This window comes from Candidatus Thorarchaeota archaeon (assembly GCA_013388835.1).
In the GTDB taxonomy this organism is placed as follows: Archaea; Asgardarchaeota; Thorarchaeia; order Thorarchaeales; family Thorarchaeaceae; genus JACAEL01.
On record JACAEL010000014.1, the window covers coordinates 173,015 to 230,685 of the forward strand.

Consider the following 57,671-nt stretch of genomic DNA (forward strand, 5'->3'; position numbering starts at 1 on the left):
TCCGCTTCAGTCTGCGCCCGTGCTAAACTTTGATAAGTCTCTCGGCTTGGGGTAATCTTATCGCCGGTGAATGCTGTGCCTGTTCTTCACTGTATAAAGTGTGGCTCTCGACTGGACATTCACAAGGGCGGCCACATCTGGACGGTACGATGCACTGGTTGTGGCTCTCAGCTCCTTGTGGATGGCCGGTCGAAGGACCTGTTTGACGCATATGAGGAGTACAGTCTGAGTGTAAAGACACAGCTCTCTACGGCTCCTGCAAAGGCGCCCTCTGGACGGTCTAAGAAGACGGCAGTGTCCGCACCGCGTGCAAAGACCAGAAAGAAGCAGGCAACCGGATTGGATATGCGTGTGCAGTCCGAAGAGGAGGTCCGGAGGATTGTGGAGCGGGGTGGCGCCAAGCTCGAAACAATGCCCCGTGAAATAGCCACACTTCTGATGAGCGGAAGAGACTACCTTGTCAGTTATCGTTACATGACCTCGACTGAGGCCGAGTATGGTTGTCGGCTCGAACAGATAAAGATCCCAGCCCGACTGAGGGACAAGCTCATTGCGAAAGGCATCGAGTCGCTCTACAGGCATCAGGAAGAGGCTTACAATGCCATTCTCGCTGGGCGAAATGTAGTGATAGCTGCCCCCACTGCACAGGGAAAGACAGAGGCCTTTGTCCTTCCCATCATAAGGCAGCTGGTGGTGTCGGTTGGCGACGTCTTCGCTAACCCTGGCATCAGAGCGCTGCTCATCTATCCAACAAAGGCTCTGGCAAGAGACCAGTATGAGAAGATTGCGGAGATGTGTGAAGCCTCGGACCTCTCAGTCAAGGTGTTTGACGGGGACACACCCGAGAGAGAGCGTAATCAGATCTACGCGAAGCCCCCTGACATACTTCTCACAAACCCCGACGTGCTCCACTACCACCTGGGTTGGGACCAGTCGCGGCTTGTTCCGCTCCTCCAGTCGGTCAAGTATGTCGTGCTGGATGAGATTCACCTGTACACAGGGTCTATGGGCACCAATGTATACTACATTCTCAAGAGACTTGAGCTTGAATCGGGTTCGTTCCAGAAGATTGGTGCTTCTGCAACGATTGCCAACCCGAAGGAGTTCGCGGAGCAGCTCTTCGACACGGAGGTTGAACTGATAGAGTCAAAGACTGCCAGACGCGGTCCTGTTCACTTCATGATGTACTACCCGGGCGGCCGAAGTAAGTATAGCATGATTGTTGACCTAGTGGGCATGCTTCAGCGAGGGAAGTTCAAGACACTGGTTTTTGGCAATACGCATTCAGAGGCCGAGGTCCTGAATATGCTCATCAAGGAACAGGGCTTCGCCTCAATGGTGCACCGTGCCGGACTCCCCAAGAGCTATCGAAACGAGGTCGAAGAGAAGTTCAAGACCGGTGAGCTACCTGTAATCGTTTCCACTCCGACCCTCGAGCTAGGAATCGACATTGGCGATCTTGACAGCGTGGTCAGCATGATTGTTTCAATCACTCGACTTACCCAACGGATTGGTCGTGCGGGTCGGAAGGGTCAGGAGAGCGTTGCGGTCCTTGCTCTGCGGGAGAACGACCCAATCTCATCATTCTACCGCCACCGCCCGGACAAGTACTTCACGGATGTTGATGCGGCCTACATGGAGCCGGACAATGAGGTGGTAGGCTACTACCAGTTGATTGCTGCAGCCATGAGTGGTCGACTGAAGGCATCGGACTTCAAACGACAGAAGAGGATTCTGGACAAGTTGTGCTCTGACGGTCTGCTGACGGTGCAGGAGAATGGGCTTGTGCGTGTGGTAGACGCTGACAGGGCTCGAAAGGAGTGGCGCGGATACAACATCCGGGGCATCGGTGACACGGTGGAGATCCGGAGCGGAAAGAAGGTCTTGGGTGAGCGTACGATGCCGATGGCTGCACAGGAGCTTCATCCGGGGGCAGTATACCTTCATGGGGGACAGAACTACATCTCAATTGACTTCCAGTATGCTCCGGGTCTTGGCCGTGCAACCGTAGTCCAGAGTCCGGACCGCAGCATCCACACACGACCGCTCTACTCCACAATGCCCCGGATAATAGAGGTCCATGAGACCGCCCGCACTCTTGGGGTTGATGTCATCTACTGCACGTTGGAGATGACTCAGACCGTATACGGATATGTCAAGAAGGAGACTCGCAGTGGTCGGGTTGTGGGAAAGGCAGACTTGCAGACTCCCCTTGATTATCGCTACTTGACAAGAGGCTTCGCCTTCAGAGTACCGGAACCGACCAAGGCGGTCAGTGACTACACGGGGGGTGTGCTCAAGGACGCAGGGGGCCCACATCTTGGTCCTCTCGAGCTCTTTGGAGGCGCATTTCATGCATTTGAGCATGTGTTGATCGAGTCGAGTGACATGCTAACTGGCGGCAGCACACGGGAGATAGGCGGTGTCTCAATGGGCGACTCGGGCATCATCTTCGTATATGACGGCAGTCCGGGAGGTAACGGCGCCTCCAAGCTGCTCTTCTCAAAGTTGGATGAGGCATTCACAAGAATGGAGACAATACTGGCGACCTGTGACTGCAAGACTGTTGATGGCTGCCCGCTGTGCACGTACTCCTATCAGTGTGGCAATAACAACAGACCCCTCTTCAAACTTGGTGCACTCGACAGTGTAAGACAGATTCTGGCAAGTACAGAGACTGTCATTGATACCAAGGAGTATCTGGGCTACCAGCCCCTTGTCTAGGGGGTCCTTCATAGATGACTCAGTTTCTGATTGGAAGAGGTCATGATGGTCCTGCACGGCAGGGCACCCTCCGTAGTGGGTCGGGAAACTTCACAACTCCGCTGCTCATGGGGTCTTCCAATGCCCACATTCTGCCAGTTCGTTACTTCGCACTGGGTCGCGAGGAGCCGCCAGAGGGCTGCATGACCGTGGGAGCATTGCCCTCCGTCCTCTTTGAGGGTCTTCCAGACCTCTCCTCTCTTCCGGACCTTGTCCTTCTTCCCTCGATAACCGCATCCTCAATGCTGGGACCTGAAGCAGCAGCGGACCTGCTACGGAGTCAGATAAGACTGGTCAGAAGCTTCTCAGTCCCGACTCTCTCCAGGCGAGCGGTCCTGCGAGTCCCGCCGGAGATTAGGGCTGCGGATGCACGAGAGCTCTTCTCTGACGCCTCCAGCGCCGGGTTGAGCGCTGCTGCTATCGCATTCGATGGTCGTCTTGGACCCGCTGACCTTCGGTCACTGCGACTCAGAACACTCCTTCCGCGGAACTGGCTGGCCTTGGCGATTGGTTACATCGAGCCTGCTATGATTCCACTTCTCTACTACTTTGGGTTCGACATATTCGACGCCGGAATGGGAGAGTACTCTGCTGCGGCCTCTGTGCGACTCTGGGAGTCTTCAGCCGAGCACATCTGTGGCTGTAAAGATGTGCCATCGAGATACTGCGTGTGTCCTGCCTGCAGCGACATCGACCTAACCCAAGTGGCCTATGACCAACTGAGTGTTCTCCTTGCCAAGCACAATCAGCACGTCTACATTGGCGTTCTCTCCCGGTCCATACATGCCATGGGCCTTGGCCAGCTGCGGCCGCTTGTGGAGTCGATGACTCATCATTCTCCAGGAATGGCTGCGCTTCTGAGACATGTCGACCATAATGCGTATCCGTTTCTGGAGGAGTTCACACCCACCATCGGTTCCGGAGTGGTTCCTCTGATTGGCCCCGAGTCCTACAATTCGCCTGCCGTGAGGCGCTTCCGTGAACGAGTCGCTGATGTCTACATTCCCCCGCATGGAAAACGAGTTGTACTGCTGCTGCCGTGTTCCGCAAAGAAGCCCTACTCCGACTCCAAGTCTCACCGCCTGTTTCGTGCTGTCATCGAGTCCGCTCTCGTTGACAGTCGTCAGAGTCTAGCAGAGGCTATCCTGACATCCCCGCTAGGTCTTGTCCCAAGAGAGCTTGAACGCGTCTTTCCAGCGGCCAACTACGACATACCCGTGACTGGTGACTGGGATGCGGAAGAGACCCGTCTCGCCACTGAGGCTCTGGTTTCTTACCTCGCGAAGTTCGATGAGGAAGCAGTCGTTGTGGCTCATGTGCGCGAAGGCTATGCCTCGATTGTGAGAGATGCGGAGTCCCGAGTCAGACAGAGCATTGTCTACACTACAGAGGGCCATCCACCAGCGAGTCCTGACTCGTTGAGGCATCTGCGAGAGACCCTTGAGGACTTGAAGAGTGTGCTGTCTCTGAAAGGAGGCAGACCCGCAGACCTTGAGCAGACTCTTCGCGCAACAGCGGACTTCCAGTTTGGTCAGGGCGCCGGACTTGCTGTGATTCCTCCGGGGTCGCAGCTGAACGGCAAGCTCTACCGGACTGTGGTGTGCAGATACAACAAGGAGCAGACGTGTTCGTTCATTAGTGAGACCGGGACACTCTCTCTGACAATTGTTGGTGGTGCCATGCTTGCTCCACTTGGTCGCAGGACGGTCCAGTTTGACGGGGAGTCTCTGTCGGGTGGCTCTCTGTTTGCTGTGGGTGTGAAGGACGCGGACCCAGAGATACGGCCCGGTGATGAGGTGATTGTAGTCAACCGTGACGGAGAGGTAGTCGGAGTGGGCAAGAGTGAGATGTCCGGTCGTGAGATGTGCGAGTTTGACAATGGACGAGCGGTCTCACTCAGGCATAAGAAGGTGTGATGGAGATGAGCTTCCTAGTTAACTCAGTAGTCAATGCCACACTGAGAGCCCGGGGACAGTCCATTCAGAGAAGGAAGAAGCGCAATCCGACGCATCCTGCTGCCAAGTGGAAGTCCCCAATACAACTGGCTGGTGACAAGGGTACGGCACTCGCTGTGGTCCTCTCGACAGTGGGCTGCTCTCATGCCCGAGGGCCAGCCGGCGGATGTACGATGTGCAGCTATCTCCTTGATGGGAACAGCGTACCACCAAGCAGCGAGGACATTGTCACGCAGTTCAGGACTGCACTTCAAGACCTGCAGGGAGAACAACCACCTTTTGTGGTGAAGATCTACACCAGTGGGAGTTTCCTTGACCCCTCAGAGGTCCCCGCTGATGCCCGTCGGCGAATACTTGAGATGATATCTGCTGAGCAAGACGTGCGACAGGTGGTGCTCGAGTCGCGCCCGGAGTATGTCACAGAGGCGTCACTTGTGGAGGTTCGCCATCTTCTCGGAGACCGTCTGGTCGAACTCGGAATGGGTCTTGAGACAATCAACGACTCGATACGGTCGATGTGCATCAACAAGGGCTTCACGTATGCGCAGTTCGCGGATGCAGTACGGCTTGCACTTGACCATGGTGTGGGAACAAGGGCCTATGTGTTATTGAAGCCTCCATTTCTGACCGAACGAGATGCGCTACTCGATTCGACAGCGACCATTGAGGAGGCGATACGGTTAGGGGTGTCTTCAGTGTCAGTCAACCCCGTGGACATACAGAGGGACACTCTTGTGGAACGCCTCTGGTCCTCCGGGGAGTACAGACCTCCTTGGCTGTGGACCGTGGTGGAAGTGCTCAGGTTGAGTAGGTCCCGCCCGAGCAAGAGCACTCCTATCCTGTGTGAGCCGGCAGCGTCTGGAAAGATGAGAGGCCCACACAATTGTGGGGCGTGCGATACACAGTTCACCAGTGCTGTCCGGGCATTCTCTCTTGATCAGGACACGCGACACTTCGATGCCCTCGAGTGCTGGTGCAGAGAACTGTGGCGCAATGCGCTACGCCACGAGGATGTCTCGTTAATCACGCAGCTGGACTTGCTCGGTACTAAATCGTTTCATAAACGCAAGGGTCCATAGATTGACTATCTGAAGTGCAATCGGAGGTAAACATCAACATGCCCGGATACGTGACACGAGTCAGTGTGTGGTTCTATAGCGAGGGAGCATCTCCAGCAACCGTCATCAAGAAACTGATGACCCTGGGTTTCACCCCTGTGCGTGGTGCCTACGACTTCATCTACAGGCACGGTGCAGCAGTCACAGATACAGACATTGGGAGCGCCATCCTTGAGATATCCAGTGCACTGCACAAGACTCTGTCTGGTTTCAAGGTACTATACACTCTTGAGACATCCCTCGCTGATGCAGAGGACGATTACGTTCCGCTTGATGACATCGACAGGGAACTAGCGCGTACAAGGCTCGAGATTCAGGAGGTGGAGCGGGAGCAGCACGAGCTGGAACGAGAACAACATACTGAGAATTAGCATTGGTGGCGAGGGGGCTGAGCCACCCCACTCGCCTACGGGAGGTCTGTACAGAGCCTAGTCAGAGACAACCTCTGGTTCCCGGCGTTCGTATTCGCCACTGCCACGGACCGTGACGGTCAGCCTCTTCGCTTCACCGGGATTCATCCTTGCCCAAGTCCATTCCATTATGGTGCCATCTGTCGCAGGTTTGCTCACAGGCTCTTCACCGACTGGTTCAGTAGACACGTAGCTGAAGGCAGCCGGCACCCAGTCAGTGACTCTGACGTTCTCAACAGTCACCTGTCCCTTGTTCTCAACAGCCAGCACTACATTGTACTCGCCTGCATTCGCGCCCTTGTTGATTCCTTTCTTGACCGAGATGGCACGCTTCTTGTACACAATCCCGAGTTTGTGGCCATCCTGTGCGCTTGCAGCCTCGGCATAAAGCCCTGCGGGGAACGTGTTGGCCTTGCAGTGTATCGGACTGGGATACTCCTTCTCAGGTCGGTTCCTCCACGCCATTATCGCATAGTTGACCTTGACACTCTGTCCCGGTCGTAGTTCGCCGACAGAGTCCTTCAGGTCGGTCAGCCGGAACGTGAGCTTGTGAGGCTTTGTTGGGTCCTGGTCCTCCGGTTCTATCGTGATACCCACTGGACTCTTGTATTCCGTGCCAGCAACCCAGAATCTTATGTGCTCTCTCTTTGGAGGCATCACATCGTCAGGGAGATGGTCTTCGATTACGACCTCGTTCAACCGCGCGGACCCTGTGTTCTTCACCTCAATGGTCACTTCCACAGGCGTCTTGTCGAAGCTGTTGACTTCCGGTGGGTCAAAGGCCTTCACGTACTCTATACATGCGACCGGGATTGTCTGTGCGGTCTTCTTCACAACACCAAGCACTCTCTTGGTCACAGTCCGCATTGGTGTGTAGACGACTTCATGTGTGCACTTTGGAGGCGTCTTGCTCGCAACTTGGAACTTCTCGCTCCATGTCGCTCCCGGTGCAAGCTCTGCGTGCGGAGCCGCGTCAATCATCTTCCTTCTTTCACCGCCGTCCTCGGGAGTCAGGAAGACCTCCGCTTTGTCCAGACGGACCATCAGCGAGCTGTCATTGTGACACTCGAGTGTTGATTCCCACTGGTTTGGCTGTGTCTCTGCGTTCTAGATACCTGTCATGAAGTCAGTGAGGGCAGTCAGGTCCGGGTCAAGCGAGGATCTCTGAAGCGACTCTCCGCGATAGGTCACGGAGACCTCTCCTGCATTCTTTGGGTCCGTAGTGTCTACGGTGCCCGTGGCTGTCACTGTCAAGACAGAGTCCTCATGAGGATAGATTATGAAGTCCTTCCACACAATTACTCGAAGGCTCTCGTCAAACGAGGCGTTACCAGACTGGACGTTCTCAATGCGTATGTTCGACAGTTCAGGGGGCACTGTCTTGTTGATGACCAGTGCATCGAGTTGCCCATCGCTCTCGTTCTTCACCCTGAGTGTAATCCGTACAGGATTCTCCTTTCCGTGTACGTACGCCCAGTGTGCCTCTGGCGTGGAGACGCTACAGCATGTGTCGAAGGTCTCGGTCAATGTGAGTATGGGCCGGTCTATCTGTATCTGGTACTGGGTCTGCCATGTCCCGCCAGCATCGACCTCACCAACGCCTATGACATCCTCTGATATGCTCGTCTTGTCACGAGAACCCGCGACATGGACTCTCACATTCCATATCCTGTTCTTGTCGGACACGTTCTTCACGCTCAGGACACCAGACGCTTCGACTGAAACTATCTCACTCAGTTCACCGGTCTGAGTCCTCTCCGACTCCTCTAGGTCTATTATGACTGTATTCTTGTCCGTCAACTAGGCTCACCCTTTTTTCTGTCACCCTCCCGGGTGACTCTGCTGCGTTCGACCGAGTGTAGACTTAGGACATCTGGTACTTGAACTCATGTCCTGCGGCCCACTGTGCCTCGACGTACTGGCCCGCCTCCATCCTCAGAGGCGTGCAGCCCTCAACGAACTGCTCCACGTAGCGTACGAACTTAGTGGGCTGATCTTCCGCACTCCACCTCATCGGTATTGCGAGCTTCGGCTTGGAGTCGGTACAGAGTGCGACAGCGTCCTTGACCTGAAACACCTCACCGCCACCGATAGGCGTGATGAGGATGTCCAGTTCAAGCTGTCCAAACGGTCCACGAATCAACGTGTCTCCGAGGTATCCGACCCTCATGTGTCCCATCTCAATGTAGAAACCAAGGTTCTCGACCGTCTGTCCCGTTCCGGAGCCGCCCCTCTGGAGCGGATACGGTGTGAGTCTGAGTCCCGGTATCTCATAGGGCGTTTCTGGTTTTAGCTCGTGCAAAAGCCATGCCTTTCCGCCTTGCTCCTTTGCCCTCTCGATGGTCTTGGTATTGCCGAGAATCCACGACTTCGAGTTGGCCGCTATCGCTACGGCATTTCCCAGCGCATCATCCAAGTGGCTAGTCGCCATTATCAGCCTTACATCTAGGTTGTCAGGAACCGTCTTCGTTCCATCCCATATTCCCGGGTTGAGTAGCACTGAGGTCTCCTTCGACTCTAGGACGAAGGAGGTGTGACCGTAGTGAGTGATTTTGAGCAATGTACCACTTCCCGCGTCCGGCTTGGTCCTCGCAGCCAGAGTTATCTGACTTGAGAGTATGCTGCCGACTTTTAAGTAATGTGCGCATAGGCACTCTTCTCACCTTGGGGAGCGCACTGCCCGTTACTCCGTGACCGACCAGATTGAGGATGTGGCGGTCTGCGGCATATCGATGTGCATCTTGTACGAGTCGATTCCAGTGACTCGAACTGGGGTGGTACGTTTTTATGAGCCTGTAATGACAAGTGCATAGAACACTCCTGTTCCGTTCCGGGGCCTCACAATGCTTGACAAGATACTGACCGACAGCTTCAGGACATGTCTGAAGAAGACCTTCGCAGACATCGAAGCACAACAGGACCGCAGGGACCTTCAGGAGTTCAAAGAGGACGAGCCAAGAATCAGGGACAAGCTTCTCGCTGAAGTTCAACCATATCCACAGGACGTTGTACTAGATGAGGACTTTCTCGTAGCCGCAGTTGATGGTTCTGGCTCAGACAGCCTCTCAGTCCTCGACGATGTCCGTGTGCACTTGGTGAGTTCTGCGACAGTCATCCTCGACTCCAACACTCATGGCGAGTCACTCTTCAGGCCGCTCGATGCCAATCACATTGAGTCGCTTGTCGGTCATAGTCAGCCCTTTCTGGACACCCACTGGCATTCCGGAGTAAGAAATGACGCACGAAAGAAGCTGGCTGAGACCCTCATGGAGATCTATCCTCTAAAGGAGCTCAACCGGCTAGTATTGCCCTTCTTCACCGACTTCACGAGGGGCAAGATAACGTCGATGGCCGACCTCGAGGGTTCTGAATACGCTGGTTCAATCTCTGCCCTACTATCCATGGAGTCCCTCATCTCCAGGGCTCAGATTCTGACCGAGTCTGTGGTACATGAGCAGTTTCGAACAGTCGCCGAGTACGCCGCTGCACGAGCGGTCCTGACGAGCAGTGTCCATCCAAAGTATCTGCTTCTGGACGGTGCTCTCTCAATCTTCATGCATCCCACACGCCAGTACCCCTCTATGCCAAGTGGGTTCATGCTTCGTGAGCTGTGTGCACTTGCCAGAAAGGAGGGCGTCATACTCTGTGCTGTGAGCAAGAATCACACAATCCCCTTTGCTCACCGTATCGGGCGCCTTGCCCAGCAGAAGTATGGAAACGGAGCCAAGTGGTTCTGCCATCTCCCTGGTAGAGAAGACCCCGGAGGCGAACTCCGAATCTATTCCAATCGGCCGTACATCCCTCCGACACTGGCCGTGCCTTACCTGTATAGCTTCTCAAGGGACAACCGCCCCTCCAGAATCGACTTTGACAGGATCTGGTGGCTTCAGAACATCTATGTGAAAGACGACCCAGTTGCGACCAGAGAGAATGAGCAGGCGCTCTTTCGCGACATCGAGTTCATGTCAAGGGATGCAAGATGGTACGGGTATCCTGTAGCGTTGGCTCTTGCTCACGAACAATGCAAGCTGTCGTACGAGGACTTGCGCATAGCAAGAGAAGTGTGTCGGGATGTTCGCATGGAGATGGGCATAGACGAGCAGAGAGGAGACCCTCTCCGAGAGGACTTCAATTTGTGAGGTGAACGAATGCCACTCGACAGAGACAGACTAGGCGAACCATATGGAAAGGTCGGAATTGGAAACCAGTCCATGCTGGGTATAATGGGCAACAACAGGGACGTGAGCGTCGGAGAGATCTTCATGATCTACTCGAAGAGGGACGGGAGCGAGCGGGTCTTCTTCTTCAGAGTGCTTGACCTTGAGAACTACCTCCGGCATGTGGATGACATGTCAAGGGTAGCTGGCACCCTGATGGTCGAAGGTGACGCGTATCTGTCTGGTATCGAGAGGAACATGCTCCTCGCTGTAGGTGGGAAGATGCTGGGCTATGCCGAGCTGAAGAAGGACCCCAAGTCAGGGGATGACCAGTGGGAGTTCAGGTCTCCGCGTCGTCTGCCGGACCATCTGGCCGATGTGTACAGACCATTACGTGGGACCTCTGATGCAGTTGTGAGAGAGATGCTCGACACCCAGACGGGTGGCGAGATATACGTCGGGGACCTTCAGATAGGCGAGTCGACTCTGGATGTTCCAATCAGCATTCCTGCCAAGTATCTCCCAATGCATGTGGGAATCTTTGGTTCTACTGGAGCAGGCAAGAGCAACCTGATGATGGTCTTGGTCAAAGCAATGATTGACAACAACCTCCAAGCAGCCAGGAACAAAGATGCAAGTCTGAGGAGGGTCTCAGCGTTCTGCATTGACCCGCATGACGAGTTCGCTCAAGGCGTAGACCAGTACGGCATTCAGGACATCGTCGAGGCGATGGACCCACAGACTAGGTCTGATGTGCTAGGTGACTTCTACTACCTGACTTCACATCTGGCTGCCACATCACGAGAAATCAGCAGGTATGGACGCGACATTCGCATATTGTGGGAAGAGATTCAGCCAAGAGACCTGTACTCCATCATGGACTTCACACCTCAGATGTCCTTCTTCATAGACTCGATCTATGCACAAGAACGAGAGAACTGGGTCGCCGCGATACTCGATATGAGCGAGGACCCGAGTGGGACCCCAAGTGGGACTGTACATGCAGTACAGAGGCGTCTGGGCGTCTTAGAGCGCTCGTCAATCTTCGCCCGCAGTGGCAACTCCATTCTCAGTGATATCTATACAGCAATGGAGTCCGGGCGGGTACTGGTAGTCAACACAACGTTGTTGAGCGACATGGAGCAGTTCCTCCTCACCACGGTCGTGACGAGGACTGTTTCTGACCTGAGGCGGGCTGCAAAGAGCAGTGGCACTCTAGGTGACTTCGAGGCTCAGGGTCAGGTGCGACTTCCGAGGCCTTTCTTCGAAAGAGTGAAGGCCCAGGCCAAGAAGTTCTATAGTGCAGGCGGCGCCGACGATGCCGCTCCGATGAGAGACCTTAGGACACTGCCGGTGATCATGATTACAGTTGAAGAGGCGCCGTCAATACTCAACCCCCAGCTCATGCAGGGTCAGTCCGTGTTCAAAGACATCTCTAGGCAGGGACGGAAATTCAACATTGGTCTCCTGGTAGTGAGTCAACAGGTAAGTGTACTTGATAATGTCATCCTGAGCCAGATGAATACCGAGATCAACTTGCGACTTGGCAATGAGCGGGAGATAAAGGCCTGCATAGAGAATGCGAGCGTGAACATCTCTGGCTTTGAGGACGAGTTCAGAGTGATGGCCAGAGGTGAGGCCATTCTGACTGCATCCTACCGCGAACTGCCTCTACCGCTAAAGATTCCCCTCTTCGATGACCTCTTCAAGCGCGACCGGAGCAAGTACAAGTCGCCCAAGGCAAGACCGGACGAGAAACACATGTTGTGAGGTCTCACGTATGAAGAAGCGCATTGCCCACATTTCCGACACACACCTTGGCGCTCGACCTCGTGAGGGGGTCCGACCGGGCGTATGGGGCGTAGAGATGCGAGCGAGGCTACTTGAGAACGACTTCTATGAACGCTTCGCGGAGATATTCGACAGAATCGCCGCTCTTGACCCACCAGTGGACCTTGTGATACACTCAGGAGACCTCTACGACTCCCCGTGGGACAAGAACCCTCAGAGTCCACCTCCTGTCGCCCTTGAGACTGCTCTGTTGGTGCTCAAGCAGTTCATCCAGAAGACCGGGATTCCCGTGCTTCTTATCGAAGGCAATCATGGTCTATATCGTAATATGGAGGTGTCGCTGCTCGACTATCTGCGAATCTCTCTTGACGGAGTGAGTGTCGCCACTTATGTCGACTTCAAGCGAGCCCTCAGCGAGGGTCGTCCTCTCTTCTTCAGGTATGATGAACTTGATGTCTATTGCTTTCCTTACATCGAACCCGGGCTCTTGGAGTCCGCGGGTCTGGTTTCAGACTTCAATGACTGGGTCACGATTCACCAGAAACCATCGAGGAGAGATGCGGTTTCTGTGGCGGTCGCACACGGCATGGATATTGACAAGACCTTGCATCACTCTATCTTCAGCAACAAGTATGACTATGTAGCTCTTGGACATGACCACCATCAGCACCAATACCGGGAGGATGCGTGGTATGCGGGCTCTCCGGAGCGCTGGAGGTTCGACGAGTCACGTCACGAGAAGGGATTCCTCTTGGTCGAGATTGAGAAGGGGCAGCCACCCGTTGTCACCCCACAGAAGATTGAGTTGGAGCGGCCCGTCCTCACCGACCAGATTGTGCTGAGACCTGATATGACCGTAGAGACCGCCATCGAAGTTATCGATGAGTGGTTTGAGTCAAAGGGACTGAAGACGGCGTGGAACCCCCGGACTGCTGCACGTGTCAGTCTGGCTCTGACTGATGACTCTCCCCAAGTGCGAGGCAATGAGTTGAACATAGCTCTTGAAGGGCTCAGGTCAAGAGTGTTCACTGAGGGTTCGGGCTACAACATCTCTCAGTTTGTGTGGTCGCTTAAGAGGTCTGATACCGAACACTATGCATCTGCGTTCCCAGAGATTGAATCTGAGTACCTCATTGCAGACCCCGAGGCTGACTTCAAGGAGTTCTTGTCCTCGAAACAGCTGGACTCCGGTTATGATCCTGAAGTACTGACTCGTATTGCTGTGGGTGCTCTCAAGTTCGCTGTGACCCGACCCGACGAGAAACTGACCCTTGAAGGACTTGAGGAGGAGAGAGAGTGAAGATACTCACGCTTGATGTCAAGGACTTCAAACCCTACCGAAGGTTGACGCTTCCCGAAGAGGGCGAGTTGCCAGAGGGACTCATCCTTGTACGCGGTTCGAATTCCACTGGCAAGTCTTCCCTGTTCGAGGCCATTCTGTGGGCGCTCTGGGGGCCGAGGGCTGTTGGATCCGGAGTTGAGAATGACGACCTGGTCAGCTTCTCAGGAGTTCAGTGCCGTGTTCAGATGACCTTCGATGTTGATGGCAAGGTCTACAAGATAGAGCGTTCCTATGACTCGGCGGACGGAATGAAGGTAGTTCTCTATGAGAAGAAGAACAACGCATGGAAGAGTGTCGGGGACAAATCTGGTACAGTCGAGAGGAACCTCCAGGAGATCTTGAATCTGGAATGGCAGCAAGCGACTAACACACTGCTAGTACGCCAGGGTGAGGTTGCACTGATTGCCAACTCGACACCATCAGCTCTTCGAGAGCTCCTGCTGAAGGTCTACAACATAGAACTCATCGAACAGATGGAAGGGCAGCTTAACCACTTGGAGAAGGACATCGAGGGCAAGCTGAAGGACAAACGCACAAGTTATGAGCGTCCTGAGACCGCCGAGGCCTATGCCTCGCAGATTCGCGAGAGTGTGAAGCAGCTTCAGCGTGCACATGACGGCAAGAATGAGGAGCTGAAGACAGTCCAATCGCAGCTTGCGAGTCTCCCGGCTCGAGCGGCGATTCGAGCTCTTCACGACCTGTCTGCTGCCATCGACCGGAAGTCCGCGGAGTTGGCCGAGCGCCAAGAGGTCCTCCAGAACGCGCTTGATGAGGCTGGTCTAATGGACACCGACCCTAGTCTCATAGAGGCTAGACAGCGCCAGCTGGAGCGGGAGATGGAACGTCTTAATTCATTACAGACAACGATAGACTCGCGGATATCGGAGATAGATCAGCAGACCGGGCACATCAACGGGGTCGCTCGTGACTTCGGTGCGAAGATTGCCGTCTTGGAATCAGCTGTCCGCGTGTCTGCCCGCGCCGACATGCTATGTCCAACATGCCAGAAACCTCTGACGTCTGACGAGTGCAATCACATTCTCAGTGAGTACAGGCAGTCAATCTCTCAGGGTGAGCTCACGCTCAAAGAGCTGAAGGCAGAGAGGTCACGTCTTGCAGGTGAATCTCGTGAGACCCGGGCCAGCATGGTTGTGGTGGAGGGAGCTCTGAAGGGACTGTCACGACTTAGGAGTCGCCAGTCCGAAGTAGAGGCCTCGAAGAAACAACTTGAGGAAAAGGAAGCGGAACTCCAAGCAGTCTTGAGGACGCTTGGGGTGAAAAGCATTGAGAGCCTTCTCAAGAAGCACGGAGTCGATGCCGTCGTTGACCTCCATACTCTCATAGAGCAGACATCAACTCGCTATGAGAGCTTGAAGGGGGAATTGGAGTCCTTCGAACAGCGACTCCAAGACGAACAGCGCGCGCTCGCTGAGCAGGAGGCCAAGGTGATTCTGATGCGTCAACTGCAAGCTGAGATTGAGTCACTGGAGAAGATCCTTGAGCATACAAGGTACGTGCGAAGGAAGCTGGTCAAGAGTTTTGTTGCAGATTATGTCTTCCAGAAGCGACTCATTGGAATTGTCCGCGGTGCAACGAATCGTTACGTGCGCGAGTTCACGTCAGGGCAGTATACTAGCATCGACCTCGTACCTACTTCTGCCTCAGGAATCGGGGGTCAAGGAGTGGCTCTGAAAGTACAGGATGCGCGCGACAATGCGCTCAAGAAGACCTCTCAGCTGAGCTACGGAGACAAGACTGCAGTGAGCATCGGTCTCAGACTGGGGATCAGTCGGACCATGAGCAGCGTTCGTCCTCTCAGGGGTAGTCCTGCGGTCTCTCCGAGGGTGCGATGCGTGCTGCTCGATGAGCCTCTTGGGGGACTTGACAAGACACGACGTGCAGCAGTCATCGATGGCCTGACCCGGGACCATAGCTTCAAGCAGATATTCCTCATCACGCATACGGACGTGCAGGGTCACGAGGATGTCCCGACAATTGATGTGACACGCACTGGTGCATCAAGCGAAGCCCGGCTCCACATCCCGTCTGATGAGTAGCGAAGCCACAGGGAGAGAACGGCAGAGATATCAACTGGAGTCTGTTCCTGACGGACATGGCACCCCGATGGGACGTGACCAAGGCTGCAAGGTTCCTGTACGAGTACAAGTTCCTGATACTCGTTCTCTATGTTGGTGTCTTGGTGTGGAGTGCGGTCTTCAGTGCGGCAGTGGCCGACTACCTTGACACTTCATACTGGAACTCCCGTGGCGTGTGGCTTGGCAACGGAGACATCCAGGTGTTCGGCTTCACAGTGGAGTATATGTTCGAGGGGTATGGTGACTACTCCTTCTACTACGTCCACTGGGGACACAATATGCTCAGAGGTGTCATGCCATACAACAGTGACTTCGGATATCTTCGAATGAATGGCATTACCAATGAGAACGGTCTATTCGTCTTTCCCCCACTGACCGCCGTCCTCTATGCGATTGGAGTCCTGATCGCTCCAGACAACACAGGTATCGGGCTTCTCCTCGTCATCATGGGCTTCATCACAGTGTTTCCCGTGTATGGCATTGCCAAGAATCTGTCGAACAACCGCCATGTGGGCGAAGCGGCAGCTCTGACCTATCTTCTCAATCCCGCAGTGCTCTATCACACCGTGTTTGCTTGGCTGAATCCCGCTCCGTTCATACTCTTCTTCTTCCTCGGCTTCTATGCTCTCACAGTAGGTAGACGACACACGGGCACACTGCTCATCGTGACTGCTGCACTGTTCAAGCAGACCGCATGGCTTCTCGGTATTCCATTGATTGTCTTCCTTCTGGTCAAGGAACGGGTCCCAGGCCACTCAACTGGCCATCAGGCCCAGGGTGACAGCGACAAAGCGCCACTATCCGTTGAGCCCGACAATGTCAAGCGGCCTCAGCGTGGGATTGACCTTGTCAAGGCGGGTTTCCTCAGGCCCTCCAAATACTTGGATATCAGAGGTTTCGTCACCAGCTGTGCTGTGGTCCTGGGTTTTGTGGGCGCCATAGTGTTCCCTTTCTACATCGCACAGCCTCAGATGCTGTACCACTTGAGCCTCGCCAGCGGTGGCTTCTGGATCGAGTCGCTCACAGAGCTTCCGGACTATTCTTCGCCGATACGTCTGCAGCACCTTCCCGTTCTAGTAGGGTTGCCAGACCTTGCTGCAGGGTTGAACTACATCGTGTACTATGGCTTTCTTCTGACCTTCACATTGGCTGTCTCATTCGGCCTGATGATGTTCATTGACAAGGACATGACTCGGAGACGTTACTACTTCCGCCATCTGCTATTCTTCACTATGATGATGATACTCCTCGTCAACATCACAGGACCCAGAGGGATTTACAAGTACTACCTCACCCTCCTTGCTCCCTTCTTCTCTATATTCTCATCCGTGAAGATGGTCACAAGTCAGGAAGAGCACATCCCGTTCTCGTTCTCAATGCTTTGGATGCCCATCGCCTTGACACTCCTCTACCTTGTACCCAATCGCAACGTGTACTTCGTTTCTCTCATACTGATTGCAGCCGCCTATGCTCTCGCACGTCAGATTGGTGTTCTCTGGGCTGCTATCACAACACCGGCGAGGCGCTTGTCTGCGCAGACTCGGAAGCTTCTGAGACCGATGCTCTCACACTATCTGATTGTCAGAGCGAACATCCACAGGGCTCTCTATGGTTCGTTCCAAGAGGCGACAGACAACAATGACGTATGCGCATAGTGTGCCTTCCCGTCTGGATAGGTCTCTCAGTAGTTTGGCGACGAGTCTTAGGACTTGGGTTGTCATGCATCCCGTCGAGTTAGTGGTCTTTGTGGGGAGTCTGCTTGTGTGGCTGATGGTACTTGGAAAAGCCATGGCATTGTTTAACGGCGATGCGCCATACCGTGGCGCTTGGAATGGTATGCTCTACTTGGCTCTTCCGGGTTTCACAGTTGCGTTCAACCTTGAGGGATGGGCCGACTATGATTACTATTACAATACGTGGGGTCACCAACTGCTGTCTGGCTACCTACCTTATACTGCTGAATTTGAGCATCCCACGACGCACGGCACGGAGTATTATGCTCCATACTACTTTCCTCCACTCTTCGTCTATTTGTGTGGTCTTGGTCAGCTGCTGCCATTTGGCCCGTTCGGAATCGCCATACTACTAACAGCGTTTGGTTACATGACTGCTCTGCCGCTCTATGGTATTGCGCGCGAGCTCTCAGGGAGTGAAATGGTTGGGTTGTGTGTGGCGGCCACTTACCTGTTCAATCCATTGGTCCTGTTCTACACCGCATTCCAGTGGTTGAATCCCGCACCGTTCGTCTTCTTCTCTACGCTGTCGTTTTACCTAGTTGTGAAGGGGCGGACTGCTTCGGCAGTAGTGAGCATGGTATTTGGAGTGTTCTTCAAGCAGATCTGTCTCTTTCTCTCCTTACCATTGATTGCCTATGTCCTGAAGAAAAGCTATCTATCCTCCAAGAGGACTCCCGACAGGCATGGTACCATCGTCATCAGTACGTTGAAGGGCCTTGTCAGACATGCCATGGTGGCAGTGCTGACCGCTATTGCTCTCTCTCTGCCATATGTGTACGACCTGCCGCACTACTTCTACTCCCTGTTTCAGCGTCTGAGTCCCTTGCATCTGAACAGCCTATCAAGTCCGCCACCATATGACCACCCGCTCACAGTGGTTGTGCCGTTCATCACTGTTGGGGCTCCGCTCTGGTTGAACCAGCTGCTCAACGCCCTCAGTGAGACCTCAGCTGGACTTGTCGGTGGGAGTGTCCTGTTCTTCACATTGATGCTTAGTGAGACCCCGGACCAGAACGCAGACCACGGATACTGGCGAACGGTGCTTTACCTGACCTTACTTCTGTTTCTGTGGGTCCACTTGTTCGCGCCAAGGGGCGTCTACAAGTACTACTTCGTAGGAATCATGCCTCTCGTCTCTCTACTTTCAGCACCGAGTATGTGCAAACGTGGTTCCATCTCCATTAGACCATCGCCAGCTATGGTCCTCGGGCCTGTCACACTGAGTCTGCTTATTCTACTGCCCGACCGGAACATCTACCTCGCATTCGTCGTCGTCATATTACTGCTATTCGCTGCAGGTCCGAGAGTGGAACACCTCTTCGACTTTGGCCCAGCGTCATCACAGAGCAACCTGCTGTCATCGCGTGGGACCGGCATTAGGCCAAAGTCTGACTCTTCGCCCTCTCCGCCTTCTTCTTCTCAATGGTCTTTGTCAGGCTGGCCATCTTCTCATCGAGCTTCTTGATCTGCTCCTCGTAGGTCTCCTGTGACATGGTCCCTGACGCGCGTTTCTTTTCAACATGGTCCCTCAGTTGCTGAACTGAAGAGATCTCCTTTTCGAGACCCTGTATCTCAGCACTTAATGCGGCGACTCTGTCCTCTTCTTCCGTCCGGAACTGCTTCGCTGGGACCATCAGTCCCAGCTGCTGTTGTGTCTTCTCTGCAAACTCTTGGAACTGGCTCCTCAATGCTTCAATCCGTTCACCGGATGACTCGATCTTCTTGGTGAGCTTTTCTATGTCCTTCTGCAGGTCAAAGACCGCATTGACGAGCCTCTTCAGAGTAAAGTCGATGTCGGCTGGAACCGTCGTCCGTTGCTCTACAGCCGCGACGGTTCCCGGAGTGGTCTTCCCCTCTTGTGCTGCTGCAACCTCACTGGGCTTCACAGAACGCGTTATTGCCGCCAGCCAGCGGAATGCATTGACCGCAAAGACTCTGTTGTCGTCTTTCTTCAGTCCTCCTCCCCTTCGAAAAACCTCGTAGCTGCCAATGCACATGACTCTCCCCTTGCCATGTTCTGCTATAGCTATTATTGGTGCGGCTGGTGGCTCGGCCTGAGATGAGGTTGATGCAATAGTCATTGCTCCCCCGCTGACTCTGAGCGTGCATGCGGCCGGTACTAGCAGTTCGCTGATGTTCTCGGTCACCACATGACCAACTATGTTCGTGATGATGGGCATCGTAGGCATTCCATCATTATTCCTCTCGTCCTTGACTGCCGTGTTTTCGAACTCTATTCCGAATGTCTTCGAGAGCTGACTCATGTTGTTCATGAGCCCTCTATCGCCTCCGGAGAGTGACAGCAGCATCAGTCCTCCACCATCAAGGACATACTTCCTGAGCGCGTCCATCTCTGCTGGTCTCAGTTTTGAGCTGTTAGGACAGGCTAGCACGAACACGTCTGAACCCGCAAGTGTCTTGGGCAGAATCATAAAGTCCGTGTATGGCTCCACATCGAAGTCATTGTCACGAAGGACCTGTGCAAGCTGCGAGTATGTGGAGTCAATCCTCCCACGGTCGTTCTGCGTCTGATCGAACAGGACTTTCTTTCTGCCAGCGCTCAACTATACCACCTGTTTCAACTCATGTGAAGGTCTCTGAAGGCCCACTAATGAGACTTCCGTACTCGTCTGACCAAGCTTTTATCATTCGGAACGATATAAGGTGTCATATGACACACACTGATGACTGCATATTCTGCAAGATTGTGAAACGACAGATTCCTGCATCAGTAGTCTTTGAAGACGAGCACTGCATGGCGTTCATGGATATCTATCCGGTCAGCAGAGGCCACTGTCTGCTGATACCGAAGAAGCACTTTGTGAACCTGCTGGATGTAGACCTCGATGTTGTTGCGCACATGGCAAGGAGGCTCTGCGAACTGACTCGGAGAGTGAAAGCCGTTCTGTCCCCCGATGGTGTGCTCAGTGCAGTGGCAAATGGAGAAGGGGCTGGTCAGGAGGTCCCCCATCTTCACTTCCACGTGATACCCCGAAGTAAGGGTGACCCATTTGGGTTCCGTTTTCCTCCCAACTACCGTGAGAAGATGGCTGACAGGAGCGAGCTTGACAAGCTGGCCAAGGCTATCCGCGGCGTGTGACTCTTCCTAGCGCCGCTTCAGGTCAAGGAGATTCAGTCCCGTGACTTCATCTCTGGTGCGTACCAGCGGGTCCTGAAGTTCTGTCATGAAGAGCTCGGCAGTGACTGACACCTCGCAGCCTTGTAGTACATGTCCGCCCGTGCATGACCCCAGCCCATCTGCCACCACTGCGTGAGCATGGACTATGACCTCCCCGTCTTCAAGCCGCGCTATGTTGCCAGTACATGAGGCCACCTCCAAGTCGCGTTCAATGTGAATCTCCGTGTACTGCTTGCCGTGCACATCGAAGTAGCCCAGTCTGGCCTTTCGAATCGCTCCTATGAGCATGAAGTACGCGGCCTTGACATCGTGTCTGCGTGCCACTTCCGCAATCGAGTTGAGAATGTCCTCCCCCGCCGAGAGCCTGCATACAAGTACTCTTGCGGGCTTGGATGCGGTTGCTTCTACCATATGCCACCTTGACGCGAGTCTTCTAATGAATCTCACGCTCACCACTCGCTTTGGAAGGGCTTATCAGCCAGCCTTTGCCCACGATAGCTCGAGTGCAACTCGTGTACGAAGAGAGAGACGCCTCGGAAGAGAAACAGGGTTGTCTGGATGACTTCATTGACTGTGAGAGCACAGACGAAGGGAGAGAGATGACATCCTCGGGGCACCGGAGTACCCCTGCTAGCAAGGCTACTCGGTCGACGACTGATACGAACACTGACTATGTTCCCGATGATACTGGAGATGCAACTGATGTCGAGGAAGAAGAGGTCAGCACTGCTGAGCCTGAGGAAGTTGCAGCCGAGTTCATCATTGGTCCTCGGGACACTCCCGACAATCTGCCCGCTTCGTTCCTGCTCTCAGTTGACTACGACGGCCCGCGGAACAAGGCCATTGCCCGCCTCTACAGACCTGACACGAAGGAGGTGTTCTTCTGGTTCGACAATACCGGTCATCAACCATACTGCTACACGGACCTCTCAATCCAACAGGTCGAGGCCAAGATCAAGCGCAATCCGGGTTTTGTGAAGGCTGAGTCAGTACAGCTTAAGGACTTGCTTCGCGACAGAGTCATCACAATGACCAAGGTCGTTGGTAACAACCCGCTAGCTATAGGAGGCGGGACCGGTGCCATCAGGGACCTGCTTACCGACCCTGTCAGTGGGGCCAACAAGGCATGGGAAGCGAACATCCGCTATCGGAACTGCTACACCTACGACAGGGGTATCGTCGCAGGGATGATGTACAGCATCAAGGATGGTGTCCTGACCCCAGCACCCCCGGTCATCGACCAGAAAACAATGGATGCACTCATGGAGACCGTCAAGGCTGAGAAGGGACTTGAGAGGATAGTCCAGACATACGCTCCCTTGTTCTTTGCAGAGGTTCCACACATCAAGAGGCTCGCAGTGGACATCGAGGTCTACTCTCCCCAGGTGAATCGTATTCCTGACCCGAACGTCGCTCAGAACGAGGTCACTGCCATCGGGCTCAGCGACAACGAAGGGCTCAACAAATGCCTAGTATTGAAGCGCAAGGGGGTCCCATGGGGCGAGAAGTCTGCAGGATTTCCCGCCGAGCTTGAAGTGGTGGCCTTCGATAGCGAGCGCGAGATGATTCTTGAGGCCTTCAGCATAATTGACAAGTACCCAGTAGTAATCACGTTCGTTGGCGACTCGTTCGACTTCAACTACCTGTATAATCGTGCCAAACGACTGAAGATTGACATAAAGACCCAGTGTCCCATATACCTAGGTAAGGATGTCGCTCTGCTGCGAAGGGGCGTCCACGTCGACCTCTACCGCTTCCTGAAGAACCCATCAATACGCCTCTATGCGCTGTCCGGAGCATATGAACAGACCAACTTGGACTCTATAGCGAAGGGTCTCCTGAAGGTCGGGAAACTGAAGATCAGCTCTGAGATATCACTGATACATCTCTATGAGCTCGCGCACTATTGTTGGCAGGACGCGAGCATCACCCTTCAGATAACGACGTACAAGAATGAACTGCTCTTCAGACTCATTGTTCTTCTGATGCGTATCTCAAGGCTCTCGATGGAAGATGTCACGAGGCAGGGTATCTCCTCTTGGATTCAGTCGCTTTTCAGACAGGAGCACCGTTCGCGTGGCTGTCTGATCCCACGACAGGTCGACATCGAGACCTTCAAGGCGTCTGAGGCCCAGACCGAGGCTACAATCAAGGACAAGCGGTTCAAGGGGGCAATCGTCATCGACCCCATCGCTGGTGTGCACTTCAATGCGACCGTGCTCGACTTTGCGAGTCTGTATCCGACCATAATGAAGCGTCACAACATCAGTTATGAGACCGTTGACTGTCCTCATGAAGAGTGTAAGGCCGCCACTGACAACCGTGTTCCTGAGACCGACCACTGGACCTGCAAGAAGAACAGAGGCATGATCAGCCAGACGATTGGCTTCTTCCGTGACATCCGAGTGGACTGGTTCAAGGCCAAGAGCAAGGACAAGTCACTCGATACCAAGACCCGTGACTGGTATTCCGTGGTGGAGAGGGCTCTGAAGGTGTTTGTCAACGCCTCATATGGCGTCACAGGCGCACAGCACTTTGAGCTCTTCTGTATGCCTGCGGCCGAGAGTGTCACTGCATTTGGTCGCGACGCCATAATGAAGGCGAAGCGAAAGGCAGAGTCAATGGGCATCCGCGTGCTGTATGGGGACACCGACTCTGTGTTCTTGGACAGTCCTACTCCTGAGCAGCAGAGCGAGTTGGTCCGCTGGTCTGCAGAGGAGCTCGGAATTGACTTGGAGGTAGACAAGACCTACAAGTATGTGGCTCTCTCAGAGCGAAAGAAGAACTACATCGGTGTATATGGTTCGGGGCAGGTGGAGGTCAAGGGTCTTAGCGGCAAGAAACGCAACACTCCTGACTTTGTCCAGGCCGCGTTCAAGGAGATGCTTCAGGTCCTCAGCCGAGTGGACAGCATTGAAGGCTTCGAAACGGCCAAAGGCCAGATTCGAGGGATAGTGAATACAGTCCTCGACCGTCTTGAGGGAAAGAGAGAGCCCTACTCGCCAGAGGAGCTTGCCTATCGGGTGCAGATGACAAAAGACCTCAGGTCGTACGGCCAGAGCAAACCACAGCATGTACGTGCCGCGGAGATGCTTGAAGCCAAGGGCTTCGACATTCAGGCAGGCACGCTTATCGAGTACATCAAGACGAAGGGTGATGGTGTGTTACCCGTCCAGCTAGCGCGGGACACGACCTACTGGATTGACAAGGACAAGTATCTCGACACGCTAAGGTCCGTGTTCGAGCAGGTCTTGGACTCGGTAGGTATCGACTTCGATGAGCTGCTTGGTTTTACAACACTGGACCAGTTCTTCTGAGTGTGTCTGCAGAGTCCGGTCAAGAAACTCTTTTATCGGACGTGATAGAGAATCCCCAATACAGCTCTAGTCTGCACGTTCTGCTCCGATGGGGACAAAGACATGAAAGTCAATCTCAGAGAAATCTTCATGAAGAAGGTACTCGTTCTACTCCAGCCTGAGGACGTGGGGATGTCTGCCAAGGACTTCCTCTCCCAGTATGGATCGTACCTCACCGATGTTGGTATGGTGGCCAAGAGAACTAGTGGTCAGACGGTCTATCAGAGCAAGACTGCTCCAGTCGACCCTAAACACACCCAGTTCTTTGAGGACTGGGTCAAGTTGGCGAATGCACTAAGCATCAACTCTGTGGCTGGAATGGACTTCTACACAGATGGTTGGTTTGCTCGTGACCCGAAGTATCAGACGATGACATCGAAGGGGAAGGCCATGACCCACCAGATATGCCCGAACCGAGAGGAGTTCTGGCAGTATGGTGCAGAGATAGTACGAGAGCTGGGCTGCTACCCGATCAATGAGATATTCCTCTTTGGCATTGGCTTCATTGGCGACCACTTCTGTTTCTGTGAGCGGTGCAAGAAGGAGTTTGCCCCGAAGGTGAACCAAGAGCCCAAGAGGCTCACGTATGAGTACGTCTCCGAGAACCCCGAGTACCACACCATGTGGCACAGATGGCGTGCAGAAAAAGTGGCCCAAGGCCTTGCGTATCTGCGAGACGCCGCTCGGGACGCAGATGCAAAGGTTGGAAGAGCTGATCCGCTACGGCTCAGTGTGGAGGTTCTGATTGACCCCATAACAGGTCTCTCTGAGGGCGCGAAGGACCAGTACGGATATGACTATACCAAGTTCGGAGAAGTCACAGGCAACATTCTAATCAACCTGTTTCCGTGGTCCCCGCTTCTTCCACGGAAGGGATCCAAGGAATACAACGACCTCGTCGAGTCGCTCTACTTCACTGGTGAGTTCAAGCGCCGTGGGGGCCGTGTGTCACTGTTCCGATGGGGCGTCACAAGCACCGAGCAGATTGATGAGCTCCGAGCCCTTGCAAAGGACTGCAATATCGACCGAATCGTGACCACTCTTCAATACCCGGGTGACTACTCCACAAGGCGCGAGAGTGCCATTGGAAGCTATTAGACCAATGACCCACTACTGAGGAGTACCGCAGTACGGGCATTTTGAAACGCCCGCTTCAATGGTCTTTCCGCATGAGAAGCAGAACACGGTGCTCCTCTTGTCTTGTCGCGTATCGTCAACAAAGGGGCTCAGCTCACCCTGCATGAACAAGGCGCCGAGTCCTTCATGAGGCTCTCTTGATGACAACTGACATGTGGTCTTACTCACATCTGAGTCTAGGCCACGTCGCGAGCCGTGTGCAGTTCCGTCAGGACCGCTCTCAGGGACGGGTCTCTCATACGCGCCCACCCCCCGACGGAAACCATCTCTGTTCCTTGTGACGTCCCTGCTGCCAGCGTTGTCGCAGTCTCGTGTAGTGGACCGTGCCCTCACGGCATAGTCAAGGCTATCGAAGTCGCGACGATAGTCCTCAGTGCCGAAACCTGGGTCTGTGGCCGAACCACTGGCTATCCGTCCTCGTCCTCTGCCGTACGTCCACTGATCTGGCGCCTCCTCTATGCCCCTGGAGTGGCCCAAGAATCGGTGATGCGAGTCACTCTTCATTCGTTCATAGTCGGTGGGCGTCAGGCCAAGCATCTCCAGTGCGCGGTCTCTCTCCACGCATCTCTTACCCAATGGACAGCAGTATGCCAGACTGCCATGGCATAGAGCAGCCATTGCTCGTTCCTGCACGGACTTGTAGACCGGAGTGATCCTTCTCCTGCCGAGAACAAGAGTGTCCCCCTCAGCTCTCAACTCGGCATAGCCACTCTGAGCCAGAGCCTCGACCAACTCTCTTGCAGGATATGCGCGGCCTTCGATGACCACAAAGCCCTCTGTCCTATCAAGCTTCACTGGACGCTCGCCTGCCCTGTCGTCATAGTCATCGTTGTATCTCGTGATGGCCACCTCTAGGCTGTTGGCATACTGCCATTATGTCTTCTCAATACAATCCCGTGTATTACGCAGGTAATCCGCCATGCCAGAAACTATTTGTGGTGGGTATGAAGTGCACAATTCGAAACGGGGCCTCGAGTCCCGAGAAGGTGTGACTCATGGGTACAAAGGCTGAAGGCGCCGCTCAGGGCTACACAGTCCTCGGTGCAATCGTGCTAATCATACTGGGCCTTAACATGACGATTCAGGGCCTAAATGCTGCAGCTGGTAGCGACTTTAATGGCGTAGTGACAGCTGTACTGGGAATTGTGCTGATTGTTATGGCTGTCTTATCATTGGATGCCTGTGGATTCATCTACTGGAAGATAAGACGCAACGGTCTTCTCCTTGCCATCTTCGGCTTCATATCAATCGTCATAGTCATACGTGGGCTTAGCTTTGACATCATCGGCTGGTTGATGAATGTGGGCACGCTCGCGGGACTGATGATAATGATTGCAGGCATTCTCATTATGACGAAGGGCTGAACTGCGCTTCTGTCATGTCTTGCTAGTGCTGATTCGTCAAGTCTCTATGAGTGTGTGGGACGCCTGGAGCGGAGTCCTCCCTCCAGCGTCCTGCAGGCTGCTTTGCCAACTGCTCCTCGTTCCTTTGAGATTTGGTTCCATCGCAGATTATATAATGTGCATTCAGTTCAGGGCGGCTCGCCGAGTATGGGATGGTGCGTCTTATGGAACAGAAACACATCGACATTCTCCGGGAACTTGGTTTTAGCATCACTCCTGAGATGCTGAAGAACGAGTATTGGCAGAAGCGTGGAGCAGAGGCTCTGGCCATAACCACGCAAGAGCGTGAGATATACGGCTGTTTGGATCACACACGAGGTCAAGGACTGCAGCTGTTCGACATCGAGGGCACAGAGTATCTTGACATGACAGGGGGGGTGGCTGTGCGTGCCTTCGGTCTGAGGTATCCCCCATTACTTGACTTTGAGATACGAATCAACGATCTTGAACGAGAGATGCCCGGGATGGACTTCGATGCCATTCCTCAGACTCTGCTTGCTGAGAAGCTGGCCAAGATGACTCCTGGCGACCACAAGAAGCGTGTCACCTTCACCACATCGGGTGGTCGTGCAGTTGAGGGATGCATGAAGTCTGCCATGGACTTGAGCGGCAAACAGAGATTCGTGGCCTTTCTGCCTGCCTTTCATGGGCGGACCGGATATGCTCTGTCGCTCACGGCATCGAACAGTCGTCACAAGAACGGCTATCCACAGGGTGTTGATGTGACTCGGATATACTACCCGTACTGCTACAGGTGCCCCTATGGACAGGATGTTGAGGACTGCAACCTCCAGTGTGTTGAGGCCCTCAGATATGCTCTTCAGGTCGAGGGTAATGACATAGCGGCCACGGTCATGGAACCACTATGCGGCGAGGGAGGTCTCATTGTGCCTCCTGCAAAGGCCGTGAAGGGCATGTATGAGGTGACCAAGGAGGCAGGTGCGTATTTCATGTCCGACGAGGTGCAGGCCGGCATGGGCAGGACCGGCAAGTTCTGTGCAATCGAACACCACGGTGTTGTACCGGACTTCATCTCTATGGCAAAGGCACTTGGTGGCGGTTATCCGATGGGCGCATCCATCGGGCCCGCTCCAATGTACACTGCTGCAAGCCGACACTCGGAGACATTCTCCGCAGAGCCCAAGATGGCAACTCTCTCTCTCTGGGTCCTGAAACATCTCGAGGACATGCAGTTCATGAAGAAGAATGCAGAGAATGGAGCATATCTGCTGAAGCGGCTTGGCGAACTCAAGGACAAGTACGAGGTCGTCGGGGACGTTCGTGGACTTGGCTTGATGGTGGGTGTCGAGTTCGTCAAGGACAAGAAGACCAAGACAAAGGCTGTGCAGTTCAGGAACCAGCTCGTCCACACGCTTGTGAAAAAGCAAAAGCTGTGGATTCTGGGCGCAGGTCAGAATTGCATCAGATTCACTCCAAGCTACGTCATAACCCGTGAGCAGATTGATGACGCGGTGAGTCGACTGGAAGAAGGCATTCAACAGACTCCGAAGTAGGCTCACCTGCCGGTGGTGACAAAGAACAGGTCGTGCATCTTCTGATGCACGGCCCATCTCGTCTATTTGAGCGCCATCAGTATGGCGCCGATGATGACAATGATCCCTGCGAGCCCCGCTGGGAAGTAGAGGATAATGCCCAGTATGAGAAGGATGAGCCAGTTCTTCTGGAGCTTGAGGGACTTGATGTCAATCACTCCACTGGTGGCCAGTATGATGAGCGATATCACGATGGCTACTATGCCCCATATGATGTTGCTCAGGAAACCCATGTTGAATGGGACCCAGAGCAAGAAGGGCGCGCCCACAATCCACAGTATTCCCAATAGGAGACCGATTATGCCGCCCAGTGTAACGAGCAGCTGACCGGCCTTCTGAAAGTCGTTTGCCATTCTGTTTTCTTCTCCGGTTAACTTGTTCTTGCTTGCCTCGAGGCTCCGGACTCCACTGATAGACTCCTGACGACCGCGTCCTGGCCGCCGCGAGGTTGGTACGAATGGGGTGTGGTTCTATTTAAGAGTGCGTGCAGTTCTCTCCGGCTTTCATTTCTGCCTCCTCCTCGACGCCGAGAGCTGATGTTCGTCACAGCACGAGTGAATGACAGACTACGAGGTGATATACCTCATCTGGAACCTCTCATCCAGCTGACCGGCACAAGCGCGCTGAAGCCAGTACTCGGTGACAGACTGTGTTGCTATCACGGGCTAGCGTCTCCTAGATTGCCCGGGGCAACACGACCCGTGCTGAAGCCGAAGGGCGGATATGTGGGCTGAGCCCATGGATGCAGGGAGTACGCACAGCCTCTCTGGTCGTACATGGAGAGCCCTGAGGTGTGGATGAGGCAGAACGACCACGGCATGAAGAGCATGGTCGAGTCGGGCCACTCGGCATTGAAGAGGCGATACGGTGGTACACTCAGGTCGAGAGTCGATTGATGACCCACGGTCTGCAGAGGTGCTCCTGAAGGTCATCGCCTACAACGCACAGCGACTACTGCATCTCTTCTGGGAATACAGCTGAATTATGCAACAGGCTCCTGAAGGGCAGTATGCTTATGAATAACTTGAGCATAGACACTGATAGCCCACAGGAGGTGAGTCGTATGGAAAGGGATACAAGACTAGCACTGCTAGCAGTGCTGCCACTGACTGTGGTAGTATCAATGAGTGTGGTTCCGCTGACACTGGTTCCGGTGGTCCACACTGTGATTGCACCTCTGAGTCACGACGCTGCGACCGACGCGGGTGTTTCTCAACTCGCCGAGTTCCTACCGGGTGCCATAGTCGTGAACCCGTTCAGCCTGCTTGGACGCCTTGTACTACTGAGAGCCATTGTCGATGTTGTGTGGGTATGCCACGGAAACCCTGACGGACTCCATACGCAGTCCGGACTTGTCACTTGGGACTATTTCCGTGAGTTCATGGGTCTAACGCCGGCAACAAGGCAATACGTCATGTCCTGCCACTCTGCAGGACTCCTTGATCGTTTTCCAAGCCTTGAGCGCACAGTCCCAAGGAGCTCGGTCGTCGGCGGAGTGATTGATGCTGGACTCCTAGCTGGCTTGACTGCTATGCACATCCACCTCTTCCATGGTGATGTCGATGCTGCTCGAATCGTTCTGATGGCATCGCTTGAGTCGACACTGGAGAGGGTGTGCAACAATCAGGTATTGCCGCTTGGTCTTGGGCCCAACGAGATCTTCTGGGCGGCTGTCGGAGTCGCTTTCCTCGTCATCTCACTCCTTGCAGGCGCTGGAATGGGGTGGGCGCTGGAAGAGGAAACGATTCGAGCTGTCGGACTGATGCTGGCGGTAGGATATCTGGAGAACCTCACCAATATAGTTCTGCTATGCATTGGCTGGCTTTCCGGAGCGGTTTCATTTCTGGCGTTTCTCGCATCCGTACTTCCAATATTCCCGGCACTATTATACTACGTCATCATCTCGGTGGCGTGGTATAATGCATGGAAGGCAGGTGTGTTGGTGACCAGTGCAAGCACACCTTGGCTGACATGGCTAGCGAACATCGCGACAGCTCTTACAGTACTGGCACTGCTTCTAGGCATCCTGAGCGACCTGCAGGACAACGACGACCAAGCGACAACACTGTTCGGATGAGTGGGTGGATTCCATGAGCTTCGGGTACTCTCTATATCATTATCGAAAGGAACGCAATCCGGTCATACAGCATCTCCATGTTGTTGGCGCCACTAGCCCCGGCTCTGCGGTTGAGCTAGCAAGCATAGTCGAACGTGTGCATGTGCGCGAGTCATCGATAAGGCGTCTTGTACGCGGAGGCTGGTGGGTTTCCTCGACCGAAGACGGGCGTCTTTATCTGGACGTGGCCCTCGTCAAGCGGAGAGCCATACGGTCAGGAATAGGTCAGTTGGTCCTGATGGAATCCGTCATCGTGGTTGTAGTTCTTCTTACAGCGATTCAACCGGAAACCTACCTTCCGCCAGAAATCCTTCTTCTCATTCTGGGACTCCTCTCCGTGATGGTTGTTGGCTTCGCGTATCTAGAAGCCTGGCCCTACTTCTATCTGAGGCGAAAGAGAGTCTGATGCCGATGTGTCAAGCAGCCGGAGGTGTTGCAGCTGACTTGGGATTGGTTCAAGAGGCGATACATGGTGTCCCGAGGCCAAGGGGCGATGGCCGAAGGTAGGCGGAGATGCCCGTGAAAGTGGTGACCAAAACAATCAGCGACTCCTGCAGCTCATCTGGGTGAACAGATGAATTATGCAACAGACTCTCCCGGACACAAACACTTATCAGTTCACGCGAGTGCCCCGTCCTATTACTAAAAGGAGGTAATATGCACAGATGGTGATGACCCAATGGGGGAATCATGTTTGTCAGACGCTCTTTCTTAGCATTGCCTCCTTCCGCGAAACTCGTGTACGTTCTTCTTAAGTTCCATCGCCGGATGTCCCGGCAGGACTTGATTGAGCAGACCTTCTTACCACCTAGGACCGTGAACTATGGTCTCAGTAGACTGAAGGGACTAGGTCTAATAAGAGAAGAGCCGCACCGAGAGGACAGAAGGATGACGATGTACGTCTTGACGGGCACACCCGCGTGATTCCCTTTCATCGGACCAAGGCACTCAGCATGAGCCGCCTTGGTCCTCCTATCTATCCGCACACGGGTCCGGGAGGTCCTCCATCCAAAAGCCTCTTATCGCTGGCGAAGTGGGACTGCCCTCAAGACAAGAGGCGCGACGCATGGACTTCTACACCAGAGCAGGAGTTGAACCGTTAGGTAGTGAGACAAGGACGCACTTCACGAACGAAGTACGGCCTGAGCTTGCAGGAAAGAAGGTCGTCCTTGTAGGCTGGGTACACATACTCCGCGACAAGGGCAGGATCAAGTTCGTGATTCTGCGCGACGAGCATGGGACAATACAGGTCACAGTTCCCGAGAAGAAAGTGCGGCCGGAGGTCTTTGAGACCATAGGGCGTCTTCGAAGTGAGTTTGTGATTGTGGTGCGTGGCACAGTGGTCGCCACTTCTCAGGTCGAGTCAGGTGTTGAGGTCATCCCCGATTCCGTTAGGATCATCAATAATGCTGACAGACTGCCAATAGACATTGTGGAGGGCAAGGTCGATGTTGACCTTGATACGCGTCTGAATCATCGAATCATAGATCTACGCAAGCCCAAGGTCAATGCGATTTTTCGCGTACAGCACTCACTCGTGAGGTTTGCTCGCGAGTTTCTGGAGAACAATGATTTCGTTGAGATTCATACGCCGAAGCTGGTAGCAGAGGCCACAGAAGGTGGTGCCAATCTCTTCGAGGTCAAGTACTTCGAGCGACGTGCCTACCTTGCCCAGAGTCCTCAGTTCTACAAGCAGCTGATGTTGCTCGCTGGTTTCGGAAGGGTGTTTGAGATTGCTCCGGTCTTCAGGGCGGAGAAACACAACACACGTCGCCACGTCAATGAGTACACCTCCTTCGACCTCGAGATGGCATGGATATCTGGAGTGGAGGATGTGATGAAGATGGAGGAACAGATGCTCCATCACGCATTCAAAAAGACCGCTAAGCATGCAGCCTCGGACCTAGAGCTACTGGGAGTGGACTTCCATGTCCCGAAGATTCCATTCAAGAGAATCAAGTACGCGGATGCGATACAGATGCTAAGAGATGAGGGTAAGGAGGTCAAGATAGGAGATGACTTGGACCCCGAGTGCGAGCGCATACTTGGTGAGCTGTTCCCTCAGCGTTTCGGTACAGACATGGTCTTCATCACTCACTACCCTTTGGAGTTGAGACCTGCATACACCATGCCAAGCCTCACTGACGAGGGCATGACGGAGAGCTTTGACCTCACCTACAAGGGAATGGAGATAACCACCGGCAGTCAACGTATTCATCTCCACGACCTGCTTGTCGAGCGGTTCAAGGCCAAGGGCTACAACCCTGAGAACTTCAGCTTCTACATAGACCCATTCAGATACGGCGCACCTCCCCACGGAGGACTGGGTCTGGGTGTAGAGAGACTGACCATGCAGGTGTTGGGGATTGACAACATCCGTGAGGCAGTGTTGCTCCCACGCGACCGCGAGCGTCTGACACCATAGTTGTACGAACTCCTTGGACCAAGGCATGTAATACTACCCCTTAAAGGACGCCTGACGCCTTCCCATACATCCTGTGAGAGGAAGGTACTGCTCCAGATGAGTGACCGACTCCGTTCCAATCTCTACGCATCGATTGCCACACTTGACCAGCTCAAGAAGATGTACGAGATGGGCGTTGTGGATGTGTCCTCCTTCCGGCGGGAGTCGGAGGCACTCCTCCAAGACATTGCGGAGAGTATTGATGCCCTTCGCCGGGATGGTCTTGACGTCTCCTCCTTCTTTTGGGGTGAACGGATTCCCGAGTGCTTTCCCGAGGCCACAAGGCTGATCGAGGTCAGTTCGGGTCGGTCAGACACGGCCTCCCAGTCAGTTGACATGGAACGCTACTACGACCAGATAGGCCTTGCAGCACTTGATGTTGCGACCGCCAACTCCTCAAAGGGGATTATGGGGCTTGCTGAGCTGATAGTCGAAGTGGTGAAGCGCCTCCCTCAGTACAAGAACGTCCGTTATGCCGACGTGATTGAGGCTGTCAATCGCGTGGCTGAACACGGGCTCATCCCAGGGATACGGACTCTCAGGGGTGGAGTGAAGGTGGTCCAACTGCGTCCCCTTGAACTGGGGCCGGACCAAGCTGAAGTCATCAACCTCGCTGCAACAAGAGGCTCTGTGACCATCGAAGAGGTCATGATGCAGCTCAAGTGGTCAGAGGACCATGCTCGACAGGTTCTCACGAGCCTTGTAGATGCGGGGATGGCAGTCGCCAACGTGCGTCTCAGCACTGGGGGCCGATACCACTTCCCCGGACTCAAGGCGCGTGATGACACGACAACATGACTCAGCACACGCTGTTGACTGCCACTTGGTTGCAGAGTTGAGCATTAGGCGTCACTTTGTCGTGGCTCTCCAGACGCGGGTCAGTACCCGGCTCTTAATCTGACCGCGCCTCTCTTCTGGTCCACCCATTCAGCGCGCTTCGTGGACACAAGGATGTCCATCACGCGGTGCAGGTCTCTCTCAGGCAGCGTCCCGAACTCCTCATCGTACTCCTGTACTATCAGGGTCCCAACATCAATCAGGACTGAGCCGGTCCTGAGCGACCACGAATAGACCATGTCCGCCCAGTCCTCCAGAGGTCGCCAGTACACCCTGAGCTGTCTGTGTTTGTTGTCCCACCACTCCGCCATATCTTGGTCCACAAGCCTGTCACCCAGAATCCTGAATGCATCTGACTTCCCTACGATGTCTTTGAACGGCATCTCTGCAAGAAAGACTGCGACTGACACTACGTGGAGCCTCCTGCTCTGGCTCCACTTCAGCAAGAAGTCCGCCCACTCCTCAGCCCACAGCTCGAGATCTTCTCTTCTAGAAGGAATTGTGTACATCCATTCGGAGTCCTTTGATGTCCCCCATGATGGCAACAGCAGAGGTGGTTCAGGTTCAACCCGCGTCTGCACGGTGCGTGGTCTGACCTTCTGGCCGGTTGTTTCTGAGGTTGACGCCTCCTGTGTCTCAGAGGTCACTTCGGCGGTTCTAGTCCTTCTGACGACCACTTCTGGAGTGTGCTCGGTCTCTTCAAGAGTGACCTCGACCTCAGGCTCGAGTTCTGCCACGTCCTTCGACTCCGCCTTGACATCCTTCTTCGCTCGCGGTCTCTCTTTGACTGCCAATGGCTATGCCCCCTCTGCCCAGTCCATGTATCTCTTGATGTCCTCGGGTGGCGTAGCAGGCCTGATGCTCTCAATGGCTGTAAGGAAGTCCTCCCTGTCGACAGGCCGGAGGTCAAGTATCTCGCTGTCGTCGTCCATCCGTCCGGACCTCTGCAGCTCTCTTATAGGCTCCATGGCAGCCTCACGACAGACCACGCTGATATCCCTCCCACTGTAGCCCTCTGTGAGGTCTGCCAGTTCCGAGAAAGTGACGCTTGGTGACACTTCGATTTCCTCCATGTGTATCTCGAAGATGGCCTCCCTCGAGGCCTTGTCAGGAAGAGGAATGTAGATGCGCTTCTCGAATCGTGACTTGAGGGCAAAGTCCAGCTCCCACGGCAGGTTTGTAGCGCCTATCACTGTGACTCTGTCCTCTGGCTTGCTCGCCACGCCTTGGAGCTCTGTGAGAAGCTGGGTCTTCATCCTGCGTTCGCCTCCCACATCGTCCCCTGACCTTGAACCACCAACAGAGTCGAGTTCATCTATGAACACGACAGAGGGCTGGTTCTTCCTTGCGAGTTCGAACAGTGTCATGACAAGTCTCTCTGACTCTCCCAACCACTTGCTGACAATGTTGGCAGCTGAGACGTTGAAGAAGGTCGCGTCCACCTCGGATGCCACTGCCTTGGCGATGAGGGTCTTTCCGCATCCCGCAGGGCCATAGAACAGGATGCCTCTCCATGGCTGTCTGGCCTTACCCTTGAACAGCTCCGGATGCCTCATCGGTGTGACTATCGCATCTGCTATTGCCTGCTTGGCATGTTCCAGTCCTGCCACCTCTGACATCTTCACATCTGGTCGCTCGGTGATTATCGTGTCTGCAAGCATGTCTTGAAGCCGCTTGGACTCCTCATCCTCCTCCTCAACGCCCTTCCGTGCCGCCTCACGCCTTGCAGCTGGAGCCGCACTCACAACATCCGGGGGACTGCTAAGCCCGTCCGGTGTAGTGCTGCTCTTCTTCTTGATCCCAGACAGGTACCTTACCCTGTCCACACACTCCTGTGCCCTGTCAAGGTAGTGTTTCTGAACACTTGGCAGTGATGCAGACTTGGACATCTTCGTAAGTATCCTGCTCGCCTTCAGGTAGTATGAGCAGGCCTCCTTCTTCATTCCCCTATTGTCAAGCTCCACTGCCTTCTCCAGCAAGGCCTTGAGACCCAAGTCCAATCTGTCAGACATCAGAGTTCATCTCTAAGACTGAATGCAATCTGTTAAGAACTTCGGTATGCTGTTCGAATCTCCCGTTTCCTCCCCCATCCCTAATCCACGAAGCTTTAAACGTTTATCCGCAGTTGATGGTCTGTACTTGAGCAGCTGGAGATGGCGCAGTATTGAAGTCCGTGAAGAAGGCGTTCACATGGGGAAGGAAACGACCCGATGCAGCAGAAGTCAGCAGCCAGCTCAGAGTCCTCGCAAAACAGCTTGAGCGGGAGAGGAATCGACTGGAGAAAGAGGAACGCGAAAACAAGGCCCGCGCAGTTAAGGCAAGGAAGGAGGGCCATATCGAGGCGTATCGCATGTACGCCGCCGAGATGGTTCGCTTCAGAAGATACGCACTTGGTGTGGACAGATCGCGTCTGCAGATGTTGAAGATCCTGGCGCATCTGACTCGCGCACAGACGACTGCTCGTGCAACGATGGCGCTGGACCAAGTGGCAAGTATCTTGGGCATCATTGGAACCAGCACAGATGCCACCAAAGTGGTGGAGAACCTCGATGAGATCACTCGACGTCTTGAGGAGTTCGAGATAGAGAGCGGTATCACTGACGAAGCATTCGACATGGCCAGCGGGTCGCAGGTGTCTTCGGAAGACCTCTCCGCTGCAATGGCTGAGATAGATGCTGCCGCAGGAATGGGCGAGGCCGCACCGGTCGCGGCACGACCGGTTTCCGAAGCTGAGGAGCTCGAAGAGGCAATAAAGTCGCTCGAGCGAGAACTGGGTGTGTGATTGACACTACGTCCGAGTAAGACGTCCTGAGAGTCATGCGAAGTCCCTGGAACTGCGCGACAGGTACTCAAGCATACGCCTGTTGATGTAGGACTCCCGCATCAAGTCCCTGTATCTCCTGATGAACTCCTCCGTGACTACCCTTCCCCTCTTCAGATCCTCCACCGTGTCTTGGAGGGCCCGACCAATCTCCTCGTGCTCGCGCCGCAGGCGTCTGATCTCCGGAGTGTCACGGCCGTCCCACCGACCCCCTCGGTTGTAGACCCGTCCGGGTTCCATGTCCTCTTCAGAGTCTGTTGCAAATGGTGGGGCTGCTGAAGTCCTCGGGACCTGTCCAGCCGCCGGATATATGTCCGAACTACCTGTCCCGAGAGTATCTCTGTGTACTCCGCCAGTGCTTTTCGTCTGCTGCTGTCTTCTACCGGGCAACAGAAGCGAGTATACCAGCTCCTCAATCTTGAGCCTTGCGTCGCTCACACCCACATCGTTCTTCTCGAGCCTTCTCACCCTCTGCAGGTCGCTCTGAACGTACTTGTCAAACTTCTTGGCAATCTCGATGTAGTCTGTGATAACTCTCTGAGTGTGTTCGTCACAGGCGATTCGTATCTCGCCTTGGCGCAGTTTCAGTACAAGCCGCTTCCTCAGACGGCCATCTTCTCCCATTGATGTGAGGTAGAGAAGGGGAAAGTCGAAGACAATCTCTCTCTTCTTTCGGATGGTCCCAGTCGCGGCAACAAACAGAATCCTCTTGTTCGTCACATAGAGGCAACCGGTCGCCTTGTCTGTCTTCAGAAAGTCGCTACCCACTATCCTGATTTCAGGCAGTGCACACACAGGAAGCTCGTTCACCTGCAATTCCGAATACTCGTAGAAGCTCGCAAACTCCCTTCTATAGTAGTCTAGTCCTTCGAGCTGAGTCGTGAGTTCTGTGAGTTCACGTGAACAGCTCTCAAGTGCTTCGTCCACTGACTGTCTGTACTGATTGCCTATGTCTGCAAGACGGCTCACTATGCCTTCGATGAATGGAAACTGATCCACGCTCCACTCAGACTGGTTCATCAGACCCTTGGTCTCTGCGGCCATGCGCCTTGCGGATGTGTCAGCTTGATTGACTATTCTGCTCTTGATGCCGGGCAGTTCCTGTTGAAGCTTCTCTGTTTTGTCTTCCAGCCAACGAAAAGCGAGGAAGTTCGCCATGCGCAGGGAGACAAGCATTCTCTTCGCCATGGTGAGTCTGTTGCTGAACTCCCTTAGCTTCACATGACCGTATTGGATTGACATGAATCCCCGTTTCATGTCCTGCCCCAGCCTTCTCCGTTTCTCTTCTATCTCCAGCACCCTTGTGGAGTGGCACTGTGGGCAGGTCTCTTCGATGTGCTTTCCAGTACTGATGTTCTCAGAGTCGCACTCGGCACACTTTCGAGGTTTCTCGGCATTCTGAACAGTACCGAGACTGGCGTGGCAGTTTCCGCACACATAGAACTCGTTGGAGCGGGTTGTGAGACAGTCCAGACACAGAAGCTGGCCGCACTCCTCACACATGTGCGTTGCCTTTGTCGCCTTGCAGGACGCGCATACCTGTGAAGAAGGGTCCTGTCTCACCTCATGTCCTCCCGGGCTGTTTCTGTTCAGTGGGTATCATTGTCCAAGAATGACCGTTCAATGCGAGATGGACAAGATTGGACACAGGAATCTTGTCACTCCCAAGAAACGGCATTGGGGTCACTCCTCGAGGCCTTTTGAAGTGTCGAGTTGACCTCAGTTGAGAGGCCTCTGCAAAGAAATATATAAACCCCCATATGACAGGTCCGTGAATCTCTAGGCTCCTGTTGGCGTTGCCAGCTCACTCATAGCGTCAGAGCATCATTAGGTTGACAGAGGGAGATTCGATGCTCTCCCGTCCGTTCCACCCGTCTTCGCTGTCTGCACGCATGTCTGGGACTAATCAGTGTTCCCGGCATGGATGGACATGCGATTGAGTGGTCACTGTCCGCGTGGATGGTGGCTCTTGTCCGGTTCAAAGATGTTATAACTCACTCACGGCGTCCTCGAACTGTGAGGTCTATGGAAGAGCTTGCGCGAGCTGCAGTGGAGTCTGCCCTCAATGCTGGTGCGGAGTTCGCTGACATAAGGATTGAAGACTCCACTTCCACAATGATAGAGATAGTGGATGGAGTCACGAAACGATCTCTTGCATCCCACTTCAAGGGTGCGGGAGTCAGGGCCTTTGTTGAAGGGGCATGGGCCTTTGCTCAGACCACAGAGCTCACACCTAGCGGCATGAGGGAGACCGGTGCTTCTGCGGCAAGACTGGCCTCCGTCACAAAGAAGCGTGCGTCGGAAAAGTTCCGGATTGATGGGCCCTCCTTTAGGGGCCGTGTACACTATCGTGTCATGACCCACTTTGCGGACATCCCCATTGAGGACAGAGTGGCGTTTGCAAAGTTCATTGATGACCAAGCACGTGACTTCGACAGAAGGATAGTGACGACGCGCACAGTGTATAGCGACTTGTGGATGACGGTCTTTGTGGCCAATTCACTGGGCACAGAAGTCTACTTTGAGAATGCGCTGCCTAGGGTCTCGTCCATTCCCACCGCCAAAGATGGCACTAGTCGACAGGGGGGTCACAAGACTCTTGGACTCCGTGGTGGTTTCGAGGTCATGCGTACACCGGAAGCACAGCATGTGGGTGAGGAAGCCGCACAGCTCGCAGTGGAGCTGCTATCCTCCAAAGTTGCAAAGGGTGGGATAAGTGATGTGATTATGGACCCGGTACTGAATGGAGTGATGGTCCATGAGGCATTTGGACATGCGTGTGAGGCGGACAACTGGCCTGCGCATGCCACTGTACTTGAAGACCGGGTGGGTACACAAGTCGGTCCGGAAACCCTGTGTCTGAGTGACGATCCGACTCTGCCGGGTCGCCGTGGTTCTTTCGAGTATGACTGGGAGGGCACGAAGACACGCAAGCGACATCTGGTCATGAATGGTGTGCTGACCGAGCTACTACACAGTCTTGAGACCTCATCTCGCCTTGGGATGGAGCCCAATGGAGCGGCCCGTGCTCAGTCATTCATGTCAGTTCCCATTCCACGGATGAGCAACACTTTCATGGAGCCCGGTGACTGGGATGTTGATGAACTGATTCAGGACACCAAGAGCGGCATGATTCTATGCGACTTCAACTATGGCTACACAGACCCCTCCAAGGGTCAGTTCATGTTTCAAGCCTCGCATGGTTACCTCATAGAGAACGGTGAGAGGGGGCAAATCATTCGGGACGTCTCCCTTGCTGGTCAAATCCTTGAGGTCCTGGCCAAGGTGGATGCGGTGGCGAAGGACTTTCATCTGGACGCGGGCTCCTGTGGAAAGAATGGTCAGACGGTACCAGACATGAGCGGTGGGCCACATGCCAGGATTCGGCAAGTGCCCGTCGGAGGTGTTTGAATTGGCGACGGATCTCTTTGCTGTTGGTGACTTGGCGCTGACTGAGGCCAACCGTCTGGGGGCAAACCAAGCTGAGGTCTATCTTGCGGCCTCTAGATCCTTCACGATTGAGGTCGAGAACAACTCCATAAAGACTGCACTGGAGCGACGCGATGCCGGTGTGGGTGTCAGGACCGTGGCAGGAAAGGGCATCGGATTCGCATACGTCACCACACTTCAGCGAGATGATGTTCTGGAGGCTGTTCGGACTTCCTATGCTCTTGCGCGGGCGTCTGTCGAAGATCCGCAGTTCGTGAGTCTTCCCTCATATGATGGCAAGTATCCCTCGGTCCCCGGTCTCTACGACAAGCGGATTGCTGAGCTCAGTTCCGAGGAGGCTGCAGACATCATCATTCGTATGGTGGATGCCACCAAGTCCGGTCTTGAAGGAAGGAACGTTGCGATAGAAGCACGGTTGAATGCGTCAAGCGGCACGGTAGCCATAGTCAACTCGGTTGGTGTGCGAGTGAGCGGCACAGACACCTCCATTTCGGTATTCAGTTCTCCAGTAATCAAGGAGGGCAATGACCAGACATCATCATTCGAGTTTCAGGTTGGACGGCAGCTGAAGGATGTGAACCCGGAGTGGGTTGGCTCATCAGCGGCTGAGAATGCGCTTCGGAATCTCGGAGCAAAGACGATCGAAGGCGGGGAAATGCCCGTTCTGTTCGACCCCATTGCGGTTGGTGCTGTTCTGGGCGACGGCTTTGGTGTGGCTGTCAATGCCGAGGAGGTGCAGTACGGACGTTCATACATTAGTGATGCATTCGGTCAGGAGATTGCCGCTCCTGAGCTTCATGTCGTTGACAACGGATTCCTTCCGGGCGCGTTGGGGTCCAGAGTATTCGATGCCGAGGGCTATCCGTCTCAGAAGACTGAGCTTCTGTCCTCTGGGGTCCTGAAGAGTCTACTCCACAACTCGTACACCGCTGCAAAGGACTCGGTGGAGAACACCGGAAATGCCAGCCGTGCTTCCTATGCAGGTGTGCCGGGAATCGCCCCCAGCAATCTTGTTGTGATGCAGGGGCGAGGCAGTCAGGAAGACCTCATCTCCGAGATACGTCGTGGTGTCCTCTGCCGCCAGACGGGTGACAGACCAAACATGACGACTGGCGACCTCAGTGCCATGATTATGGAGGGTGCCTACATAGAGGATGGAGAACTGAAGCATGCTCTGAAGGGCACACTGATTGGAATCAACATGAGAGACCTTCTGATGCGTGTCACTCGTGTGGCTGCTGACACGAGATCGACGCCAGACGTAATATCGCCTTCAATAGTCATCGAGTCAGCGAAGGTCACATCGGGCTAGCAGATGGTCGCTGTTCACATACGGTCTACTACCGGTATACCAAGGAGTGCCATGCAGTTCGCCATTGTTGTCTTGAATGCCTTGACCAGCTCAAGTCTGGCTGCTGCCACGTGAGGTTCTGCCTTGAGGACCGGGCAGGTGTCGTAGAACTTGCTGAAGAGTGTGGCGAGTCCGTTGCAATACGCCGCTATTCTGTTGGAAGTGAAAGACGTACCCCAGACACTCTGCCTCATTCCTCTGACGACCTCCAGCACCTCATCCGGGAACCGCGCAATGGCCTTCACAAGGCTGAACTCGGCCTCGGAGCTGATAGCGCGAAAGTCCGGCATTGGCAGTGTTTCCCCCTCAGCTCTCTCCAATATCCTCTGCGCCCTAGCGTATGAGTACTGCAGATACGGCCCCGTGTCACCGTCAAAGTCAAGTACTTCTCCCCATCTGAAAGTGATTTTCCTCTCTGGTGATGCCTTCAGCATGAAGTAACGGAGGGCACCAACTGCGACTTCTCTTGCAACTCGGGCTTTGAACTCATCGTCCTCATCCGGGTTCCGCTTCGCGACCTCTTCTCTGGCAAGCTCCTCGGCCTTGTCAAGCACCTCGTCACAGGTGTGGCCCAGCCACGTCCCCTTTCTGCCCGAGAATGCTGTTTCTTCGAGTCCGACAAACTCGTATGCAATATGACGGGAGTTCTCACTCTGCTTCTTATACCCCATCAGTGCGAGAAGGGTATAGATCAGCTTCTGGGGGTGCGCCTGTCCAGAGGCTATGACGTTGAACACGTAGTCGAACTGACCGAGGTCGTGTCTCTCTCCTCGAAGTACTGAACGATAGACGGGCTTGCCATTCGGCTGCATCTCAAAGAGTTCGTACTGGAACGGGTCTTTGGTGATGCCAAACTTCCACATCTGAAATACGAGGTCTGCACCGGTATATGTCCTTGTGCCGTCAGAGCGAAAGAGTATCTTCTGGGTCTCCTTCATCTCTCTGAACTCTTCAATTGTCTCTAGGTTGGCGACGATGCAGCCTGCCTTGTCCCCCTCTTGTGGCATGCTAATGAAGTCATGTCTTAGCAGTTCCTGCTTTGCTGACTCCAGAAGCCCACTGTGCGCTATGACACTCTCCCAGATCTGGTAGTCGTGGTATATTCCAAGCCGATACGATGTCTGGTTCTGCGCTCTCACACATTCTGAGACCATCTTTTCTGCAAATGCGGACATCTCTGAGGAGGGGTCCTCGAGTTCTCTGGATATCTGACGTACTCCCTCCTCGACCGTCTTGTCCCCTTCGTATTCGGCCTGCACTTCAACATACAGCTTTCCGAGATAGTGGTCGTACTTCTGCTTCCCTTTCTTCTTCTTTGTCCTGCGAAGCTTCCAAGCGACTTGTGCTATCTGCAACCCCAGGTTGTTGATGTAGTCAATCCTGAGTACTTCATAGCCAGTGGCCTCCAGGATATTGGCAAGAGAGTCGCCGATGATGGCGTTGCGGGCATGACCTATGTGCCATGGCTTCGAAGGGTTGACTGCAGGTGACTCTATCAGCGCCCTATTGCCCTTGAATGTGTCCGTGTGGCCATATCTGTTCTGGAGGGCAGTCACAGCACCTATTGTGAGTTCGGTCAGGACACCCCGGTCCACGAAGAGGTTGATGTAGGGTCCGCTTACCTCAACCCTGGAGAAGAGCGGCCTACTCACTAACAGCGACTGAAGCCTTGTGCCCACATCCTTGGCTATGACTGCAGGGTTCTTCTTCAGCTTCTTGGCCAACAGAAACGCAACGGTCGTGGCGATGTCACCAAGACTGGGGTCTGGTGGCACCTCCAATGCGCTCTCAACCGCCTCTGTCTCAAGTGATGTAGCCTCCGCTATCACATTGACCGCAGAGTTCACCACGTCTCTCCAAGGGTTGTTCGAACTTTCAGTCCGCACCGCTCTGGTCACCTTGCTGGCTGTCGTCTGCGACTTCACCGTTCATAAACGATGCGATGCTTGTTAGGAGTCTCTGGTCCAGACTCCGGCCCCTTCTGGACATGCTTGTTTCTGCTCGCTGCTCTCCGTTCCGCTTATCAAAAGGTGCTACGTTTGTCGTCTGTCTGTACGGAATCGTTAGCCCTATAATTCTCAATTGGCTTATTATCTATTGTATATAAACCGTGCAAACCCTTATTTATGTTTGCTGATTGGGCATAGTGTTCTCTCATCAGAGAACTCTCCCCGCTTCCGCGTCACGAACGTTGTCCGCCATGCGCCGTGGTGGACATCTCGCATAGGTTCCTAGACAGCTCTGATCGATCAGTGATCATCGACGGGCCTGCATGGAGATGGTTGCACTGGCCAGCAGACAACAAAAACCACGAAGAACCGTTGACAACAGCCTCAGTCCCCCCGGCTACGTCTGTCCTGCGTGTAACTCCACTGAAATCTTCATTGACGTATCCCGTGGCGAAGCAACATGTGCGAATTGCGGTCTTGTTCTGTCCGACCACTCGATTGACATGGGTCCAGAGTGGCGTGCCTTCACTGCTGACGAGCAGAATGCAAGACAGCGAGTCGGAGGCCCGACAGACTGGAGCAAGTTCGATCAAGGTCTGACGACCATAATCGGACGGCAGAACGTTGATGCATCAGGACGCAAACTGACATCAACTCGCAGAGCGCAGATTCACCGTCTGCGCAAGTGGCAGATTCGAACAAAGGTGCACTCCTCTGACAAGCGCAATCTCGCTGTAGCCATGACCGAGCTTCACCGCATCAGCTCTCAGCTCAGTATACCCTACTCGATTCGTGAGACCTCCGCGGTGCTGTACAGAAAGGCGTTGAGGAAGCGCCTGACTCGTGGTCGTACTATCTTGGGAATGATTGCGGCATCACTGTACTTGGCATGTCGTATTCATCAGGTCCCCCGCCCACTGGAAGAGGTGGTTGATCAGATTCACATCACAAGGAAAGAGCTCAGCCTCTGTGTGAGACTGATCCTTCGCCATCTGAATCTGAAGATTCCCTTCTCCAACCCGATTGAGTTCGTTCATCGCTTTGGCACTGAGCTCAATCTGCCGGGGGAGGCCAAGAAGAAGGCCATCGACATACTGAACATGGCACGCGAAGAGCGGCTCACGATAGGGAAGGACCCAAAGGGCATGGCCGCTGCAGCGATATACATCTCAAGTATCCTCACAGGTGCCAGACGCACCCAGCTTGAGATAGCTCGCACAGCCAGAGTCACTGAGGTGACAGTGCGGAATCGCTACAAGGAAATCGTCCTGAAGCTTGGAATCACTACCAATGAGTAGTACCAAAAAGGCGACCCGATACTGTTCGGGCCGCCCTCCATTTTCGTTGCATGGCTCAGAGTGATACTCACGGGCATCCAGACCTGCGGACTGCCGATACAGTGACATGAGTCATGGCGCGCTTCGGAAGGGACACTGAGCAATACCAGTCCCGCAGTGGAATGACTGAGTGTGCTGAGCACGATTCAAAATGCCACCGTCAGCACATCACGGACCTATTCATGCCTCGATGACTCCAGCTGGCGTGCGCAAGACACGCACCCCAGTCCAGAATAGCCTTATCTTGTCTGGTGTGGACTTTGCACCCGGGTGTAGGCAGCTGTCCACAAAGCGTTCCATTCTGGGTGTCTGGTTGATTGATCGAACCAGAGGGATGGCGCTGGTTGCCCGCACCTATGAGAAAATAGAGATTGACATGGATCTGATAGCACCGTTTCTCAGTGCTACGCACACATTCATTGACAAGGCATCCAACGAGTCCCTTCGCACTATCGATACACAGACCAGTCGATACGTGTGGGATGAGACCGAGCAGCTTCTCTTCGTAATGGTCGTGTCCAAGCAGGCCCGGACCGGGCACATCCGCTTCCTCCTGAAGTACGCAATGGATGAGTTTCAGAAGAACTTCATTCCCGAAGGGCAGACTGTAGACCATGTGCTCCGGGTCTGGCACGGTGACCAGAATTCATTCACTGAGTTTGGCAGGTTTCTCGACGAGCTGGTGTCGCAGTATGAGGTCGCAGGTGACGCTCTGGTCATCGGCAAGTCCATGGACTGTCTGGAGGTGTACAACCACCTATTCCGTGCTATCATGAAGGTCAAGACGGACAATAAGACTCGTCAAGAGCTTGTAAGACGGATTGAGGACTCGTTGCGGCCACTGGCTGAGACATACCCTTTCGTTGGAGGGGTGCCCATAGATGAAGCCGGGGTGGAAGTACTGTCCATTGACCCGGAAGCACAAAGAGTCCCATATCACGCATTGCGCGCGGCACTGGAGCACATTCTTCTATTAGTTGCCGATACGACCCGGAAGACAGTCGGACGGGATGCATTCCGCGACATGGTATTCGACAGCGTAATGCCATATGTCAAGCGTGACATGCAGCGGCTGCAGACCTACGCAATACTTGACGACGTGATTCGATACCTCTTCTAATCCAAGCCCAGCATGAGGACCTCTCTTTGGACGATCTGTCCGCGTTTTCTCTCCGGGAGTCTTGTACGTTCTGGTCTTATAGCAACCTCCCTGTTCTTCACAGAGTCCGGAAAGACTTCGCGAGGCAGAAGTGTGTGTACTGTGAAGGCGGTGTTCTCCACCATCTTGTCAAGATTCACGAGGACCGGTCCCTGTTTGCTCACGACCACCGGGACAGTCATACCAACCCGGCCCCCTGGTCTGAGGACGGACTGCAGACTGACCAGACAGTCCCTATAGAGCTCGGTCAGTTGAGCAACGGAACTCTCGGCCTCCTCCCGACTTGGAGCCTCCTCGTAGACTGGTCCCAGGTCGGGTTCGAAGGCGACAGCATCAACCTGTTCTTTGACGGTTTCTGGCAACTTCCTGGCGTCGCCGTGTTCTATTCTGAAGACGAGTTGTTCACCCATCTCTTTTGCAAGCCACACCATGTTCCTCCGGGCGCCTTGTACCGCATCGTGCGAGTTGTCCACACCTATACACCTCATATCAAGGACAGCTGCCTCCATGAGGATGGTCCCTGTGCCGCAGAACGGGTCAAGTACAGTGCAGCCGGGCTTTGCCCCTGAGAGAGTGAGCAGTGTTCTGCAGAGCTTAGGGCTTGTACTTATCTGAGCTGAGATGTATGGCCGTGACTCATCCCGGTGCCGTTGAAACAACGAGTCATACACGGCAATGGTCCTTGCAAGATACATCCTCTCGGTTGTCAGGGCCGCCAGAATCTCTGCATTCGGAGGGACGAGCAGACTGTGAAGAGCGATGGTCTGAGGCCAGAGTGCAGTGCTTGGGCGCTCCGGTTTTCTCTTGTCCGGACCTTCATATGCATAGTATGAGGCCTTCTTGGCACCGAGTTGGGTCAGTCGCCTCTTGATGAACTCATCCAGTCCTAGGGTGAGCTTTCCAAGGTCGACTGGAGAGTCCTTGGCAGCGGGATATGTGCTGACGCCATACTTGATTCTTGCCCCTGCTGGTCGGGGCCAGACCTTTCCAAGCCATGAACACTCTTCTAACTTCTCTCGAGCTTCCTTCACGATTCTTCCTCTTCTCGGAAAAGCTCTGAGGATCAAGCCGAGTTCATAAGACGTGACTACTCTTCCTGTCTTGAAACAGCCGCCAAGCCCCGCTTGAATCTCCACAAGCTCTTCGTCTGTGAACTGGCGGTCTGTCTCTATGACCACACTTGTTCGAGAGTAGTCCTTGACCTTGAAGTCGATACGGAGATCCCCAAGAGACACAAGCAGCTCAGCTATGGAGAGTGTCCAGTTCTTGCCGAGGATAAACAAGTAGTCTGTCATTGCTTAGACCTCTCCAGCTGGTCCACCAAGTGTTTGATGTATAGTGCGCCCTCGATAGGCTCAGGCGTCTCAGATATGAACGTCGGGTTGTAGCCGTTCTCCATGCACAACTGGATAAGCGGCAGTATGTCCGGTCCCCACTCTCCACCCAGCGGTCTGTGTTCTTTCTCGCCCTTCTCCCCATATACAATCCCGCTCACATGGAAGTGCATGTTCTTCAGGAACCTGTCTCCGAGGCTCTCCTCAAGTAACGAAAGGACCTCCCTGTAGCTGCGGCTGTCTCCCATCTCGCCCTTCGTCCTTGCATATAGATGTGCCCAGTCAACGGTGGGGATGCAATACTCTAGTTCAGAACAGAGTCTGATGACCTCCTCTATCGAGCCGAAGTTGTTTGTCTTGCCTGCAGTTTCAGGTGCAAGGAATGTCCCATGTGCAGACTTCCCCGCTGTGTGCCAGACCTCGCTCAGGGCATCTCTCACCGTTACAAAGGCTGACTCCGCGTCTAGTCCTCCGTATGTACCGGGATGGAAGACGACTCGCTTCACGTTCATTAGGGGCGCAAACGTGAGCGCTTGAACAAGCCTGTATTTCGACCTCTCTCTGATAGCAGGGTCCTTTGATGCAAGAGAGATGTAATATGCCGCGTGCATACTCATCTGAACGCCTGTGGCCTTGGAGAGATCACCGACCAACCTTGCCTTCTCCTCATTGATTCGCAACCCGTAGACCGCAGCATACTCGAGAGCGTTTAGCCCAGCGTCTCTCAGCAAGGCAAAGACGGCGTCGGCACTGCCCTTTGCTTCCTCAGGGTATCCCGACGGACCGAAGTACACCCACTGTCACCCCCTGACTCACTGGAGTGTGAATTCCCATGAGCAGTACGCGTCATCGGGATGGTCGTCCGGTGGACAGAAGAGACATCTGGTCTTGATTCTGGGGTCCACTGCCTTGGCGAACTCCTCATACTCAATCATTCCGACTGGTTTGCATGGATGGTCTGGCAGACCCTTCCTCTTTCTTGCAGTCTGAACTCTGCAGCCCTTCATGGTGAAGACTAGCGTCCTGTCATCTTTCCACTCGGTCGTCTGCTCGTTGAGCACGGCATAGACCCGCAGACCGAGCGCTCTCTCTAGTGCCTTGAGACCACCGTTCTCGGGTATCTCGAACTCCTTCATGATCCTCTTTGCTTCTATGGGCGAGAAGATTCGCCATGCCGCCTTGTCCATCTCTATGGCGGCCTCCATCCCATATGCCTGCTCGATGCTCAGGAAGTATGCGCCATCCATGGCTTGCCATGCCTTTGCATACATGTCTACAAGTCTGAGCAGGTCTTCGCGAGTCATCTTCTCTATCATGAGTCATCCGAGTCTAGGCGGAGCTGTATTGCATATGAGTGCTTGGGTTCAATGCTTCGGCTCTCGAAACGCTTTAATCATGCGCAGAGAGGACTTGGACGGGTGTCACGACAGTGGATGCACGAGCTCTGTTCAGCATAATCCGTCCTCAGAACTGCTTAATCGGCGGTCTGACGGTCATATCTGGAATCTCCATTGCATTCTACGTCAGCCCCGTTGGTGTATATGCGGACTACTACTTGACCCTGCTTATCGCGTACCTCACCTACTTCTTCGTTGCTGCTGGCGGAAACGTCGTGAATGACATCTTTGACATCGAGGTTGACCGTATCAACCGCCCTCACAGAGTCCTTCCAAGCGGCCGTATGACCGTCAGACAGGCGTGGGCTTACGTAGTGGTTCTGGGCATACTGGGCATTGTCCTAGCCCTGCTGAATGGAGTACTAGGTGCACTGCTTGTCATCACCTTCATACTGGTCGGATACGCGTACGCGGCCAAGGTCAAGACGCTTGGGATTGCGGGCAACTTCATGGTTGCGTTTTCCTTTGCGTTCGGAGTGATATACGGCTCTTTCATATATGGAGAGCAGACTGGCGTGCTGTCAATACCTCTCCCGACTTGGCTCTTCTTTGTCACCGCTTTCATGATACTTCAGGCCAGAGAGACCATCAAAGGAGCAGAGGACGTGGAGGGTGACACGCTTCGAGACGTACGCACCATTGCTAGAGTCCATGGCCACCGTGTCGCAGCAGCAGTTGCGGCGCTGTTCAACGTCATTGGCGTCGTATGCTATGCACTCGTCTGGTTCTTGGGTTTCGCCAGTTGGGACCTGTGGCTGCTTATGGTAGTCGGGTCCGTGGTTGTGATTGGTGCAGCAGTCTCTCCCATGACTGGCCCCGCGGACAAGAAACGACTACTCATCGGCAGTACGCTGGACAAGGTCGGAGCACTGGTTGGGCTCATCGCGTTCGTCGTGATTCCGCTCTACGGTATCTTCTTCGCACCGTGAGACCTAGTGTGCTTGCCAGAAGGTCCAGATGAGTACAATCATACAGAGTGCGGACACCACCATGGCCCAGAGTGTCGAGGTGTCATGTGCCTCCCGTATCCCAAAGATGAGGACAAAGCCGACCCAGAAGAACGCTGCAGTTGTCATGTAGTCGACTATCACCCACACGCTCGATGTGTATATGCTCTCCACTATCTGCGACCATGCGTTCAGGCTAGTTATGTTCTGTCCTGGCATTGCCGCGGCGATGACGACTACTGCGAGTAACCGAACAACAATCACGGGGACCATGCTATAGCCCACTATAGACCCGGTCTTTCGAAAGTTGCCGGTTCCTCCAGTGATTTTGAACGCAAGATGAGCAAACATGGATCCGAAGACAAGGTAGATGATACCGAGCAGCATGTTGGGAATGATTGAGACAAGGGCTGTTCCCCAAAATGGTGTTGAGTATCCGCTCAGCAAGACGTTGGTTTCGACAATGGTGCCATTCACGTTGACGTTGACTGTGAACTTGGAGGACACAGTAAGAAAGACTAGGGCCATGAGTGCTGCATTGACCATGATTATCATCATGGGTCCTGTCATCTCAGGCCTTCTTCCGATGTCGCGATAGGTTGTCGCGGGTCTCCTTATGACCCCCCATATCCTGCTGATTGGAGTCATCGCACGCATTTCCGGTGCTTCGGGCCTCTTGAGTATGGGGAGTATCCGCTCTAGCGTCTCTTCGGCGATGCTCTCCTTACAGACGGGACAGACTGTTGCATCTGCAGGTACGGGACTGTCACAGAAGACACATCTACGCACTGTCTATCAACTCGGGCATTGGTGATGCAATGCCAAACTACTTGTTGCCTGCGTTTGTATTTAAGCCATTTCTGACTGTTGCGTGTCCCCCTCCTGCCTTCAACAGACGCGCTCTACCACATCCTGAAGTTCTCGAACAGCGGTGTTCTGTGAACGACCACGAATGGGACTATGGCGTCGAATATGCTCGTTGTGGTGTTGATAATCAGCACGTACTCGATGATATAGACCTCCCAGCCTGGGTTGACTGTCAGGAATGGCATCAATATGGGTATGATAAGCAGGTTGAGCGGAATCATGATTGCGAGTCTGATCAGATAACCGGCAATCATGGCCACACCATAAAGCTCTGGTCTTGAGAGTGCCCGGCCTTCTGAGGGCTTCTTGGTCTTAACCGCAAGATATGCCATCACCATCAATGGCAGCGTAGCCAGGAACTTGAACATGGGTCCTATCCCTGTTGGATCGAAAAAGAAGAGCCCCAGTGTGCCTGCGGTTATGCAGATTGCGCCAACATACGGTCCACCGAGAAGTAGGCCGATGATCCAGAATATGGAGACCGGATCGAAGAAGGCAATACCCCATCCCGGGATTCTTGGGATTAGAGCTGCTATCGGGCTGACTGCTATTGAGAGTCCGGCGAGCAGCGCCCCTGAAACCAGTCTCTGTGTTCTGATGTCGTTCAGCAACTTCTCGTTCGGTGAGAGATGGGACTCCTCCGAATCCATGGGTTGAGCCTCTTCAACCTTCTCGATTGTCATGGAGTCGGGGTCACCAAGCCTCCCTTTTAAAGCTTACTCACAGAACACTACTTACTCAGAATTGGGTAGACCTTTGGAGTCAAATGCATCCACAAATCGTTTCGGTCCCGGTTGTGACTCACCACCCAGCTCCGTCTGCGCTCTGGTACGTGCGATCATCTGGAGCAATTTCCTTGTCGGATTGAGTAGCTCCGGGTTGATTCTCCATTCGGCCCAGTCGAAGCCAGATGACAGAGAGGACCTGCTCAGTATGAGTCTTGAGGCTACCAGTTCGTTGAGACCGTTTAGAATCGTGCCGACAGTGACTGCGCCAACTATTGGACGTACCTGTCTGGCTACCCGCAACAAGTCCGCGGTGGTGACCCATCCTCCATCCTCTATCAAGAGCCGCAGTACTTTTGAGCGAACCGGGTCCGATTCAAGCACGCCCTTCAAGGGGGCTAGATTCAGATATTGAGACCTGGGCTGTGATTCGGGCCCCGTCCATGGTCCAGTCGGTGCGCCTTCGTGTCCTCTGAATGTCACTTGGCATCTCCAGTATACAGACAGCGGACAATGACTCATGAACTGAAGTATTACTTGGACGAGTGTGCATGGACTTTGCACAACCCTTAATACAGATGCAAGCCACTGCATGTGATGGGCGTAAAGATGACACAGGACGGATTGAGTGGTCTCTTTAAGAAGGAGTTCAACAAGCCATCCGACCTCTTGTGCTGCGCCTTTGGTCTCAGGAGCAGCGAGATTGACACCTATTTCGCTCTCCTCTCGGGCGAAAAGACCGTGGAGGAGCTCACTGCTGTGGTCAGACGGGATCGGAGCACGGTGCAGAGGATTCTGACCCAGCTCTACAGCAAGGGTCTTGTCGAGCGTGAGACACGCTACTTTGAGAGAGGCGGACACTACTACGTGTATCGAGGAGTCTCTACTGAGAGAGTCCGGAAGGAGATTCTTGACCAGCTTGAACAGTGGTACCGGAACACCAGAACCTTCTTATTGAAATCGTGGCCCGGGAGCAGCCAGCCCGCACGGGAGATGACGACCTGATTGTCCATGTTCAAGACCGAGAGAGTCGTGACTATTACTGTACTGGCCATGATTGCAGCGATTGGTATTGTTGTGAGGATGTTCGTAAAGATTGCAGTCGTGCCCGGACTTGTGGAACTCACACCGGGTTTCATGTTCTCGTTGTTAGGTGGTGTCGTAGGTGGTATACCTGGAGGTGTGCTCGTAGGTACCATCGTGGGCATTGGTGGTGCTCTTGCAGGGGGTGAGCCCCCTCTTCTGCCGATGATAGGCAACATCTGCCTCGGCATCGGTACAGGCATCGCGTGGTATGCTTCCAAGGACCGCAACACTTACCGCTTCTGGGTTGCCGCCATCGTCGGCGGCGCAGTGATTGGCGGCTTTATCCCAAGCATGACTATCTTTGCCTCTTTCACAGAGTCACTCACTGGGGCAGTGGCCGTTGCACTCATTGATGCAGCTCAAGCCTGCTTGTGGGCAATAGTCGCGCTGTTGGTTGACAGACTAATCATAAAGCCTATAGCAGGTCCCTACCTCCACCCGGACACGTATAGAGAAGAGCACCGGGAAGAGGAAAGGACCGAGTCATCATGAGTGGACGGACGATTTCTATCGATGTCAAGAAGGACCTCTTTGGGGCCAACGATGAGGCAGCCTCACAGAACGCTCAGGCATTCAGAAAGCATGGCATAAAGGCCATTGACATAATGGGGTCCGTGGGTACTGGCAAGACTCTGTTGATTGAGGGACTATGCGAGAGACTGCGTACCAAGTACCGCGTTCTCATGGTGGCCGGAGACCTTGCGACGACCATCGATGCTGACAGAGTGGCGTCGCATGGAGTGGACACACTGCAAATCAACACAGGTACTGCCTGTCACTTGGATGCCAGAATGGTACGAGTGGCACTGGCAGGTGTCGACCTCTCCCGGTATCAAGTCGTGGTCATAGAGAATGTAGGCAATCTGATATGTCCCGCAGGCTATTCCCTGGGTGTAGACAAGAAAGTCGTGGTTGTCAGTGTGACCGAGGGCCCATATATGATTCGAAAGCACCCACTGACAATCAAACGTGCAGACATGGTCGTCATAAACAAGATAGACTTGGCCGAAGCACTGCAGTTCGATGTGGACGCGCTTGTGACTGATGTTCGAGAGGTGGATGCAAGTATCCCCGTAATCAAAGTGAGTTCGAAGACGGGAGAGGGACTGGATGTCTTGATTAGAGCGTTGGGTCTCTAGTTTGGCCCCGGACCACTTCCGTTGACCAACTGCTCGAGAGTCCTCCTGACACCGTCTATGTGCCCCATTCCCAATACCACGACTACCTTTCCTGGCACGTCGTCAAGTATTCTGATCAGTGCCCGCGCGACATACTCGTCCCTCTGCTCAATCAGCGCTCTGGCTATGCCTGGGAATTCGTGTCGGAACTCGTTCATTATCTCCTCCACTGCCTTGTCGTCCTTCAGCATGTCCATTATAGTCGTCACCCCGTCGCCTTGGATCTCATCGCTGGCTGCGGGGATTATACCAAGGAATCGGTACATCTCATCCAAGGGAACCTGCATCAGCGCGTTCAGCGTGTGTTGAATTGGACGATCTATCAGTGCTATCTTCGCAGACACCTTCCTGCCCTCCTCTATTGCTGCCAACATCTCTGTGCCGGCCGGTGCACCAGTATGGTCGCCTATACGTGACTCCAGAAGTGCAATCTGGTGTACAAAGTCCTGAGCCGCATCCCCCGTCTGAGATGCAGCGTCAGCAATATCCTGCGTTGAAGGGGGATTCTGAATCTGCTGATACCGGTCTCGGTCGAGCTCCACTGCTACCACATCCGGTCTCACCTCTGCTACCGTCTGGCGAGCCTTCTGAACGCTCTCCGTGTCGGCATGAATGACGCCAACGATAATCAGGCGGGAAAGGTCGTCGCGGGTGGGCATGACACACGTCAGACCTGCAGCCACTTTTACCTGTTTTGGAGCACATGACTCTCTTGCACTACTCGTCTGGCCCTCCATGTGAACGGTGGGAGTCCCTGTCCGTTGGAGGCCGCCGCCTTCAGGAGCGCCTCTGTTGACCTTCAATCATAGCCCCTTGACCTCAAGACCCCAACGCATCGCCTCTTCAGTGCAGAGTGTCCCGACTCGATTAGGCGCCTCAGCCCGAGTCGTTATGCTTCATCCATTCAGAGTCGGAATACGAGATCCTGTGTAGACGCCAGAGTCACGGGGCCCCGCTTCTGACATAATACCTGACATTCGCAAAGGTTTTTCATGGATGCTGCAGCTACTGACCCACACGATAGCCATCAGGATATGAGGGAAGATGAAGTCGGATTTGGAAATGACCTTCACCAAGCTGGTCAACCCGCGGACAAGCGCTGGACTGATTGTCCTGCACTCACTGCTAGACAAGCTCAAGGGTCCTCCCGTTCCCCCCAAAGACATTCGGGAGACCATCGACCGGTTCTCGGAAGAGAAGAACTTCTCCAAGCAGTCAATCACAAACGCAGCCCGTCGACTGGAGGAAGTGGGTATAGTTGCAAGAGATGAGGGGTACTCGGTGAATTATGGCTATCTACTTTCAGTGATGCTTAACGCCCTTATGCAGCTCTCAAGCCGTGTAGGAGAACTCGAGGAGGATCTTGCCGCACTCAGAGATGAGGTCAAGAACCGTGGGTAGGCAGCTAGCAACTGTCGGTCACTTGTCCGCAATCTCTTCAAGGTCGTCCAGAAAGGCAGTCATTACACTCTGAGTCACATGAGGCATTACTATCACTCGTATTGACTGGGGGTTAGGCGATATTGCCATCCTCCATCCCCTTGTCTCCATCTCATCAACAACCTTGTCAATGGGCCTCTTCTTCACCTGAATCGCAAGGATGTTCATCAGAGGTCTGAGCGCGAGCTGGATTGATTGACTGCGCTCGATTCGTTCTGCACCGGTCATGGTCACCCTCATACACTCGGCGACCACTCTCCTGTAGCCCTCCCGTCCAAGGTGGCGCATCACTGCCCATGCTGCAATTATGCTCCCTGCCGGTCTCGTGCCGAGAATCGACCTCTGGAGAGAGCTCTCACCTCTCAGGTAGGGGACCTTGTAGGTGACTCGTTTCAGCTGGTCTGCATCGCGGAATAGGATGCATCCTGCGGGCACAGGCACGAGTCCCATCTTGTGCGGGTCTATGCTGATGCTGGTGACGCCTCTGACAGCAAAGTCGAACTGATACTCACCGAGCCCCAGGTCCCTCAGGAATGGTATGACAAAACCTCCAAAGGCGGCGTCGACGTGAAGTGGTAAAGAGTGGTCGGCTGCAATCCCTGCTATCTCTGGGATTGGATCGACTTGTCCGAGGTATGTGCTGCCAGCTGTCGCAAAGATGCCAACAGTGTCCTTCGTGATAGCTTCCATGACTGCCTCTGGGACTGCTCTAAACTCACGATCCACTCTGGTCTTGACCAACTTCACTCCGAGCAGCCAAGCTGCCTTGTCCACCGACGAGTGGATTGTTTCAGGGGCGATTACCACCGGTCTGGTGGTTCTGTCCTTTGCTGCTTCGCGGGCAGCCAGCATCGCAAGGACATTGGACTCTGTACCGCCCGATGTTGTGGTACCAACTGCCTCGTCCAGGTGCATCAGCTCCCCGAGCATGGAGAGCAGTTCTTTCTCTATCCGCTCTGAGCCCTTGAATGTGTGGAACCTTGCTGCGTTCTTTTCAATCGCCCTCATGAAGACTTCCACACCTATGTCATGTGGGGTCGTGGACATAGATGCCACAGGTCGTCCACTGCTGTAGGTACTGTCTGCCTGAAGAACACGGCCGAGCTCTTCCAAGACAAGTCCTCTTGGCTTTCCTCGTTCCTCGAACATGATCCGGGCTCCGTTGTTGCTGGACGTCACTGATGCGGAGACGAGGTGGAGTTAACAGTTGTGGATTGACCGAAGTAGCTGAGAAGGACTCTGTTGGAGAAGTCAGGCCGGGAGTCTGCAGAACGGTCATCGCCGAGCCTGACCCGTTCGAGCATGGACATCGAAAGGCAGTCCGTGCATTACTCTTGGTCCTGTGGTGAGAGCTTTAGACGACCTACTCAACAGGGCCATTGCTGCGGCTCTGTTGCGCAAGTGAAGTCCGAAGTTGCAGATGGGGTCCGGGAGGTCGAAGCCACTTATGCAACATAGTCCAAGAAACGGCAAAGCTAATAAGACTAGGGCCTCCGCTACTCTTTCCGGCCACCTAGCCATGGCCTCGGTGGTGTAATGGTAACATAGAGGACTGTGGATCCTCTGCAGCGGGTTCGATTCCCGCCCGGGGCCCCACTATCATTGTCATCTGGTTCTGCATCTCTGTTACTTGAATTACTGCCGCGACCTTGCCATCTGTACCGAAGTCGGGCAGTCACTGCTATGTGTTTCTTGGTGACTGTGTTTTCAGTCGAGGCTCCGTGGACAAGATCTTGGGACACTTGCGAAACCTCCCGCCTCTGGTTGTCTGACGAGTCTGCCGGGGCGGCTGCCAGACGGTACACAAGTCTTAAGGCCGTTCGACTCTAGTTCCTCACATGTCTAACATCACACTGGTATGCTATGGGACCCGCTACGGATCAACGGCGGAAGTTGCTGCTGAGATAGCGAAGACCATAGAGGAGTCGGGAGGCGCCGTTGAAGTTGTCGATCTGAAGAAGACGAAACCCTCTCGTCCTGTCAGTGAATACAGTCTTGTTGTTGTTGGCACTGGAATTCAGGCTGGCAAGTGGACCAAGGAGCCCGCAAAGTTCCTCAAGGACAACGCGGGGAGTCTGGCAGGCACAAAGGTTGCGCTCTTTGTGGTATGCGGCTATGCTGCCAATCCCGTGAAGTGTTCTGAAGCTCAGAGCGAGTACCTCGATAAGGTTGTGGCCAGCTATCCCTCCGTCAGTTTCATCAAGACCGGCCTCTTCGGTGGAGTCTTCGATTTTACAAAGTACAACATGGCGGTGAAGACCATAATCAAAATGATGGTCTGGCAACAGAGTGGCGCACAGCCCCCTGAGAAGATTGACTTTCGTGACTGGGACAAGATTCGTGAGTGGGCCCGTTCTCTCGTGTTGTCTTGACCTCTCCTTCAAGACAGACTGTCAACGCATCGAGTGGTGTCAAGTCCCGTGTATATGCGTCGCGCCATACGATGCTCTCATCGCCACTCCGTCATGTGCTCCCAGCTTATGGCCAGCTGCTCTAGACGGAATATGAACTGTCAGACGGCTATCTCTTGATTGCGCTGACGACACTCTGGGCGAGACGCACAAGGTTACACGAGTCCGCACATCTGTTCGCCATCAGACCGACCAGTGTCAAGGTCTCATGCAGCTGTAGAGTCGACCTTGCTAGGACATGCAGCGCGGTCAACAGCCAGGATTGGCACTCGCCACCTGCTCTCTGCATGCAAGCCAGAAGACACGATACGGAGAGAGCACTCCATTCCAGTTCAAGAATGTGGTCAATCGGCAATCTCATGACCTGGAAGATGAGCCATGCTGTTCTGTCGGTGTCCTCGAAGAGCGTTTTCACTGCGTTCAATACCTGTCCCCATGGAAACGGGGCGGGTTCTTCTAGGATCAGCTCCTCCGGGATTGAGTCGGGGCTCTGATACAATGCAGCAGCAGCCTCAACCAAGTGTCTCAGGGTGCTCTGCGCTATGCTCTCACTGGCACCCCTTGCGAGTCTGACCAGTCCCCGAAACAAGAACGCCTTGTACCTGACATTGTGCACCTCGGCCATCATGTCGAGAATGCTTGGCAATTCGTCTGCAGTCAATATGTGGAGGATGCTTCCAAGGACCTTCATCCTTGACTCGTCGTTTCTCACTCTCTTGATCAGTTCGAGGGAAGCTCTCGAGTCTCTTTCCGCTAGGGCTGTGGCCACGCACTCGACTGCCTTGAGATACATGTCGCGCTCCTTTATTCTGTCAATGAGCATCAGCGCCTTGGATGTGTCTCTGC

Annotated in this window: 50 protein-coding genes and 1 tRNA gene (1 of these 51 cut by a window edge); 31 read left to right on the plus strand and 20 right to left on the minus strand. The window is 54.1% G+C overall.

Going from position 1 to position 57,671, the window contains the following annotated elements; all coding sequences use genetic code 11:
• Positions 1–75 precede the first annotated feature (75 nt).
• From HXY34_03025 to HXY34_03040, 4 genes are read left to right on the plus strand one after another with little or no spacing between them, the layout of a single operon-like run.
• Positions 76–2,724 (plus strand): DEAD/DEAH box helicase, encoded by a 2,649-nt coding sequence (locus HXY34_03025; protein ID NWF95091.1) that lies wholly within the window; start codon positions 76–78, stop codon positions 2,722–2,724.
• 14 nt (positions 2,725–2,738) lie between these two features.
• A complete protein-coding gene (locus tag HXY34_03030) occupies positions 2,739–4,679 on the plus strand; it encodes a DUF5591 domain-containing protein (protein NWF95092.1) in 1,941 nt (646 codons plus the stop codon).
• Between the two features lie 5 nt (positions 4,680–4,684).
• The gene (locus HXY34_03035; protein NWF95093.1) at positions 4,685–5,797 is read left to right on the plus strand and encodes an archaeosine biosynthesis radical SAM protein RaSEA; all 1,113 of its coding nucleotides are present in this window, start codon (positions 4,685–4,687) and stop codon (positions 5,795–5,797) included.
• 38 nt (positions 5,798–5,835) lie between these two features.
• Positions 5,836–6,207: a hypothetical protein gene (locus tag HXY34_03040; protein NWF95094.1), complete on the plus strand. Its 372-nt coding sequence runs from the start codon at positions 5,836–5,838 to the stop codon at positions 6,205–6,207.
• 57 nt (positions 6,208–6,264) lie between these two features.
• Here HXY34_03040 and HXY34_03045 read toward each other — a convergent pair whose 3' ends face one another.
• The 3 genes from HXY34_03045 to HXY34_03055 all read right to left on the minus strand — a co-directional run bounded on the left by HXY34_03045 (position 6,265) and on the right by HXY34_03055 (position 8,806).
• Entirely contained in the window at positions 6,265–7,290 is a 1,026-nt protein-coding gene (locus tag HXY34_03045) for a DUF11 domain-containing protein (GenBank protein ID NWF95095.1), read from the minus strand.
• A gap of 63 nt (positions 7,291–7,353) precedes the next feature.
• A complete protein-coding gene (locus HXY34_03050; protein NWF95096.1) occupies positions 7,354–8,046 on the minus strand; it encodes a hypothetical protein in 693 nt (230 codons plus the stop codon).
• 64 nt (positions 8,047–8,110) lie between these two features.
• Positions 8,111–8,806 (minus strand): MBL fold metallo-hydrolase, encoded by a 696-nt coding sequence (locus HXY34_03055; protein NWF95097.1) that lies wholly within the window; start codon positions 8,804–8,806, stop codon positions 8,111–8,113.
• Positions 8,807–9,089: 283 nt separating this feature from the next.
• On the opposite strand from HXY34_03055, the gene HXY34_03060 reads away from it, so the two are divergent.
• The 6 genes from HXY34_03060 to HXY34_03085 all read left to right on the plus strand — a co-directional run bounded on the left by HXY34_03060 (position 9,090) and on the right by HXY34_03085 (position 18,833).
• Complete coding sequence (locus HXY34_03060) at positions 9,090–10,385, plus strand: hypothetical protein (GenBank protein ID NWF95098.1); 1,296 nt, start codon at positions 9,090–9,092, stop codon at positions 10,383–10,385.
• Positions 10,386–10,394: 9 nt separating this feature from the next.
• Positions 10,395–12,173: an ATP-binding protein gene (locus HXY34_03065; protein ID NWF95099.1), complete on the plus strand. Its 1,779-nt coding sequence runs from the start codon at positions 10,395–10,397 to the stop codon at positions 12,171–12,173.
• 10 nt (positions 12,174–12,183) lie between these two features.
• Positions 12,184–13,494, plus strand: a complete 1,311-nt coding sequence (locus tag HXY34_03070) for an exonuclease SbcCD subunit D (GenBank protein ID NWF95100.1) — start codon at positions 12,184–12,186, stop codon at positions 13,492–13,494.
• Positions 13,491–15,593 (plus strand): AAA family ATPase, encoded by a 2,103-nt coding sequence (locus HXY34_03075; GenBank protein NWF95101.1) that lies wholly within the window; start codon positions 13,491–13,493, stop codon positions 15,591–15,593. Before HXY34_03070 ends, HXY34_03075 begins: the two co-directional genes overlap by 4 nt.
• A gap of 56 nt (positions 15,594–15,649) precedes the next feature.
• The gene (locus HXY34_03080; protein NWF95102.1) at positions 15,650–17,287 is read left to right on the plus strand and encodes a hypothetical protein; all 1,638 of its coding nucleotides are present in this window, start codon (positions 15,650–15,652) and stop codon (positions 17,285–17,287) included.
• Between the two features lie 64 nt (positions 17,288–17,351).
• Positions 17,352–18,833: a hypothetical protein gene (locus tag HXY34_03085; GenBank protein NWF95103.1), complete on the plus strand. Its 1,482-nt coding sequence runs from the start codon at positions 17,352–17,354 to the stop codon at positions 18,831–18,833.
• Here the strand turns inward: HXY34_03085 and HXY34_03090 are convergent.
• Positions 18,745–19,932, minus strand: coding sequence for a hypothetical protein (locus HXY34_03090; protein NWF95104.1), 1,188 nt, complete (start codon positions 19,930–19,932; stop codon positions 18,745–18,747). The genes HXY34_03085 and HXY34_03090 overlap by 89 nt on opposite strands.
• Positions 19,933–20,039: 107 nt before the next feature.
• On the opposite strand from HXY34_03090, the gene HXY34_03095 reads away from it, so the two are divergent.
• Entirely contained in the window at positions 20,040–20,468 is a 429-nt protein-coding gene (locus HXY34_03095) for an HIT family protein (protein NWF95105.1), read from the plus strand.
• A 6-nt stretch (positions 20,469–20,474) separates the two neighbouring features.
• Here the strand turns inward: HXY34_03095 and HXY34_03100 are convergent, their stop codons facing one another.
• Entirely contained in the window at positions 20,475–20,918 is a 444-nt protein-coding gene (locus HXY34_03100; protein NWF95106.1) for a DUF296 domain-containing protein, read from the minus strand.
• A 101-nt stretch (positions 20,919–21,019) separates the two neighbouring features.
• Here HXY34_03100 and HXY34_03105 point away from each other — a divergent pair, with 101 nt between their 5' ends.
• On the plus strand, positions 21,020–23,824 hold the full coding sequence (locus HXY34_03105; protein NWF95107.1) for a DNA-directed DNA polymerase I: 2,805 nt from the start codon (positions 21,020–21,022) through the stop codon (positions 23,822–23,824).
• A 129-nt stretch (positions 23,825–23,953) separates the two neighbouring features.
• Positions 23,954–24,961, plus strand: coding sequence for a hypothetical protein (locus tag HXY34_03110; protein ID NWF95108.1), 1,008 nt, complete (start codon positions 23,954–23,956; stop codon positions 24,959–24,961).
• A gap of 12 nt (positions 24,962–24,973) precedes the next feature.
• On the opposite strand, the gene HXY34_03115 is transcribed toward HXY34_03110, so the two are convergent.
• On the minus strand, positions 24,974–25,849 hold the full coding sequence (locus tag HXY34_03115; protein ID NWF95109.1) for a zinc-ribbon domain-containing protein: 876 nt from the start codon (positions 25,847–25,849) through the stop codon (positions 24,974–24,976).
• 146 nt (positions 25,850–25,995) lie between these two features.
• Here HXY34_03115 and HXY34_03120 point away from each other — a divergent pair, with 146 nt between their 5' ends.
• On the plus strand, positions 25,996–26,364 hold the full coding sequence (locus HXY34_03120) for a hypothetical protein (protein ID NWF95110.1): 369 nt from the start codon (positions 25,996–25,998) through the stop codon (positions 26,362–26,364).
• A gap of 203 nt (positions 26,365–26,567) precedes the next feature.
• Positions 26,568–27,917, plus strand: coding sequence for an aminotransferase class III-fold pyridoxal phosphate-dependent enzyme (locus HXY34_03125; GenBank protein ID NWF95111.1), 1,350 nt, complete (start codon positions 26,568–26,570; stop codon positions 27,915–27,917).
• A gap of 62 nt (positions 27,918–27,979) precedes the next feature.
• Here the strand turns inward: HXY34_03125 and HXY34_03130 are convergent, their stop codons facing one another.
• Entirely contained in the window at positions 27,980–28,309 is a 330-nt protein-coding gene (locus HXY34_03130) for a hypothetical protein (protein ID NWF95112.1), read from the minus strand.
• Positions 28,310–29,019: 710 nt separating this feature from the next.
• Here HXY34_03130 and HXY34_03135 point away from each other — a divergent pair.
• The 4 genes from HXY34_03135 (at position 29,020) to HXY34_03150 (ending at position 33,334) form a co-directional block, all read left to right on the plus strand.
• Positions 29,020–30,033, plus strand: coding sequence for a hypothetical protein (locus HXY34_03135; GenBank protein NWF95113.1), 1,014 nt, complete (start codon positions 29,020–29,022; stop codon positions 30,031–30,033).
• A 13-nt stretch (positions 30,034–30,046) separates the two neighbouring features.
• Positions 30,047–30,478 (plus strand): hypothetical protein, encoded by a 432-nt coding sequence (locus HXY34_03140; protein NWF95114.1) that lies wholly within the window; start codon positions 30,047–30,049, stop codon positions 30,476–30,478.
• 660 nt (positions 30,479–31,138) lie between these two features.
• On the plus strand, positions 31,139–32,497 hold the full coding sequence (gene aspS, locus HXY34_03145) for an aspartate--tRNA(Asn) ligase (protein NWF95115.1): 1,359 nt from the start codon (positions 31,139–31,141) through the stop codon (positions 32,495–32,497).
• A gap of 96 nt (positions 32,498–32,593) precedes the next feature.
• Entirely contained in the window at positions 32,594–33,334 is a 741-nt protein-coding gene (locus HXY34_03150; GenBank protein NWF95116.1) for a hypothetical protein, read from the plus strand.
• Between the two features lie 80 nt (positions 33,335–33,414).
• Here HXY34_03150 and HXY34_03155 read toward each other — a convergent pair whose 3' ends face one another.
• Positions 33,415–34,167, minus strand: coding sequence for a hypothetical protein (locus HXY34_03155; GenBank protein ID NWF95117.1), 753 nt, complete (start codon positions 34,165–34,167; stop codon positions 33,415–33,417).
• 3 nt (positions 34,168–34,170) lie between these two features.
• The gene (locus HXY34_03160) at positions 34,171–35,385 is read right to left on the minus strand and encodes an AAA family ATPase (GenBank protein ID NWF95118.1); all 1,215 of its coding nucleotides are present in this window, start codon (positions 35,383–35,385) and stop codon (positions 34,171–34,173) included.
• Between the two features lie 152 nt (positions 35,386–35,537).
• On the opposite strand from HXY34_03160, the gene HXY34_03165 reads away from it, so the two are divergent.
• The gene (locus HXY34_03165; GenBank protein NWF95119.1) at positions 35,538–36,155 is read left to right on the plus strand and encodes a Snf7 family protein; all 618 of its coding nucleotides are present in this window, start codon (positions 35,538–35,540) and stop codon (positions 36,153–36,155) included.
• 33 nt (positions 36,156–36,188) lie between these two features.
• Here HXY34_03165 and HXY34_03170 read toward each other — a convergent pair whose 3' ends face one another.
• Positions 36,189–37,757, minus strand: coding sequence for a hypothetical protein (locus tag HXY34_03170; protein ID NWF95120.1), 1,569 nt, complete (start codon positions 37,755–37,757; stop codon positions 36,189–36,191).
• 462 nt (positions 37,758–38,219) lie between these two features.
• Between HXY34_03170 and HXY34_03175 the strand changes: the two genes are divergently transcribed.
• Positions 38,220–39,605: a TldD/PmbA family protein gene (locus HXY34_03175; GenBank protein ID NWF95121.1), complete on the plus strand. Its 1,386-nt coding sequence runs from the start codon at positions 38,220–38,222 to the stop codon at positions 39,603–39,605.
• Positions 39,568–40,956: a TldD/PmbA family protein gene (locus HXY34_03180; GenBank protein ID NWF95122.1), complete on the plus strand. Its 1,389-nt coding sequence runs from the start codon at positions 39,568–39,570 to the stop codon at positions 40,954–40,956. The genes HXY34_03175 and HXY34_03180 overlap by 38 nt, the downstream gene beginning before the upstream one ends.
• Before the next feature lie 14 nt (positions 40,957–40,970).
• Here the strand turns inward: HXY34_03180 and HXY34_03185 are convergent, their stop codons facing one another.
• Positions 40,971–42,881 carry an arginine--tRNA ligase gene (locus HXY34_03185; GenBank protein NWF95123.1) on the minus strand — a complete coding sequence of 637 codons (1,911 nt, stop codon included), beginning with the start codon at positions 42,879–42,881 and terminating at the stop codon, positions 40,971–40,973.
• 386 nt (positions 42,882–43,267) lie between these two features.
• On the opposite strand from HXY34_03185, the gene HXY34_03190 reads away from it, so the two are divergent.
• Complete coding sequence (locus HXY34_03190) at positions 43,268–44,242, plus strand: transcription initiation factor IIB (GenBank protein ID NWF95124.1); 975 nt, start codon at positions 43,268–43,270, stop codon at positions 44,240–44,242.
• Positions 44,243–44,594: 352 nt separating this feature from the next.
• Positions 44,595–45,401 (plus strand): hypothetical protein, encoded by an 807-nt coding sequence (locus tag HXY34_03195; GenBank protein ID NWF95125.1) that lies wholly within the window; start codon positions 44,595–44,597, stop codon positions 45,399–45,401.
• Here the strand turns inward: HXY34_03195 and HXY34_03200 are convergent.
• The 3 genes from HXY34_03200 to HXY34_03210 are packed head-to-tail and all read right to left on the minus strand — an operon-like array spanning position 45,398 to position 48,090.
• The gene (locus HXY34_03200; GenBank protein ID NWF95126.1) at positions 45,398–46,735 is read right to left on the minus strand and encodes a methyltransferase domain-containing protein; all 1,338 of its coding nucleotides are present in this window, start codon (positions 46,733–46,735) and stop codon (positions 45,398–45,400) included. The genes HXY34_03195 and HXY34_03200 overlap by 4 nt on opposite strands.
• Positions 46,732–47,568, minus strand: coding sequence for a TIM barrel protein (locus tag HXY34_03205; protein ID NWF95127.1), 837 nt, complete (start codon positions 47,566–47,568; stop codon positions 46,732–46,734). The genes HXY34_03200 and HXY34_03205 overlap by 4 nt, the downstream gene beginning before the upstream one ends.
• Positions 47,569–47,586: 18 nt before the next feature.
• Positions 47,587–48,090: a hypothetical protein gene (locus HXY34_03210; protein ID NWF95128.1), complete on the minus strand. Its 504-nt coding sequence runs from the start codon at positions 48,088–48,090 to the stop codon at positions 47,587–47,589.
• 113 nt (positions 48,091–48,203) lie between these two features.
• Between HXY34_03210 and HXY34_03215 the strand changes: the two genes are divergently transcribed.
• Positions 48,204–49,100, plus strand: coding sequence for a geranylgeranylglycerol-phosphate geranylgeranyltransferase (locus tag HXY34_03215; GenBank protein NWF95129.1), 897 nt, complete (start codon positions 48,204–48,206; stop codon positions 49,098–49,100).
• 3 nt (positions 49,101–49,103) lie between these two features.
• On the opposite strand, the gene HXY34_03220 is transcribed toward HXY34_03215, so the two are convergent.
• The 3 genes from HXY34_03220 to HXY34_03230 form a co-directional block, all read right to left on the minus strand.
• Positions 49,104–49,907 carry a YIP1 family protein gene (locus HXY34_03220; GenBank protein NWF95130.1) on the minus strand — a complete coding sequence of 268 codons (804 nt, stop codon included), beginning with the start codon at positions 49,905–49,907 and terminating at the stop codon, positions 49,104–49,106.
• Between the two features lie 113 nt (positions 49,908–50,020).
• Complete coding sequence (locus tag HXY34_03225; protein NWF95131.1) at positions 50,021–50,668, minus strand: hypothetical protein; 648 nt, start codon at positions 50,666–50,668, stop codon at positions 50,021–50,023.
• A gap of 51 nt (positions 50,669–50,719) precedes the next feature.
• The gene (locus HXY34_03230; GenBank protein NWF95132.1) at positions 50,720–51,193 is read right to left on the minus strand and encodes a hypothetical protein; all 474 of its coding nucleotides are present in this window, start codon (positions 51,191–51,193) and stop codon (positions 50,720–50,722) included.
• 126 nt (positions 51,194–51,319) lie between these two features.
• Here HXY34_03230 and HXY34_03235 point away from each other — a divergent pair, with 126 nt between their 5' ends.
• Genes HXY34_03235 through hypB form a run of 3 tightly spaced genes read left to right on the plus strand, consistent with a single transcriptional unit; the run spans position 51,320 to position 52,935 of the window.
• Positions 51,320–51,715: a TrmB family transcriptional regulator gene (locus tag HXY34_03235; protein ID NWF95133.1), complete on the plus strand. Its 396-nt coding sequence runs from the start codon at positions 51,320–51,322 to the stop codon at positions 51,713–51,715.
• A complete protein-coding gene (locus tag HXY34_03240) occupies positions 51,716–52,288 on the plus strand; it encodes a hypothetical protein (GenBank protein NWF95134.1) in 573 nt (190 codons plus the stop codon).
• The gene (gene hypB / locus HXY34_03245; GenBank protein ID NWF95135.1) at positions 52,285–52,935 is read left to right on the plus strand and encodes a hydrogenase nickel incorporation protein HypB; all 651 of its coding nucleotides are present in this window, start codon (positions 52,285–52,287) and stop codon (positions 52,933–52,935) included. The genes HXY34_03240 and hypB overlap by 4 nt, the downstream gene beginning before the upstream one ends.
• Here hypB and HXY34_03250 read toward each other — a convergent pair.
• Positions 52,932–53,777 carry a TraB/GumN family protein gene (locus HXY34_03250; GenBank protein ID NWF95136.1) on the minus strand — a complete coding sequence of 282 codons (846 nt, stop codon included), beginning with the start codon at positions 53,775–53,777 and terminating at the stop codon, positions 52,932–52,934. The genes hypB and HXY34_03250 overlap by 4 nt on opposite strands.
• 241 nt (positions 53,778–54,018) lie before the next feature.
• On the opposite strand from HXY34_03250, the gene HXY34_03255 reads away from it, so the two are divergent.
• Positions 54,019–54,375 (plus strand): hypothetical protein, encoded by a 357-nt coding sequence (locus HXY34_03255; protein NWF95137.1) that lies wholly within the window; start codon positions 54,019–54,021, stop codon positions 54,373–54,375.
• 18 nt (positions 54,376–54,393) lie between these two features.
• Here the strand turns inward: HXY34_03255 and mfnA are convergent, their stop codons facing one another.
• On the minus strand, positions 54,394–55,563 hold the full coding sequence (gene mfnA / locus HXY34_03260) for a tyrosine decarboxylase MfnA (protein ID NWF95138.1): 1,170 nt from the start codon (positions 55,561–55,563) through the stop codon (positions 54,394–54,396).
• Positions 55,564–55,936: 373 nt separating this feature from the next.
• On the opposite strand from mfnA, the gene HXY34_03265 reads away from it, so the two are divergent.
• A tRNA-His gene (locus HXY34_03265) sits at positions 55,937–56,010 on the plus strand.
• A gap of 242 nt (positions 56,011–56,252) precedes the next feature.
• On the plus strand, positions 56,253–56,786 hold the full coding sequence (locus HXY34_03270; protein NWF95139.1) for a flavodoxin domain-containing protein: 534 nt from the start codon (positions 56,253–56,255) through the stop codon (positions 56,784–56,786).
• 148 nt (positions 56,787–56,934) lie between these two features.
• On the opposite strand, the gene HXY34_03275 is transcribed toward HXY34_03270, so the two are convergent.
• A protein-coding gene (locus tag HXY34_03275) for a hypothetical protein (protein NWF95140.1) crosses the window boundary here: on the minus strand, positions 56,935–57,671 show its final stretch. Its footprint extends 3,625 nt past the window's final position; only the last 737 of its 4,362 coding nucleotides appear in the window; the start codon falls outside the window, past its right edge; its stop codon occupies positions 56,935–56,937.

What these genes read in the sequence shown, in the direction of transcription:
- HXY34_03030 (NWF95092.1), top strand. Translation starts at nt 2,739, where the DNA reads ATGACTCAGTTTCTGATTGGAAGAGGTCATGATGGTCCTGCACGGCAG.
- HXY34_03035 (NWF95093.1), top strand. Translation starts at nt 4,685, where the DNA reads ATGAGCTTCCTAGTTAACTCAGTAGTCAATGCCACACTGAGAGCCCGG.
- HXY34_03040 (NWF95094.1), top strand. Translation starts at nt 5,836, where the DNA reads ATGCCCGGATACGTGACACGAGTCAGTGTGTGGTTCTATAGCGAGGGA.
- HXY34_03045 (NWF95095.1), bottom strand. Translation starts at nt 7,290, where the DNA reads ATGGTCCGTCTGGACAAAGCGGAGGTCTTCCTGACTCCCGAGGACGGC.
- HXY34_03060 (NWF95098.1), top strand. Translation starts at nt 9,090, where the DNA reads ATGCTTGACAAGATACTGACCGACAGCTTCAGGACATGTCTGAAGAAG.
- HXY34_03065 (NWF95099.1), top strand. Translation starts at nt 10,395, where the DNA reads ATGCCACTCGACAGAGACAGACTAGGCGAACCATATGGAAAGGTCGGA.
- HXY34_03070 (NWF95100.1), top strand. Translation starts at nt 12,184, where the DNA reads ATGAAGAAGCGCATTGCCCACATTTCCGACACACACCTTGGCGCTCGA.
- HXY34_03080 (NWF95102.1), top strand. Translation starts at nt 15,650, where the DNA reads ATGGCACCCCGATGGGACGTGACCAAGGCTGCAAGGTTCCTGTACGAG.
- HXY34_03085 (NWF95103.1), top strand. Translation starts at nt 17,352, where the DNA reads ATGCATCCCGTCGAGTTAGTGGTCTTTGTGGGGAGTCTGCTTGTGTGG.
- HXY34_03095 (NWF95105.1), top strand. Translation starts at nt 20,040, where the DNA reads ATGACACACACTGATGACTGCATATTCTGCAAGATTGTGAAACGACAG.
- HXY34_03100 (NWF95106.1), bottom strand. Translation starts at nt 20,918, where the DNA reads ATGGTAGAAGCAACCGCATCCAAGCCCGCAAGAGTACTTGTATGCAGG.
- HXY34_03110 (NWF95108.1), top strand. Translation starts at nt 23,954, where the DNA reads ATGAAGAAGGTACTCGTTCTACTCCAGCCTGAGGACGTGGGGATGTCT.
- HXY34_03120 (NWF95110.1), top strand. Translation starts at nt 25,996, where the DNA reads ATGGGTACAAAGGCTGAAGGCGCCGCTCAGGGCTACACAGTCCTCGGT.
- HXY34_03125 (NWF95111.1), top strand. Translation starts at nt 26,568, where the DNA reads ATGGAACAGAAACACATCGACATTCTCCGGGAACTTGGTTTTAGCATC.
- HXY34_03130 (NWF95112.1), bottom strand. Translation starts at nt 28,309, where the DNA reads ATGGCAAACGACTTTCAGAAGGCCGGTCAGCTGCTCGTTACACTGGGC.
- HXY34_03135 (NWF95113.1), top strand. Translation starts at nt 29,020, where the DNA reads ATGGAAAGGGATACAAGACTAGCACTGCTAGCAGTGCTGCCACTGACT.
- HXY34_03140 (NWF95114.1), top strand. Translation starts at nt 30,047, where the DNA reads ATGAGCTTCGGGTACTCTCTATATCATTATCGAAAGGAACGCAATCCG.
- aspS (NWF95115.1), top strand. Translation starts at nt 31,139, where the DNA reads ATGGACTTCTACACCAGAGCAGGAGTTGAACCGTTAGGTAGTGAGACA.
- HXY34_03150 (NWF95116.1), top strand. Translation starts at nt 32,594, where the DNA reads ATGAGTGACCGACTCCGTTCCAATCTCTACGCATCGATTGCCACACTT.
- HXY34_03160 (NWF95118.1), bottom strand. Translation starts at nt 35,385, where the DNA reads ATGTCTGACAGATTGGACTTGGGTCTCAAGGCCTTGCTGGAGAAGGCA.
- HXY34_03175 (NWF95121.1), top strand. Translation starts at nt 38,220, where the DNA reads ATGGAAGAGCTTGCGCGAGCTGCAGTGGAGTCTGCCCTCAATGCTGGT.
- HXY34_03180 (NWF95122.1), top strand. Translation starts at nt 39,568, where the DNA reads ATGCCAGGATTCGGCAAGTGCCCGTCGGAGGTGTTTGAATTGGCGACG.
- HXY34_03190 (NWF95124.1), top strand. Translation starts at nt 43,268, where the DNA reads ATGGAGATGGTTGCACTGGCCAGCAGACAACAAAAACCACGAAGAACC.
- HXY34_03200 (NWF95126.1), bottom strand. Translation starts at nt 46,735, where the DNA reads ATGACAGACTACTTGTTTATCCTCGGCAAGAACTGGACACTCTCCATA.
- HXY34_03210 (NWF95128.1), bottom strand. Translation starts at nt 48,090, where the DNA reads ATGATAGAGAAGATGACTCGCGAAGACCTGCTCAGACTTGTAGACATG.
- HXY34_03225 (NWF95131.1), bottom strand. Translation starts at nt 50,668, where the DNA reads ATGACAATCGAGAAGGTTGAAGAGGCTCAACCCATGGATTCGGAGGAG.
- HXY34_03235 (NWF95133.1), top strand. Translation starts at nt 51,320, where the DNA reads ATGACACAGGACGGATTGAGTGGTCTCTTTAAGAAGGAGTTCAACAAG.
- hypB (NWF95135.1), top strand. Translation starts at nt 52,285, where the DNA reads ATGAGTGGACGGACGATTTCTATCGATGTCAAGAAGGACCTCTTTGGG.
- HXY34_03255 (NWF95137.1), top strand. Translation starts at nt 54,019, where the DNA reads ATGAAGTCGGATTTGGAAATGACCTTCACCAAGCTGGTCAACCCGCGG.
- mfnA (NWF95138.1), bottom strand. Translation starts at nt 55,563, where the DNA reads ATGTTCGAGGAACGAGGAAAGCCAAGAGGACTTGTCTTGGAAGAGCTC.
- HXY34_03270 (NWF95139.1), top strand. Translation starts at nt 56,253, where the DNA reads ATGTCTAACATCACACTGGTATGCTATGGGACCCGCTACGGATCAACG.